51 protein-coding genes (2 of these 51 running past the window's edge) are annotated in these 57671 nt (G+C 34.9%); 29 read left to right on the top strand and 22 right to left on the bottom strand.

Going from position 1 to position 57671, the window contains the following annotated elements; translation table 11 throughout:
• Window positions 1-148, bottom strand: partial view of a deoxyribose-phosphate aldolase gene (gene deoC / locus OLM53_RS10280; RefSeq protein ID WP_264520147.1) — the start only. Its footprint begins 755 nt before the window's first position; only the first 148 of its 903 coding nucleotides appear in the window; it begins with the start codon at window positions 146-148; its stop codon lies beyond the left edge, outside the window.
• A 213-nt stretch (window positions 149-361) separates the two neighbouring features.
• Between deoC and OLM53_RS10275 the strand changes: the two genes are divergently transcribed.
• The gene (locus OLM53_RS10275) at window positions 362-2380 is read left to right on the top strand and encodes a M13 family metallopeptidase (RefSeq protein WP_264520146.1); all 2019 of its coding nucleotides are present in this window, start codon (window positions 362-364) and stop codon (window positions 2378-2380) included.
• 83 nt (window positions 2381-2463) lie between these two features.
• Window positions 2464-3408, top strand: a complete 945-nt coding sequence (locus tag OLM53_RS10270) for a hypothetical protein (RefSeq protein ID WP_264520145.1) — start codon at window positions 2464-2466, stop codon at window positions 3406-3408.
• A gap of 3 nt (window positions 3409-3411) precedes the next feature.
• On the opposite strand, the gene OLM53_RS10265 is transcribed toward OLM53_RS10270, so the two are convergent.
• Window positions 3412-4992: a L,D-transpeptidase family protein gene (locus OLM53_RS10265; RefSeq protein ID WP_264520144.1), complete on the bottom strand. Its 1581-nt coding sequence runs from the start codon at window positions 4990-4992 to the stop codon at window positions 3412-3414.
• Between the two features lie 123 nt (window positions 4993-5115).
• Here OLM53_RS10265 and OLM53_RS10260 point away from each other — a divergent pair, with 123 nt between their 5' ends.
• The 3 genes from OLM53_RS10260 to OLM53_RS10250 all read left to right on the top strand — a co-directional run bounded on the left by OLM53_RS10260 (window position 5116) and on the right by OLM53_RS10250 (window position 7066).
• Complete coding sequence (locus OLM53_RS10260) at window positions 5116-5619, top strand: nuclear transport factor 2 family protein (RefSeq protein WP_264520143.1); 504 nt, start codon at window positions 5116-5118, stop codon at window positions 5617-5619.
• A gap of 405 nt (window positions 5620-6024) precedes the next feature.
• On the top strand, window positions 6025-6453 hold the full coding sequence (locus tag OLM53_RS10255; protein ID WP_264520142.1) for a hypothetical protein: 429 nt from the start codon (window positions 6025-6027) through the stop codon (window positions 6451-6453).
• Window positions 6454-6475: 22 nt separating this feature from the next.
• Window positions 6476-7066, top strand: coding sequence for a hypothetical protein (locus tag OLM53_RS10250; protein ID WP_264520141.1), 591 nt, complete (start codon window positions 6476-6478; stop codon window positions 7064-7066).
• A gap of 52 nt (window positions 7067-7118) precedes the next feature.
• Here the strand turns inward: OLM53_RS10250 and OLM53_RS10245 are convergent, their stop codons facing one another.
• Window positions 7119-8057: an L-threonine 3-dehydrogenase gene (locus OLM53_RS10245; protein ID WP_264520140.1), complete on the bottom strand. Its 939-nt coding sequence runs from the start codon at window positions 8055-8057 to the stop codon at window positions 7119-7121.
• A gap of 155 nt (window positions 8058-8212) precedes the next feature.
• On the opposite strand from OLM53_RS10245, the gene OLM53_RS10240 reads away from it, so the two are divergent.
• Both OLM53_RS10240 and mfd read left to right on the top strand, forming a co-directional pair.
• Complete coding sequence (locus OLM53_RS10240) at window positions 8213-8806, top strand: hypothetical protein (protein WP_264520139.1); 594 nt, start codon at window positions 8213-8215, stop codon at window positions 8804-8806.
• Between the two features lie 3 nt (window positions 8807-8809).
• Window positions 8810-12172 carry a transcription-repair coupling factor gene (gene mfd, locus OLM53_RS10235; RefSeq protein WP_264520138.1) on the top strand — a complete coding sequence of 1121 codons (3363 nt, stop codon included), beginning with the start codon at window positions 8810-8812 and terminating at the stop codon, window positions 12170-12172.
• 391 nt (window positions 12173-12563) lie between these two features.
• Here the strand turns inward: mfd and OLM53_RS10230 are convergent, their stop codons facing one another.
• The 3 genes from OLM53_RS10230 to OLM53_RS10220 all read right to left on the bottom strand — a co-directional run bounded on the left by OLM53_RS10230 (window position 12564) and on the right by OLM53_RS10220 (window position 16134).
• On the bottom strand, window positions 12564-14738 hold the full coding sequence (locus OLM53_RS10230) for a M12 family metallo-peptidase (RefSeq protein WP_264520137.1): 2175 nt from the start codon (window positions 14736-14738) through the stop codon (window positions 12564-12566).
• A gap of 80 nt (window positions 14739-14818) precedes the next feature.
• Window positions 14819-15178, bottom strand: coding sequence for a YraN family protein (locus OLM53_RS10225; protein ID WP_264520136.1), 360 nt, complete (start codon window positions 15176-15178; stop codon window positions 14819-14821).
• On the bottom strand, window positions 15178-16134 hold the full coding sequence (locus OLM53_RS10220) for a S66 peptidase family protein (RefSeq protein ID WP_264520135.1): 957 nt from the start codon (window positions 16132-16134) through the stop codon (window positions 15178-15180). Before OLM53_RS10220 ends, OLM53_RS10225 begins: the two co-directional genes overlap by 1 nt.
• A gap of 135 nt (window positions 16135-16269) precedes the next feature.
• Here OLM53_RS10220 and metG point away from each other — a divergent pair, with 135 nt between their 5' ends.
• A complete protein-coding gene (gene metG / locus OLM53_RS10215) occupies window positions 16270-18327 on the top strand; it encodes a methionine--tRNA ligase (protein ID WP_264520134.1) in 2058 nt (685 codons plus the stop codon).
• 12 nt (window positions 18328-18339) lie between these two features.
• Window positions 18340-19026 (top strand): HAD family hydrolase, encoded by a 687-nt coding sequence (locus OLM53_RS10210; RefSeq protein WP_264520133.1) that lies wholly within the window; start codon window positions 18340-18342, stop codon window positions 19024-19026.
• A gap of 1 nt (window position 19027) precedes the next feature.
• Here the strand turns inward: OLM53_RS10210 and OLM53_RS10205 are convergent, their stop codons facing one another.
• From OLM53_RS10205 to OLM53_RS10195, 3 genes are all read right to left on the bottom strand, one after another.
• A complete protein-coding gene (locus tag OLM53_RS10205) occupies window positions 19028-19462 on the bottom strand; it encodes a hypothetical protein (protein WP_264520132.1) in 435 nt (144 codons plus the stop codon).
• 190 nt (window positions 19463-19652) lie between these two features.
• The gene (locus OLM53_RS10200) at window positions 19653-20093 is read right to left on the bottom strand and encodes an HRDC domain-containing protein (RefSeq protein ID WP_264520131.1); all 441 of its coding nucleotides are present in this window, start codon (window positions 20091-20093) and stop codon (window positions 19653-19655) included.
• A gap of 16 nt (window positions 20094-20109) precedes the next feature.
• A complete protein-coding gene (locus OLM53_RS10195) occupies window positions 20110-20442 on the bottom strand; it encodes a single-stranded DNA-binding protein (RefSeq protein WP_264520130.1) in 333 nt (110 codons plus the stop codon).
• Between the two features lie 196 nt (window positions 20443-20638).
• Here OLM53_RS10195 and OLM53_RS10190 point away from each other — a divergent pair, with 196 nt between their 5' ends.
• Genes OLM53_RS10190 through OLM53_RS10175 form a run of 4 tightly spaced genes read left to right on the top strand, consistent with a single transcriptional unit; the run spans window position 20639 to window position 24430 of the window.
• Window positions 20639-20989, top strand: a complete 351-nt coding sequence (locus tag OLM53_RS10190; RefSeq protein WP_264520129.1) for a hypothetical protein — start codon at window positions 20639-20641, stop codon at window positions 20987-20989.
• An 11-nt stretch (window positions 20990-21000) separates the two neighbouring features.
• Complete coding sequence (locus OLM53_RS10185) at window positions 21001-23388, top strand: M28 family peptidase (RefSeq protein WP_264520128.1); 2388 nt, start codon at window positions 21001-21003, stop codon at window positions 23386-23388.
• Window positions 23385-24188 carry an SDR family NAD(P)-dependent oxidoreductase gene (locus tag OLM53_RS10180; protein ID WP_264520127.1) on the top strand — a complete coding sequence of 268 codons (804 nt, stop codon included), beginning with the start codon at window positions 23385-23387 and terminating at the stop codon, window positions 24186-24188. The genes OLM53_RS10185 and OLM53_RS10180 overlap by 4 nt, the downstream gene beginning before the upstream one ends.
• On the top strand, window positions 24185-24430 hold the full coding sequence (locus OLM53_RS10175) for a CBU_0592 family membrane protein (RefSeq protein ID WP_264520126.1): 246 nt from the start codon (window positions 24185-24187) through the stop codon (window positions 24428-24430). Before OLM53_RS10180 ends, OLM53_RS10175 begins: the two co-directional genes overlap by 4 nt.
• A gap of 31 nt (window positions 24431-24461) precedes the next feature.
• Here OLM53_RS10175 and OLM53_RS10170 read toward each other — a convergent pair whose 3' ends face one another.
• Window positions 24462-26516 (bottom strand): M13 family metallopeptidase, encoded by a 2055-nt coding sequence (locus OLM53_RS10170; RefSeq protein ID WP_264520125.1) that lies wholly within the window; start codon window positions 26514-26516, stop codon window positions 24462-24464.
• A 139-nt stretch (window positions 26517-26655) separates the two neighbouring features.
• Between OLM53_RS10170 and OLM53_RS10165 the strand changes: the two genes are divergently transcribed.
• The 3 genes from OLM53_RS10165 (at window position 26656) to feoB (ending at window position 29749) form a co-directional block, all read left to right on the top strand.
• Window positions 26656-27330 carry an SCO family protein gene (locus tag OLM53_RS10165; RefSeq protein ID WP_264520124.1) on the top strand — a complete coding sequence of 225 codons (675 nt, stop codon included), beginning with the start codon at window positions 26656-26658 and terminating at the stop codon, window positions 27328-27330.
• Between the two features lie 74 nt (window positions 27331-27404).
• Entirely contained in the window at window positions 27405-27644 is a 240-nt protein-coding gene (locus OLM53_RS10160; RefSeq protein WP_264520123.1) for a FeoA family protein, read from the top strand.
• A gap of 2 nt (window positions 27645-27646) precedes the next feature.
• A complete protein-coding gene (gene feoB, locus OLM53_RS10155) occupies window positions 27647-29749 on the top strand; it encodes a ferrous iron transport protein B (protein ID WP_264520122.1) in 2103 nt (700 codons plus the stop codon).
• Window positions 29750-29870: 121 nt separating this feature from the next.
• On the opposite strand, the gene OLM53_RS10145 is transcribed toward feoB, so the two are convergent.
• Together OLM53_RS10145 and OLM53_RS10140 are read right to left on the bottom strand one after the other, a co-directional pair.
• Window positions 29871-30524, bottom strand: a complete 654-nt coding sequence (locus OLM53_RS10145) for a metal-dependent transcriptional regulator (protein ID WP_264520120.1) — start codon at window positions 30522-30524, stop codon at window positions 29871-29873.
• A gap of 3 nt (window positions 30525-30527) precedes the next feature.
• On the bottom strand, window positions 30528-32399 hold the full coding sequence (locus OLM53_RS10140; RefSeq protein WP_264520119.1) for an Nramp family divalent metal transporter: 1872 nt from the start codon (window positions 32397-32399) through the stop codon (window positions 30528-30530).
• A gap of 78 nt (window positions 32400-32477) precedes the next feature.
• Between OLM53_RS10140 and OLM53_RS10135 the strand changes: the two genes are divergently transcribed.
• The 12 genes from OLM53_RS10135 to OLM53_RS10080 all read left to right on the top strand — a co-directional run bounded on the left by OLM53_RS10135 (window position 32478) and on the right by OLM53_RS10080 (window position 46563).
• Window positions 32478-33221: a transporter gene (locus tag OLM53_RS10135; protein WP_264520118.1), complete on the top strand. Its 744-nt coding sequence runs from the start codon at window positions 32478-32480 to the stop codon at window positions 33219-33221.
• Window positions 33222-34364: a lycopene cyclase family protein gene (locus OLM53_RS10130; protein WP_264520117.1), complete on the top strand. Its 1143-nt coding sequence runs from the start codon at window positions 33222-33224 to the stop codon at window positions 34362-34364.
• Window positions 34365-34490: 126 nt separating this feature from the next.
• Window positions 34491-34901 (top strand): BrxA/BrxB family bacilliredoxin, encoded by a 411-nt coding sequence (locus OLM53_RS10125; protein ID WP_264520116.1) that lies wholly within the window; start codon window positions 34491-34493, stop codon window positions 34899-34901.
• A 129-nt stretch (window positions 34902-35030) separates the two neighbouring features.
• Window positions 35031-36389: a rhodanese-related sulfurtransferase gene (locus OLM53_RS10120; RefSeq protein ID WP_264520115.1), complete on the top strand. Its 1359-nt coding sequence runs from the start codon at window positions 35031-35033 to the stop codon at window positions 36387-36389.
• Window positions 36389-37630 carry a U32 family peptidase gene (locus tag OLM53_RS10115; RefSeq protein ID WP_264520114.1) on the top strand — a complete coding sequence of 414 codons (1242 nt, stop codon included), beginning with the start codon at window positions 36389-36391 and terminating at the stop codon, window positions 37628-37630. Before OLM53_RS10120 ends, OLM53_RS10115 begins: the two co-directional genes overlap by 1 nt.
• Window positions 37631-37861, top strand: coding sequence for a ferredoxin (locus OLM53_RS10110; RefSeq protein ID WP_264520113.1), 231 nt, complete (start codon window positions 37631-37633; stop codon window positions 37859-37861).
• A gap of 98 nt (window positions 37862-37959) precedes the next feature.
• Window positions 37960-39237 carry a stage 0 sporulation family protein gene (locus OLM53_RS10105; RefSeq protein ID WP_264520112.1) on the top strand — a complete coding sequence of 426 codons (1278 nt, stop codon included), beginning with the start codon at window positions 37960-37962 and terminating at the stop codon, window positions 39235-39237.
• Window positions 39221-39706, top strand: a complete 486-nt coding sequence (locus tag OLM53_RS10100; protein ID WP_264520111.1) for a gliding motility lipoprotein GldH — start codon at window positions 39221-39223, stop codon at window positions 39704-39706. The genes OLM53_RS10105 and OLM53_RS10100 overlap by 17 nt, the downstream gene beginning before the upstream one ends.
• Before the next feature lie 4 nt (window positions 39707-39710).
• Entirely contained in the window at window positions 39711-42017 is a 2307-nt protein-coding gene (locus OLM53_RS10095; RefSeq protein WP_264520110.1) for a penicillin-binding protein 1A, read from the top strand.
• Window positions 42018-42032: 15 nt separating this feature from the next.
• Entirely contained in the window at window positions 42033-42734 is a 702-nt protein-coding gene (locus OLM53_RS10090) for a CoA transferase subunit A (RefSeq protein ID WP_264520109.1), read from the top strand.
• 2 nt (window positions 42735-42736) lie between these two features.
• Window positions 42737-43393, top strand: a complete 657-nt coding sequence (locus tag OLM53_RS10085) for a 3-oxoacid CoA-transferase subunit B (protein ID WP_264520108.1) — start codon at window positions 42737-42739, stop codon at window positions 43391-43393.
• A 158-nt stretch (window positions 43394-43551) separates the two neighbouring features.
• Window positions 43552-46563 (top strand): M4 family metallopeptidase, encoded by a 3012-nt coding sequence (locus tag OLM53_RS10080; protein ID WP_264520107.1) that lies wholly within the window; start codon window positions 43552-43554, stop codon window positions 46561-46563.
• 69 nt (window positions 46564-46632) lie between these two features.
• On the opposite strand, the gene OLM53_RS10075 is transcribed toward OLM53_RS10080, so the two are convergent.
• Both OLM53_RS10075 and OLM53_RS10070 read right to left on the bottom strand, forming a co-directional pair.
• Window positions 46633-47028, bottom strand: coding sequence for a hypothetical protein (locus OLM53_RS10075; RefSeq protein ID WP_264520106.1), 396 nt, complete (start codon window positions 47026-47028; stop codon window positions 46633-46635).
• Window positions 47029-47047: 19 nt separating this feature from the next.
• Complete coding sequence (locus OLM53_RS10070; RefSeq protein WP_264520105.1) at window positions 47048-48487, bottom strand: nucleoside recognition domain-containing protein; 1440 nt, start codon at window positions 48485-48487, stop codon at window positions 47048-47050.
• A gap of 197 nt (window positions 48488-48684) precedes the next feature.
• On the opposite strand from OLM53_RS10070, the gene OLM53_RS10065 reads away from it, so the two are divergent.
• Complete coding sequence (locus OLM53_RS10065) at window positions 48685-51630, top strand: S8 family serine peptidase (RefSeq protein ID WP_264520104.1); 2946 nt, start codon at window positions 48685-48687, stop codon at window positions 51628-51630.
• Window positions 51631-51663: 33 nt separating this feature from the next.
• Here the strand turns inward: OLM53_RS10065 and OLM53_RS10060 are convergent, their stop codons facing one another.
• The 8 genes from OLM53_RS10060 to OLM53_RS10025 all read right to left on the bottom strand — a co-directional run.
• On the bottom strand, window positions 51664-52377 hold the full coding sequence (locus OLM53_RS10060) for a 3'-5' exonuclease (RefSeq protein WP_264520103.1): 714 nt from the start codon (window positions 52375-52377) through the stop codon (window positions 51664-51666).
• Window positions 52378-52443: 66 nt separating this feature from the next.
• Entirely contained in the window at window positions 52444-52914 is a 471-nt protein-coding gene (locus OLM53_RS10055; protein ID WP_264520102.1) for a methylated-DNA--[protein]-cysteine S-methyltransferase, read from the bottom strand.
• Window positions 52915-52932: 18 nt separating this feature from the next.
• Window positions 52933-53334, bottom strand: a complete 402-nt coding sequence (locus OLM53_RS10050) for a c-type cytochrome (RefSeq protein WP_264520101.1) — start codon at window positions 53332-53334, stop codon at window positions 52933-52935.
• A 198-nt stretch (window positions 53335-53532) separates the two neighbouring features.
• On the bottom strand, window positions 53533-54528 hold the full coding sequence (gene hemB / locus OLM53_RS10045) for a porphobilinogen synthase (RefSeq protein WP_264520100.1): 996 nt from the start codon (window positions 54526-54528) through the stop codon (window positions 53533-53535).
• A 19-nt stretch (window positions 54529-54547) separates the two neighbouring features.
• The gene (locus OLM53_RS10040) at window positions 54548-55489 is read right to left on the bottom strand and encodes a DUF4421 domain-containing protein (protein WP_264520099.1); all 942 of its coding nucleotides are present in this window, start codon (window positions 55487-55489) and stop codon (window positions 54548-54550) included.
• On the bottom strand, window positions 55480-56382 hold the full coding sequence (hemF, locus tag OLM53_RS10035) for an oxygen-dependent coproporphyrinogen oxidase (protein ID WP_264520098.1): 903 nt from the start codon (window positions 56380-56382) through the stop codon (window positions 55480-55482). Before hemF ends, OLM53_RS10040 begins: the two co-directional genes overlap by 10 nt.
• Window positions 56383-56414: 32 nt before the next feature.
• Window positions 56415-57440: a uroporphyrinogen decarboxylase gene (gene hemE / locus OLM53_RS10030; protein WP_264520097.1), complete on the bottom strand. Its 1026-nt coding sequence runs from the start codon at window positions 57438-57440 to the stop codon at window positions 56415-56417.
• A 2-nt stretch (window positions 57441-57442) separates the two neighbouring features.
• Window positions 57443-57671, bottom strand: the 3' end of a protein-coding gene (locus OLM53_RS10025; protein WP_264520096.1) for a uroporphyrinogen-III synthase. 440 nt of this gene lie beyond the right edge of the window; 229 of the gene's 669 nt are visible here — the last part of the coding sequence; the start codon falls outside the window, past its right edge; it ends in the stop codon at window positions 57443-57445.

Here is a 57671-nt window from a genome sequence, read left to right as displayed (position 1 = left end):
AAGTAGTTAAATCAATCATGTTCAATGCCATAAGTAAGCCTTGCATTTTTGATTCTTTCTTTATGCTTCGTGATGTGATTCTGGCAATTCTGTCCTCAATCCCAACTTGATCTATTCGCGGGGAATTTAAAAAATCAGTATGTTTCATTTATAATTTCAATTAAAATCGGTGTTGGTCATTGATTTTAAATCGACACCAACAAACAAATATATAAATAACTTAAAGACTAAAACCCATTGTTGGTAATTTATTCCTTTTTGGTGTAACAAATTATCGAGCTGTGAAGTCTAACCTTTCTTCAACTTGTATACACTATTTATAATTTAGTATCTTTAGTGGATTAATCAAACTAAACAATCAATGAAAAACTTAAAAATGACCCTTCTTGCAGCAGTTGTTCTAGTAGCTTCTTGCGCAAAAAAAGAAGACCTTACCTCGGGTATCAATAAAAAAAATATGGACACCAAGGTAAAACCTGGCGATAACTTTGCTAATTATGTAAACGGAACTTGGCTAAAAACCACAAAAATTCCATCAGATAAGGCCTCTTATGGAGCTTTTGACATGCTATACGATCAATCTCAAAAAGATGTAAAAGCCATTATTGAAGATGCTGCGAAATCAAATGCTGCGGATGGTTCTGACGAACAAAAAATTGGTGACTGTTTTTCTTCCTTTATGAATAGAAAAGAAAGAGATGCTAAAGGTTTAACTCCTATTCAGCCTGAACTAAAAGCTATTGATGCCATTGCCAATTATGATGATTTAGCAAGCTTTTTTGGTACGGTCAACAGAACTGGTATTAGCATTCCTTTTCAAATATCGGTTTACTCTGATTTTAAAGACCCAACGAAATATATCTTGATTACTTGGCAAAGTGGACTTGGTCTCGGTGAAAGAGAGTATTACCTTTCTCCAGATCCCAAAATGGCTGATATCAGAAAAAAATACGTTGCTCATGTTGAGAAAATGTTGCAATTAGGGGGTATTGAGAACCCTACTGAAAATGCGGCTAAAATTATGGCCTTAGAAACTTCGCTTGCTACGCAACAAATGAAAAAAGAAGACACTCGTGATGTCATGAAGTTATATAACAAATATGCAACAGCTGATTTAAAAACCTTGATGCCTGATTTTAATTGGACAGCAATGCTAACTAAAGCTAGTGTTGAAAAAGAAAAAAGTATCGTAGTAACCCAAGTAGACTATATCAAAAATCTAAATAATATCATCAAAAAAACACCTATTGACACTTGGAAAACCTACTTAAAATGGGGTTTAATTAATAAATCAGCTTCTTTATTAACTGCGGAATTAGACAATCAAAATTTTGATTTTTACGGCAAAACATTAAATGGCACTGAAAAACAAGAAGACGATTGGAAAAGAGGAGTTAGTACTGTTAATGGAAGTTTAGGCGAAGTGGTTGGAAAAGTATACGTTGAAAAACATTTCTCTCCAGAAGCCAAAGAGCGTATGGTTACCATGGTTAAAAACTTGTTGAATTCTTATGCGGAAAGTATCAAAAAACTAGATTGGATGAGTGCTGATACTAAAAAAGAAGCTTTGAAAAAAGTCGATAAATTCATGATAAAAATTGGTTATCCTGATAAATGGAGAGATTACTCAACATTAAAAATTGCAAAAAATGATTTGTATGGCAATACTCAAAGAGCGACTGAATTTGAATACAAAAGAAATCTAGACAAATTAGGAAAACCAGTTGACCGAACAGAATGGGGCATGACGCCACAAACCGTAAATGCTTACTACAATCCATCGCTTAATGAAATTGTATTCCCAGCTGCTATTTTACAACCTCCTTTCTTTGATTTAAAAGCTGATGATGCTGTAAATTATGGGGCTATTGGTGCCGTTATTGGTCACGAAATTGGTCACGGTTTTGATGATGAAGGAAGTACTTTTGATGGTGATGGGGTAATGAAAAACTGGTGGACACCTGCAGACTTAGCTGCTTTCAAAGCTAAAACAAGTGCCTTGGTTGCTCAATACAATAGCTTCAAAGCCTTTCCAGATTTGAATGTAAATGGTACGTTTACTCTTGGTGAAAACATTGGAGATTTAGGAGGATTAAGTATCGCTATCAAAGCATACAAAGCAACATTGAAAGGAAAAGAAGCGCCAGTAATGGATGGTTTCACTGGAATGCAGCGTGTCTTCTTAGGATGGGGACAAGTTTGGGGAGAAAAAACACGTGAAGAAGCCCTTCGTAGTCAAATCGCACGCGACCCACACTCGCCAGCTAAATTCAGAATTAATGGTGTTGTTAGAAACGTACCCGAATTCTATGAAGCATTCAAAATCAAGCCAACAGACTCCTTATATCTTGCTCCAGAGAAACGAGTTAAAATTTGGTAGTCTTTTAAAATTCATACAAAAGCCCAGCAGTAATGTTGGGCTTTTTTAGTATGTTTGAATTCAAAATGTTAACTTTCCTCTGTATGAAACTTAGAACAACTCTTTTATATTTCTCAGCTTTTGTACTTTCTCCACTATTTGGTTTTAGTCAAATTACCATTTCTAATACAAGCGAAATATCCAACATAAAAAGTGGTACTACTTTTTTTGCTATGAAAGACCCTGCATCACCAAAAGCAAAAGAATATGTAGAAGTTATAAAGAAATACTGGACCATTTCAAAAGTTGAATGTATCAAGTATACTGATGTGGAGAAAAACATTGCGCCAAACAATAGCTTTATAACTATTGGCGCCGCTATGACCACTTCGAATAGTACAACAGCCTCAACAGAAACCCATATTTATCTTGAGTTTTGGACTACCAATGGAAAATACACTTACGACCCTAAAAAGCGAAGACATTTTAATCAAGAGGATAAAATTGTACTCGCAACTGTAGAACTTTTTCCTGATTTTACAGCTCAAAATAATCCAAGCAGTCTCTACAAAATGGATTATGATGCTGCAGGTCATCTTAAAAATTGGAGCGCTGGAATATTGGCTAACTATATTCAACAAGTAACTACATTACTCAAAAAAGGAGAAGTTAGAGAAGCCAAAACCGAATTCTATAACAAAGAAGAGTTGTCTAAAGTAAGTTCACAAACACTATTTATTCCAGAGTATGTTTTGACTAAATTCTCTAAAAACTCAGAGGATGAAAGTAAAAAGTACGAGGAAAAAGAAATTACAGATGGTTGTAATTTGTCTTGTAAAATCATAACTACCGCTGAGCTCAACAACAAAATCAATACTGTTACTTCTCCTTTTTACTATTTATTATTTATCAAAACCAACACGGATAAATACATAACAGTAACTAATTCACAAACTGGAGAAATCATTTATTCTGCTTATTCAAGTTCGGAAAGTAATTTTAAGCCTGGAGACCTCAAAGAAATTCAAAATACAATAAAGAAAAAATAGGGCTTATTCTTCCACCAACATAGAGGTTAATCGTTGGTCTCTTTCATAAATGTCTTTGTAGAAATTTACGGTGCCATCATCATCAACCCACGCAGTAAAATAACCTATGTAAACAGGGATTTTATTTTTGAGTGTATACCAACTTTCTTTTCCTTTGTGCATCGCTTTATCAATTTTTTCTGGCGTCCAATGTTTATCATCTGTCAAAATTAAATTGGCTAATTCAACTGGTTTTTCAACCCGAATGCATCCATGACTAAACGCTCTTTTCTCTGAATTAAACAAACTTTTAGAAGGGGTATCGTGTAAATAAATATTGTTAGTATTTGGGAATAAAAATTTCACCAATCCCAAAGAATTAGAAGGGCCTGGTTTTTGTCTAATATTGCCTCCGTTCCATTCCATTTTATGTTTTGACAAATAATTTTTATCTTTTTTCATAGCTGGAAGAATCTCTGTTTTAATAATATTTGTAGGCACATTCCAGTATGGACTAAACACAATATAGCTCATCATTCCACTAAAGATTACGGTTTTATTCATGGTGTTACCAACAACGACATTGGAGACTAAGGCTGCTTTTCCTTCTTTGAAATAGGTTAAACTATACGATGGGATATTAACGACAACAAACTCTTTGGCTTTGGTTACATCTGTAGAAATCCATCGACAGCGCTCCATATTGGCCATGATAGTTTTTATTCGCTCACTAACAGGCACATTCATTTCATCTAGGTGTTTTGGTAAAATCGTTTTGTCTAATGTGAAGCCGTTACGCTTTTTATATTTCAAAATAGCTTGTTGAAGTGCATTCCCATATACTCTCTTACCCGAGTCTTCCGTAATATCTCCTGTCAAAAACAGTCTTGTTCTAATTTTAGCCACAACATCCGAACTATCCCCTGGTTTAATGGCAACAAAGTCTTTTGGTACAGTAATAGAATCCCAACCTCCCTTTTGCTCAATATCTCTATATCGTTGAAGAACTGTTTTAAGTTTATAATACTGACTAATATGTTGTTCTTTATTATCGATCAATTTGGGGTCAACCAATAAAGAATCTAAATAACCAACATAGGATTGTTTTTTTCTAGGCAAATACCACTCTAACTCCTTCATTTTAGTACTATCAATGCCTTGAAGTGTTTTATTGACGTAAAAGAAATAGTAGTTAGACAAAAACAACTCCGTGTCCAAATCGGGTTTGGCACTAGCTTTTAGAAATAATCCATCTAAAACGTCTTTATACGGTACTTTAGCTAGAACACCTTCTAGATTCAAGTTGTTAATTTTATTGTAGATTACATCCGCGGTCTCTTTTCTTCCCTTTTTGTCATACCAAATAAAATCATAGTTGTTTTTTTGATAAAGCGAAACGACTTGTTTTTTATACAAAACTAATTTGGGGTACTTAGCATAAAAGGCGCTAACTAATGTACTATCAAAAGAAACAACAAAACTCTTTGATGCTTTTTTATGACTAGTCAAGGCCATGTCTTTTTTCTTATCACAAAACCAACTGATCAAAGAAATGCTTACTACAAAAACAATAACCAAAATACCATACACACGAACCTTCTTCATAAAAATATCCTATTTTATTTTATAAAAATACAAAACTAAAACTATAGTAAAACAATAGTAAATAGTATATTTACTTTATCATACTGAATTACAATGATACATTAAATCAGCACTAAAATCCTTATGAAAAAAACACTATTTCTTATACTATTCCCATTTTTCATCAATTCTATTTCTGCGCAAAATGACTTCAAAGATCAAGTCAACAAAACATTAGATACTTGGCACAAAGCTGCCGCTAATGCTGACTACAACAATTACTTTGATGCACTATCCGACGATGCTATTTTTATTGGAACCGATGCTACTGAAAATTGGAATAAAGTTGCTTTTGAAACTTTTGCTAAACCCTATTTTGACAAAGGAAAAGCATGGAGTTTTACTCCAATAGAAAGACATATTTACTTTAATGAAGACAAAACAATAGCCTGGTTTGATGAATTACTCGATACTCGAATGAAAATCTGTCGCGGTTCAGGTGTACTTGTTTTAATTAATCATAATTGGAAAATAAAACACTATGTGCTTTCCATGACCATTCCCAATGACTCAACTGATGAAGTCGTGAAAATCAAATCTCCCATCGAAGAAAAACTAATCACTACCCTAAAGAATAAAAAAGAGTAAAACTTTTTTTCTCTTCAAAAAACCATAATCTTTCTTATCTCGTAATTGAGAATAAGAACCCCAAATTCTATGATTATGGACATTAACAAAAAAATTAATAAATTATTCGGAACCACTGCTTTCATTGCTATGATAGCTTTGTTATTCCTTGTATTTTATTTGGCCCTGTTTGCTCCCGTGTAAAACAAAATAGGCTAGTGGGAACTTCAAAAGACAAGTAATTGCACCCAAAAGACTACTTGATGTTTGGTTAGTTTTGTTTAGAAAGAAAAGCGCTGCTTCGTGTCAAAAGCAGCGCTTTTTGATTTAAATAAACGCTTCTTAAAAATTATTCTCCTCTTTTTTCAATTAAAAAGAAACCAAGAATCTTCTTTTCCCGTAAATCCATTCACAAACAAAAACACTATGAAAAGCAACAAAAAAATAAAAACAGTTCTTCTAAGCATTCTTGGGATTTCCCTTTTGCTATTTGTGATATTAGTATATCACATTGCTACAGCAAAACCAGTAGAGAATGCCACCATTCAAGTAAGCCGAATCGATTTTGACAAACCTTTTGACTCACTAAGTGCTTTTGACATCAAACAAAAACTACATACCATAGCTGGTGTAAAAAGTGAAATTATCGTAAAAAGAAATGTCGTAGTCTATTTTCACGATAACAAAATTGCCGACTCAAAAAAAGTATACGATGAGTTAATGACAAAAGGCAACTATGACGCAAAACGTTTCGAGATTCCAGCCAATTTAGCGAATGTACAAGTTTGTCCCGTAATGAGGAGAGATGGCATCAGCTATAAGTTTACCAAGTTTATCCAGAGAATTTTCAATTAAGTAATCTATAAAAATTAAAACTATGACTAAGTATTCAAAAATTGCACTATGTGCATTAGTAATCGGAGCCTTTACGCTCACCTCTTGCAGTAAGAGTGACTCCACCCCTGCCCCAACAGCCTCAATCTACAGTAGATTAGGAGGAACAACTTTGGTTGATGATCCGGATAATTCCGATCCTGCAGTAAAAATTGAAGCCGGAAGATTGGCTTACAGAAAAGTAGTAAATACTACTATTGGTTTAATCGTTGCCGATGTACAATCTAATGCATCAGGAAATTTAGGCGCTCATTTTGCCCCATTGTTAGGGGAAGTTGGCGCAGGGAACACCACTAATTTAGCAGAACTAGTGGACAATTTAACCGACTTTTTCTCTTTCAATACTGGTGGTACCAATGCCGTAAATGTTTATAGTGGTTTAGACATGGCTACAGCTCACAATCCTGCACTAAATACTAGAATGGGAGTTAAAGCTACTACGGCTAATTATACTAAATTCGAAGGGTATGTTGGTGCTGCGGCTGTTCAAAATGGCGTTGCGGCTAACACCCAACTTTACACTGACATAGTAGCGGTATTAGAATCGTTAAGACCTACTATAGTGCAACAATAAAGTTTTGTTTTGTTTGATGAAGATGCTACTTTGTTTTTCAGGGTAGCATTTTCTATTTCAAATGGTCAAGCATTTCAACGGTCATTGAAGCTAAATCAAATTTATGCTCCCAATTCCAATCTTGTCTTGCGCAGTCATCCTCTATAGAAGCTGGCCAACTGTCAGCAATCTTTTGACGAAAATCGGGTTTATAAGAAATTGTAAAATTAGGAATGTGTTTTTTGATTTCAGATGCTATTTCTTTTGGCGTAAAGCTAACTCCCGATAAATTATACGAAGAACGAATTTTAATATCCTCACTAGGAGCCTGCATAATCTCAATTGTGGCACGAATCGCATCATCCATATACATCATCGGTAAGGCGGTATCTTCGGAAAGGAAACATTCATACTTTCCTTCTTTTAAAGCTTTGTGATAAATATCAACTGCATAATCGGTAGTCCCTCCACCAGGTTCTGTTGACCAACTTATTAACCCTGGGTACCTGATACTTCTCACGTCAACCCCATAAATATGATGGTAATACTCACACCATCTCTCTCCCGTTTGTTTACTAATTCCATAAACGGTGGTTGGTTCCATTATAGTGTATTGTGGTGTATTATTTCTTGGTGTAGTTGGTCCAAAAACGGCTATACTGGAGGGCCAAAATATCTTTTTTATTTTTTTTGCTTTCGCCAAATTCAATACGTGAAACAAAGAATTCATATTTAAATCCCAAGCAAAGGCTGGATTCTTTTCTGCTGTAGCGGATAGTAAAGCCGCCATTAAATAAACATCTGTGATTTGATATTGCTCAATTAAATGCTCAATCTGATTGTAATCTAGTGCATTGATGACTTCAAAAATACCGTTGTTCACAATGTCATTATTCAGTTTTCTGATGTCTGAAGCGATGACATTATCATTCCCATAAATACTTCTTAGCTTTTGCGTGAGCTCGGTTCCGATTTGCCCGCAAGCCCCAATGATTAAAATTTTTGTGCTCATTATAGTAAGTCTGTTTGATAAACAAAGATACTGTTTTCAGAAATGGGACTACTGTTAAGAATAGGCTTCTTTTTTAACAAAATTATAATTTGTTTATGTTCCTCATTCTGAAGTTTACTTTTACCTTTGTACCTTTACGACTTAAATTTATTTTGATGAAAAAATCTTTTTCAACTCTGTTTTTAATGCTATTGTTTTTGGTTTCTTGTCAAGAAGATCCAAAAATCCGCCTCTTAGAACAAGAAAAAGAAGCTCAAAAAAAAGAGGTTTTATTCAAAGCCATTTCTAAAGATTGGAATTTCAACACGCAACCCATTAATGAAACTTCACGTTCCTTAACTAACTATTGGGCAGAATGGCGCGTATTCCTTACCGAACTTGGTCAAAAACCAAAAAGTAGTTTAGGAGCCTTTCAACAAAAAGCCAAAACGCTCTCTAAAAGAGCTATCGAATTAAATAACAACATCCCATTCAAATACGATTTACCAGAAATAAAAAGTAGAATTGCAGTTATCACTACTAAAATGAATTCGTTAAACTTATTCATGCATCTGGATCAAATTCCACAAAAAAAGATTCAGCAACTCATTCAAGAAATCAATACCGAAGTTACGGCTATCCAAAATCAATTTGACGAAATCAAAATCAAAAGCGAAATCAAAATTGAAGATGGTGAAGATGATATGCTTCGAATGATAGATACCACCAGAGCTATTCCAACCAATCCGAATTCCAAAATCATCCAATAAGCTTTGAGTCAAAACTCTTTATACAACAGTTATCTGCATTCGGCGAAAGTCAAACAAATAGCAGAGGCTCTTGAAAATCCTTTGAGCAAAACACAAGTAAAAGGGCTTTCGGGTTCTGCTTTGTCGTTTGTCTTTCAAGCGGTTTTTAAAAAAAGCGAGAAACCTTTCCTTTTAATCCTTAACGAGAAAGAAGAAGCTGCTTATATTCTGAATGATTTAGAGCAAATGATTGGTGCCAATGATGTGCTGTTTTATCCAAGCTCTTATCGCCGTCCGTATCAAATTGAAGAAACCGATAACGCCAATGTATTGTTGCGTTCCGAAGTTTTAAATCGAATTAATTCTAGAAAGAAACCCGCCGTAATCGTTACTTATCCTGAAGCCCTTTTTGAAAAAGTGGTCACCCGAAAAGAACTCGATAAAAACACCTTGAAGGTTTCCGTTGGCGATAATGTTTCTATTGATTTTATAAATGAAGTCTTATTCGAATACGAATTCAAACGTGTGGACTTTATCACAGAACCTGGAGAGTTTTCGGTTCGTGGTGGTATCTTAGATGTGTTCTCGTTTTCCAATGACAATCCGTATCGTATTGAGTTTTATGGCAATGAAGTCGATAGTATCCGAACCTTTGATGTAGAAACACAATTATCCGTAGAAAAGCAAACCAAGATTACCATTATTCCGAATCTGGAAAACAAATTCATTAAAGAAAACCGTGAAAGTTTCCTCGATTATATCAGTGATAAAACGATTTTATGTATTGAGAATACGGAGTTTCTAACTTCTCAATTAGACAAACTTTTTGCGAAAGCTATCGAAACTTTTGATAAACTTTCCAAAGACGTCAAACATGCTGCTCCTGAACATTTGTTTCTGAATCAAGAGGGGTTTTTGCGCAAAGCTTTAGACTTTTCTATCATCGAATTATCGAATAAACCGCTGTTTAAAACAACGAAAACTTTCGAATACCACATACAACCTCAACCTTCGTTTAACAAACAATTTGATTTGTTATTGAACAATTTGAGCGATAATCATTTTAACGGGTATACCAATTATTTGTTCTGTTCCAATGAAGGGCAGGCGAATCGTTTTCATGATATTTTTGAATCTATTGATGAAGAAAATCACGAGAACGTTCGGAAACAATACCACACTATTGTAGCTTCGTTATACCAAGGTTTCATAGATGAAGAAAACCAAATAGTTTGTTATACCGACCATCAGATTTTTGAGCGTTACCATAAGTTCAGCATCAAAAACGGCTACTCTAAAAAGCAAACCCTAACGCTAAAAGAACTAAATTCATTGTCCGTTGGCGATTATGTTACGCATATTGATCACGGTATCGGTAAGTTTGGTGGATTACAGAAAATACAAGTAGAAGGCAAAACACAAGAAGCGATAAAACTCGTGTATGCGGATAACGATATTGTGTATGTGAGCATTCATTCCTTACATAAAATCTCCAAATACAACGGGAAAGACGGTACGCCTCCTAAGATTTATAAACTCGGCTCCAACGCTTGGAAGGTTTTAAAACAAAAGACTAAAGCGCGAGTAAAGCATATTGCCTTTAACTTAATTCAATTGTATGCCAAACGAAGATTGGAAAAAGGATTCCAATTTGCGCCCGATAGTTATTTGCAAAAAGAATTAGAAAGTTCCTTTATTTACGAAGATACTCCAGATCAAATCACAGCGACCCAAGACGTCAAAGCCGATATGGAGAAAGATCGTCCGATGGACCGCTTGGTTTGTGGAGACGTAGGTTTCGGGAAAACGGAAGTTGCTATTCGTGCGGCTTTTAAAGCAGTTGATAATAGTAAGCAAGTCGCTATTTTGGTGCCCACCACTATTTTGGCTTACCAACATTACAGAACTTTTACAGAACGTTTAAAGGAAATGCCAGTGAAAGTAGGTTACCTCAACCGTTTCCGTACGGCTAAACAAAAAGCACAAACCTTAGAAGAATTAGCTTCTGGTAAATTAGATATTATCATTGGTACACACCAACTAGTCAACAAAAATGTAGTCTTCAAAGACTTAGGGTTATTGATTGTGGATGAAGAACAAAAGTTTGGCGTTAATGTAAAAGACAAGCTGAAAACGATTGCCGCTAATGTTGACACACTAACATTAACCGCCACCCCTATTCCGAGAACGTTGCAGTTTTCGTTAATGGCTGCTCGCGATTTGTCTGTTATTACTACACCTCCGCCCAATCGTTATCCTATCGAGTCGCAAGTGGTGGGCTTTAATGAAGAACTGATTCGCGATGCGATTTCGTATGAAATTCAAAGAAACGGTCAAGTATTCTTTATCAATAATCGAATTGAGAACATCAAAGAGATTGCGGGTATGATACAACGACTCGTTCCCGATGCTCGTGTGGGTATTGGTCATGGCCAAATGGAAGGTACTAAACTAGAAGAGTTGATGCTAGGTTTTATGAACGGTGATTTTGATGTGTTAGTAGCCACCACCATTATTGAAAGTGGTTTAGATGTACCGAATGCCAATACGATTTTCATCAATAACGCTAATAATTTTGGGTTGTCCGATTTGCACCAAATGCGAGGTCGTGTAGGTCGTAGTAATAAGAAAGCGTTCTGTTATTTTATCTGTCCGCCCTATTCTGCTATGACAGATGATGCTCGAAAAAGAATTCAAGCTTTAGAACAATTCAGTGAATTAGGTAGTGGTTTTAACATTGCCATGAAAGATTTGGAAATTCGTGGTGCGGGAGATTTATTAGGCGGTGAGCAAAGTGGTTTCATTAATGAAATTGGTTTTGAAACCTATCAAAAAATCATGAATGAAGCCATAGAAGAATTGAAAGAAAACGAATTCAAAGACCTGTATGATGAGGGTGATGAAGACGAAAACAAAGAATACGTCAAAGAGTTACAAATTGACACCGACTTTGAATTGCTCTTCCCAGATGAATACATCAACAACATTTCGGAACGTTTGAATTTGTATAATGAATTGGGTACTATCAAAGATGAAGCGGGTTTAATTGCTTATGAAAATAAATTGATTGACCGTTTTGGTGCGCTACCTAAAGAAGCAAAAGCCTTATTGAACAGCATCCGCATCAAATGGATTGCGACCCAAATGGGAATTGAACGCATCGTAATGAAGCAAGGTAAATTGATTGGGTATTTTGTTTCCGATCAACAATCGGCCTACTATAACTCGAAGCAATTTAGACACATGGTACAGTTTGTGCAGCAGCATGGTAACATTTGTAAAATGAAAGAGAAAGTAACCAAAAACGGTTTGCGTTTGTTACTCACTTTTGACAATGTGAAGTCAATTTCCAAAGCTTTGGAATATATGACCTTAATGAAATCCTGAAAAACCTTTAGGAAATACTCTTTCACCTTATGGAAATGGCGCAAAACCTTTAGGAAATTCGAAAAAACCATTAAGAAATTGGGTAAAACAGTAGTGCAAAAGCAAAAAACATTGATGTAAAACTCAAAAACATTGGTGCATGAGCTAAAAACATTAACAGAAAACGGAAAAATAGTAGTGCAAAAGCAAAAAACATTGATGTAAAACTCAAAAACAGTAGTGCAGAAGCCAAAAACAGTAATGCAAAACTGAAAAACATTGGTACATGAGCCAAAAACAATAGTGCATTAGCAAACAAAAACTAGGGTAATTCCGTTCCCCTATCATTTCTTTTAGTTAAATAAAAAGCCACTCTACTCGAGTGGCTTTTTTATAGAACATTCATTTAAAATTACATTTTCAAGATTTTGAAATTGGCTTCTTTATCGTTGATTTTTAATTTGAAGAAATACGTTCCTGAGGCAAACTGTGAGATATCCACATTAGTGCTTAGCTCATTCATTTTTTGGTTAAACAATAATTGCCCTTGTACATTATAAACCATAACCTCATTTATCGCATCTTTAGAACTGATGCTTACTTTTCCGGTTGTTGGATTTGGATAATAACTAAAATCTAGGAAGTCATTACTTTCTACTCCTAAGGTGCCGGTACACGTTAATGTTGCATTCCATCCTGATGCTACGACCCCTTGATCCGAATAAAACTTGAAGGTTAGCGAACCATCAAAAGCAGTTGAATTAAATACTCCAGGGCTACTAGTGCCAGTTAAACCCCCAGAAGTTAACTCGGGACTAAATTCATTAGGACCGTTGTAAATATATAAGTAGTCATAATTATTTTCAAGATTAAAACTAGTGAACGTAACTCTTAACTTTAATCCAGAATTATAAGGTGTCATGGTTCTTACCCATGATTCCATATTGGTGTAATTGGATGATGTTCCACCAGTATCCGTAAAAGGAACTCCAGAACAAACGTTAGTGACTGTAGTAGCAAATATTCTATCTCTTGCTGCTGGTTCTAACCCGCTACAAAAGGGTCTAACGCTTACCACATAATAAGTATTAGAATTCAATCCAGTTGCCGTGTAGGAGTTTGTACTAACTGTATTCCAAACTGGTGTTGATGATGAAAATGGGGTAACCGCTACTTGCCATGAAGTTGCTGAACCTATCTCATTCCATGTTACGCTAACAGAAGTTGGAGTAACATTGGTTATCGTTAATTCTGTTATAGTGTTTGGACAGCTATTGGTACAATCAGAACTTAGACATGTTCCTCCATTGACTGCATTTAAAATAGCTTGAGTTGGTTGTGGACCAAAGCCATTGGCTAAATTAATCCCTACACCACTTACTAAATGACAATAACTCATAATTGTTCCTCCGGTACCAGTAGGTATTGGCCCTTGAGCACAACTTCCTTCACTATACCCAGCTTGTTGACCACAACCATCAATAGCAGTGTTATTGCCATTCCAATAACATCCATGGGTGTGAGGTGATCCTAAGAGATGTCCAAATTCATGAGTAATTACTTGTACTGTCCAAGAGTAAGTAGGAACGATTGCATAATTAATAGAGTTTAAATCGGAATAACTATAATTTAGTTGCGTACATAAACCATTAATATCCACAGCAACTCCGCCAAGACCTCCAGGATCAATGCCTAGCAATTGTCCAAGATCTCCATCAAAAACGGGTGTGTTGGTAGCAAAGGCATTCAAATAATCACTTGAGCTTGTACCGATTCCTTCATAAGGATCTGCATCTGTCCAAATAAATATTGATTTAAGACCCACCGTAATACCATCATTGTTATACAGGGTTTGAACCTCATTAAAAACAGAGGTCATCCAGTTGGTAGTAGTGGTGGTATCACTTCCGTTTTGTACGAATAAATTATTGTCGATCTCAAAATACAAGCTAACACATCTAGTACTGTTTATATTTCTATTAGTACTCCCTGCTGAATTAGTAGTAGGTTCTTTGTCTTTAGCGTGACATTCAAATTCATTTAGCACTTTCAATTTAGCATCAGAATAAACGATATAATCCGATTGATTATTAAGTTTATTTTGCTTTCCAACAACAATATTCCCAACTTCAGAACTAGAAATGATTCCATTAAATTCCCCATTAAAAAAATTGAATGCTGAAACTGATTTGGTTTCTCCTTTTATGCATCCGCGGTAGTAAACTCCTTTTTCGTAAGCTACATTTTTGCCTTTATTGGTATCTAGATGAAACCCTTCAACAAATGGATTTACTTTGTACAAAAGCACTGGAATCATTTGATTTTGATATGGAATTTCCAATTCGATATAATCGTATTTATTGGAAACTATTTCATTGATTTTGTCCAATCTGATGTTAGCTACTGTTGCGCCTTCCACCACTTTGTTGATTTCTTTATCAATTCCATTTTGATTTACAGCCAATACCGAGATGGGTTTGAAGTTCGCATTTAAATTTTGCAACTCCACCACTTTTTGGGCTACCTTATTCTGAGCAACCAAATGGGTTAAGCAAAGTAGCGCTGTAAATAGTAAGTATTTTTTCATAGCATATTTATTTTTTTCGTAAAGTTATTGAAATTCAGCTTACAACTAAATGTTCTATTAGATTTTAAGACTTGTTCTATTTAAAAATGGTAAAAAGCTTCCTCTATATGTTCAATAGTATACTCCTTTTCTTTCCTGTGTATAGCAATAATATCAAACCGAACTTCGGTATCTAAATCATTAGCCAATATATATTCGTTTATAGCCTTAACTAGTAATTGGATTTTCTTTGGTTTTACAAAATCTTGGGGCAAACCAAAGGCAATAGAGGAACGAGTCTTTACTTCAATCACGGCAAGAATGTTTTCTTTTTGAGCGATGATATCGATTTCTGCTTTTTGGAAAGTCCAGTTCGTTTCCAGAATGTCATAGCCGTTTTTCTGCAGATAGTCTACAGCCAATTCTTCTCCTATTTTACCAAGTTCGTTGTGTTCTGCCATTATTCAAAAACTACTTTGCTTTGTTCTGCATTGACTTCCATAGAAACTTGTCTGCCAAAAATCAAAGCGCGATTGTCTCTAATATGTCCAGCAGGGAAATTGTAAATAATAGGAATGTTTAATCCTTTAACGTTGTCTTCAATAATTTCTAAAGCGTTTCTTCCCCAGGGAATTTCGTTGTCTTTCATTTCGGTAATGGCACCAACAATGATTCCTTTTAGGTTTTGTAAACAGCCGTTGCGTTTTAAGTTGACCATCATTCGGTCAACGTGGTATAAGTATTCGTCTAAGTCTTCGATAAAAAGAATTTTATTAGTACAATCAACCGCTGATTCAGATCCTAATAAGCTGTATAAAATAGACAAATTCCCTCCAACCAATTCTCCTTTAGCTTTGCCTAAATGATTCAAGGCATCACAATCTAAAGTATATTGCAAAGTGTCGCCAAACAAAGCTGCACACAAGGAATTCTTAGCTTCATCGGTAGCTCTAGGAATGGCTACTGGCATGGTGGCGTGTATGGATTCTATTCCCATTCGGTTCAATTGACTATGCAATACTGTTACATCACTAAAACCAATTATCCATTTGGGACTTTGTTTGAATTTAGTAAAATCCAATTTATCGATGATTTTCACCGTACCATAACCGCCACGAACACACCAAATCGCTTTGATGTTAGGATTGTCCATTTGCTCCTGAAAGTCGGCTGCACGTTGGTCATCAGTTCCTGCCAATTGGTAATAATCTAAGCCTATTGTTTTTCCTAACTTTACATTTAAACCCCAACCTTCTAGTAAATCAAGAGTAGGTTTTAAATTGTCTTCAATGTTTTTTCTTGCAGTAGAAACGATGGCAATGGTATCGCCTTTTTGTAAATAAGGAGGTCTAATCATCTTTTGTTGAGAATAAGAGGAAATTGAAAGTAGAAAAAATAGAATGTAAATTTTTCGCATTTATCCGTTTGTAAATAACTAAAAAAGCATCTTTCAAAAGTAAACAAATCAACAATAAATTCGTAAAATAGCGGGTAAAAAAGTTATTTTTGCAACTTACTTTGGGCTAGTCTCAGGATAATTAAAAAAATTACAATGTCAGAAAATCCAAAAAGATATACTATCACCGCCGCATTGCCTTACACTAATGGCCCTATACATATTGGTCATTTGGCTGGTGTTTATGTGCCCTCCGATATTTATGCTCGTTATTTACGATTGCAAGGAAAAGATGTGGCCTTCATTTGCGGAAGCGATGAACACGGAGTTGCTATTTCGATGAAAGCTAAAAAAGAAGGTATCACTCCACAACAAGTGATTGACAAATACGACGGAATTATTCGCCAGTCGTTTTTAGATTTTGGAATTTCATTTGATAATTATTCTAGGACTTCTTCTAAAGTTCATCATGATACCGCTCAAGAATTTTTTAGAAAACTATATGACAAAGGTGATTTTATTGAAGAAGTGACTGAGCAATTGTATGATGCTAAAGCCGATCAGTTTTTGGCTGACCGTTTTGTTACTGGAACTTGTCCAAAATGTGACAATCCAGAAGCTTATGGTGATCAATGTGAACGTTGTGGTTCTACATTAAATGCAACTGATTTAATTAATCCAAAATCTACTATAACGGGAGAAACTCCGATTTTGAAATCAACTAAACATTGGTTTTTACCTTTGGATAGATATCAGGATTTTTTAACGCAATGGATTTTAGTTGACCATGCTAAAGATTGGAAAGTAAATGTTTTGGGTCAGGTAAAATCATGGTTAGATGACGGATTAAAACCTCGTGCAGTGACGCGTGATTTAGATTGGGGAATTGATGTTCCCGTTGACGGTGCTGAAGGGAAGAAACTATATGTGTGGTTTGATGCCCCAATTGGCTATATTTCGGCTACCAAAGAATGGGCTGCTCGAGAAGGAAAAAACTGGGAAGAGTATTGGAAAAAAGACGATACCAAACTCGTACACTTTATCGGGAAAGATAACATTGTGTTTCATTGCATTATTTTTCCAGCCATGTTGAAAGCCGAAGGAAGTTTTATTTTACCTGACAATGTCCCTGCTAATGAGTTCTTGAATTTAGAAGGGAACAAACTTTCGACATCTAAAAACTGGGCCGTTTGGTTGCACGAATATTTACAAGATTTCCCAGATAAGCAAGATGTCTTACGTTATGCTTTGACAGCTAATGCTCCTGAAACGAAAGACAACGACTTTACTTGGAAAGATTTTCAGGCGAGAAACAATAACGAACTAGCGGCTGTTTTTGGGAATTTCATTAACAGAGTAGTTGTTTTGACTAACAAATATTATAACGGAATTGTTCCATCACCTAATACCTTTTCAGAAGTTGATGAACAAACCTTAGCCGAGTTGAAAGCTTATCCAGCGGTTATTTCTTCTTCTATTGAAAGATACAGATTTAGAGAAGCCCAAGGCGAATTAATGAATGTGGCTCGATTAGGAAATAAATATCTTGCCGATGAAGAGCCATGGAAAATGGTAAAAACTGACCCAGCTCGAGTACAAACACAAATGTATATTGCATTGCAAATTGCTGCAGCATTACGAGTTTTAGCAGAACCATTTTTACCGTTTACCGCTAACAAACTGGCAACTATTTTAAATAGTGATACATTATCATGGCATTCCGTTTCAGATTCATCAGATTTATTGCCTGCTGGACATCAGATTGGAGAAGCACAGATTTTATTTGCTCAAATAGAAGATGCCGAAATCCAAAAACAAATAGATAAATTGGAAGCCACTAAAAATGCTAACGCGATGGAGAATAAAGTAACTGAGCCTCAAAAAGCAACTGCTACATTTGAAGATTTTGCTAAATTAGATTTGAGAGTAGGAACAATTGTAGCAGCTGAAAAAATGCCCAAAGCGAACAAACTTTTAGTATTGAAAGTAGATACTGGTTTAGATATAAGAACTATTGTTTCTGGTATTGCAGAACATTTTTCACCAGAAGAAGTTATTGGAAAACGCGTTACTGTTTTAATCAATTTAGCTCCAAGAGCCTTGCGCGGTGTAGAAAGTGAAGGAATGATTTTGATGACTAACAATGCAGAAGGAAAATTAGTTTTTGTAAATCCAGATGGAGATGGAGTAGATAATGGCGCTTTGATTAGTTAAGTGATGTAAATTATGAACCTAAAAGTAATTGCTTTTGACGCTGATGACACCTTGTTTGTCAACGAACCCTATTTTCAAGAAACGGAAGAAAAATTCTGTGAGCTGATGTCGGCGTATTTATCTCATCATTCGCTTTCTCAGGAATTGTTTAAAACTGAAATTGACAACTTAGACTTGTATGGTTATGGTATTAAGGGTTATACACTTTCTATGATTGAAGCCGCAATGAGAATTTCTAACAATACATTATCTGTTGAAGCTATTGAAAAAATTATTGGATTCGGAAAAGAATTGCTTCAAAAACCTATTGAATTATTGGATGGTGTTGAAGAAACATTAAAAGCACTTCAAGGAAAATACAAATTGATTGTAGCGACCAAAGGAGATTTGAAAGATCAACAAAGCAAACTTCACCGTTCTGGTTTGGGCCCTTATTTTCACCATATTGAAGTAATGGCGGACAAACAAGAAGTCAATTACGAAAAGCTTTTAAAACGTTTAGAAATTGAACCGAAAGAATTTTTCATGATTGGTAATTCGCTTAAATCAGATGTTTTACCGGTTTTAGGAATTGGTGGTTATGCCGTACACATTCCCTATCACACCACTTGGGAGCATGAAAAAATAAGTCACAAAGTAGAGCATCCTAATTTTAGAACACTAGAAAAAATATCGGATGTGTTAGAGATTTTACTATAGACTAATATTCAAAAACGGTCCAGTTAGAACCATCACTTACAATGAGTAGCGTTCTGTAATGGTTGTCATACATGTAAATTGAGTTAACTCCTCCGGAAGTCAATCCTTTAAAAAAGAAATTAGCAGCAGCCGTTGTTAGTTTAGCCGTAATCGTATTATTGATATTTCTTATCATATACACTCTTCCTGGATAGGTAATTGGGCTTGGCAATTGAAACTCCTGATCCGTTGCCTGTGGATTTACAGAAATATAAACCCCATCATTAATTAGAGTCGCAGAACTACTTCCAGTTAATGTTATGGTTTTCACGGATAAATTCCCATTAATATCAAGAGTACTTAAAGGTGTTGTGGTATTTATTCCCACTTGGGCAAAACCAAAATTGGCAGTACAGAAGACTACTATTAAAATCAATATTAATTTTAATTTGTTCATGGTTTTGTTTTGTTTGACATTTTAAATGTAATCAAATAGTTGTACAAATGTTAAGGCTAGATTTTCAAACAAGAACCGAAAACGTTTTCGTGTTGACAACTTACCTTGTTTTACGTTAATTTATTACAACATTGACAAATAAAAAGCGGCAAAATTTTCACTTTGCCGCTTTTAATCCTAGAGGTTATTTTTAAAGAACGTTCAATACTGCTAAAATATCATCTCCATATTTTTCGGTTCTTGTTTTGCCAAAACCCGGAACCTTTTCTAAATCATCTAACGTTTGAGGATTAACTTTAGCAATGGCAATTAAATGCGAATTATGACAAATTCTGAAGGAAGACCAATTTAGTTTTTCGGCAAAATCATTTCTCCAATGCCGCAATGCATTAAACAATTTACGCTCATTTGGTAACAAATCTTCTTCCGAAAACTTAGTTTCCGCCTTTTCATTTTTGGATACTTTAGGCACATAAAAAATGGCAGCAGACCAAAAATCATTGGTTCCAGTAGTAACAAAATTAGTGGAGCTTAGTTTTACTTCTACCGAATCTAGGAATTCATTCATTCGGTCTTCATCTTTTTGACAAAATTCTTTGGAAAGCCGAATAGTAAAAACTTTGATATTCATGATTTCAATTCAATAATTATTTCCCTAACAATAAAATATCATTTACAATTACTTCGGTAACATAGCGTTTGTTTCCGTCTTTGTCATCATAACTTCTATGAGTTAGTTTTCCTTCTATAGCAACTTCTTTTCCTTTCTCAACAAATTTTTCAATGATGTCAGCTACTTTACCCCAAGCGGTTACTCGATGCCATTCGGTTTGTTCTACTTTTTCTCCTTTGTCGTTGATGTAATAATCATTAGTAGCGATAGTAATATTAGCTACTTTTTTCCCTCCATCAAACGTTTTGATTTCTGGTTCTTGTCCTACGTGACCGATTAATTGTACTTTGTTTTTCATTGCATTCATGGCGTTTAAAATTTAAATGTTATTGTTAAAATTATTTTTGTTGTTTGAGTTTGTTGTTTCAAATCAACGAGGCAAAGTTGGAGTGACTACCAAAAATTATTCGGTAGTTATACGTTTACTTTCGGTTGTAATTGCTTGTAAACGTTTGTAAACGGAAAATTTTATCTATATTTGATTGATTTTAAAAGAATTACTCATGAGTAAAACCTGTTTAGAATGTGGTGAAATAATTGTGGGTCGCGAAGACAAAAAATTCTGTAGTGATGGTTGCCGCAATGCCTATAACAACAAAATCAACAAGGACAGCACCAATTATATGCGAAACATCAACAACAAGTTGCGCAAAAATTACCGAGTTTTGTCTGAACTTAATGTTGATGGAAAATCAAAAACAACTAAAACCAAACTACTCAGTAAGGGATTTGATTTTGATTTTATGACTAATGTTTTACATACCAAATCTGGAAATACGTATTATTTTGTTTATGACCAAGGCTATATGCTTTTGGATAACGATTTTTATATGTTAGTTAAAAAAGACATTTAAGCCCAACTCAAATGAGAAAAAACTACACTCCCATTTATTCCCTACTAGTGCTCGTAACGATATTATTTGGTATTTTCTTCTTCATGATGCCGCAAAGTTATGACGAAACCGAAGCACCTCTTTCTGAATTTTCTACCAAACGAGCTTTAGAAACAGTAAAAGAAATTTCAAAAAAGCCTCATTTTGTAGGTTCTAAAAATCATGAAATTGTTGCTGATTATCTACAAAAGGAATTGCAAAACTTAGGTTTAGAAACTTCAATACAAGAAGGCTTCTCTATGACAGAAAAAGGCACTTTGGTCAAATCGAAAAATATTATAGCTACAATAAAAGGGGCTAAAAACTCCAAAGCTTTGTTGCTGCTTTCTCATTATGATTCGGCACCCCATTCTTTCTCAAAAGGCGCCAGCGATGATGCTTCGGGAGTAGCTACAATTCTAGAAAGTGTTCGTGCTTTTTTGCATAATAAAACACCTCACAAAAATGATATCATCATTCTTTTTACCGATGCAGAAGAACTGGGTTTAAATGGCGCAGCATTTTTTGTGACTGAACATCAATTGGCAAAACAAGTTGGTTTGGTCTTGAATTTTGAAGCAAGAGGAAGTTCTGGTCCAAGTTATATGTTGATGGAAACTAATGATGGTAATGCCAAAATGGTAGATGCTTTCAAAGCAGGAAATGTAACTTATCCTGTTTCTAATTCATTAATGTATAGCATTTATAAAATGTTGCCTAACGACACTGATTTGACCGTTTTTAGAGAACAAGGGAAAATTCAAGGGTTTAATTTTGCATTTATAGATAGTCATTATAATTATCATACTGCTCAAGATAGTTATGGGAATCTAGACCCAAAAACAGTAGCACATCAAGGTTGTTATTTGTTTCCATTACTGAATTATTTTGCTAATGCTGATTTGAGCAATTTGAATTCGAACAAAGATGAAGTTTATTTTAATGTTCCTTTTGGTTTTGTGAGTTATCCCTTTTCATGGATTTTTCCAATGTTAATTATTGCTTTTGGATTGTTTCTCTTATTTGTTTTTGTTGGTTTGGGCAAACGTGCCTTACGTTTGGATGAAATTATCAAAGGTTTTATTCCGTTTTTTGGTTCACTAGTAACGGCTGTTTTGGTGGCTTATATAGGTTGGAAATTGTTGCTCAACTTTTACCCTCAATACAATGACATTCTTCACGGTTTTACTTATAATGGTCACGATTATATTTATGCTTTTGTGAGTTTAGCGCTGGCTATTTGCTTCTTGTTTTACCAAAATAATGGAAAACGAAATCCAGAGATGAGTCAAATGATAGCTCCTTTATTTATTTGGTTGCTAATAAATCTAGGAATTGCTCTTAAATTACAGGGTGCTGGATTTTTGATAATTCCCGTAATAACCAGTTCCCTAATGCTAGGTTTTTATGTGCTTACTCAAAAATCGAGTTGGATTTTGAATTGTTTATTAGCCATTCCAGCTTTGATAATTTTGGTGCCATTCATAGTAATGTTCCCTATTGGATTAGGATTGAAAATTCTTTTTGTAAGTTGTCTCTTGGTTGTTTTAGGTTTTACATTACTCTTACCTGTTTTTGGTTCGTTTGCCAAAAAAGGAATATGGGCTATCTTTTTTGTTTTAGTTTCAATTGGTTTCTTTGTCAAAGCCCATCAAAATTCTAGTTATTCTAATGAAAAAGCAAAACCGAACAGTTTAGTTTATATCCTAAATGCCGATTCCAATAAGGCCTTTTGGACAACCTATGACAACAATCTTGACGAATGGACTAAAGCCTATTTAAGCGAAAAACCAATAAATGGCTCCCCATTAAACACCACTAAAATATATAGCAAATACGGTTCAGAATTCACCTTTATGACTGATGCTCCAGTAAAAAACATAGCCAAGCCAACTATCGAATTTCTTCGAGATACTATCCAAGGAAATCAGCATTTGTATAAAATAAAAATTACGCCAAACCGAGTTGTTAATCGCTATGATATATTTGTAAACAACGCTGTTCAAATTAATAATCTCAAAGCCAATGGGGTTAAATCAATAGATTTTAAAAGCACTATAGCTTCAACTACTTATGGAAAATTATTAACATATTATGTTGTTGAAAATATTCCTTTAGAACTAGAGTTTTCAATTTCATCATCCAAAAAACTCGATTTGGAATTGATGGAGAGTTCATTTGATTTATTAAATAATCCACTATTTACGGTTGCCAAAAGAAAATCTTGGATGATTCCAACACCTTTTGTTTTGAATGATGCCGTAGTAATAAAAGAAAAAATAAAACCTTCCCCAAAAGTAGTTGAAGAAAAACCAACTTTCAGAAGGAGTTCATTAAATAGAGATACTATGAATGTTACTATTGACAGCCTAAAACGATGAAACAAATCTCTATTTTAGGTTGCGGTTGGTTGGGTTTGCCTTTAGCAAAATCATTATTAGAAAAAGGATTTTCAGTTAAAGGTTCAACAACATCTGTCGGGAAGCTTTCGGTTTTAAATGACCTTGGAATTGAGGCTTTTCAGATAGAACTTTTAGAACAGGAAATCAAAGGAGAAATTATATCTTTTTTCAACGAATCTGAAATCCTGATTATTGATATTCCTCCAAAGTTACGAAGCAATTCAAATGAGAATTTTGTCAAAAAAATAGAAACCCTGATTCCGTTTATAGAAAAATCAGAAATACAAAAAGTGCTTTTTATAAGTTCTACTTCGGTTTATTCCGATGACAATGCTATTATCACAGAAAACACAAAACCTCATCCAGATAGTGAAAGTGGAAAGCAATTGCTATCAGTTGAAGTTCTTTTGCAGAACAATCCTAATTTCAAAACAACTGTACTTCGGTTTGGCGGATTGATTGGAGAAAATCGTCATCCAATTCACTTCTTAGCAGGAAGACAACATCTTGAAAATCCTGAGGCACCCATTAATTTAATTCATCAAACGGATTGTATTGGTGTTATTCAGAAAATCATTGAACACGATTGTTTTGAAGAAACCTTTAACGCTGTAGCTCCTTTTCATCCGACACGGAAGGAATATTATACACAAAAAGCCATTACATTGCATTTGCCATTACCTCAATTTGAAGAAAACAAATCCTCTATTGGAAAAACTATTTTGAGTACAAAAACCGAAACCGTTTTACAGTATACATTTCAAAACACGACCTTATGAATACCAATGATATAATAGGAACCATAGGCGTGAGCTTAATATTAATTGCCTATTTTCTGAATATTTTTTCACTGATAAAAAAAGAAGGAATACTGTTCTATATTTTGAATATTTTAGGTGGCGCCATTGCTTGTTTTTCTTCCTATTTAATTAGGTTTTGGCCCTTTGTAATTCTTGAAGGAACATGGTCAATCATCAGCATCATTGCTTTACTAAAAAGCATAAAAAAACCTCAAGAATAACTTGAGGTTTTATAGTTATGAATTAATCTGATTACCAAATTTTAACTCGTTTACTTGGCTCTACATACATTCCGTCTCCTTGTTTGATATCGAAGGCTGCATGGAAGGTATCTAAGTTTAATAAAGGAACATAAGCTCTGAACATTCCTGGTGAATGTGGATCTGTTTTCACTTGATTCTTTATAGCTTCGTCACGCATTTTGCTTCTCCAGATAGTAGCCCAAGAAATGAATAATCGTTGTTCTGGTGTGTATCCATCAATTAATCCTGGATTACCATTTTCTTTTAAATACAATTGTAACCCATCGTAAGCTGCATTGATTCCGCCCAAATCTCCAATATTTTCTCCCAAAGTAAATTTACCATCTACATGAATTCCAGGTAATGGTTCTAAAGCAGAATATTGATCAGCTAAAGCTGTTCCTAATGCTGTGAATTTTGTCAAATCATCTGCGGTCCACCAATCTACTAGATTACCTTCTGCATTATATCTTGATCCTTCATCATCAAAACCATGTGAAATTTCGTGACCGATAACGGCTCCAATTCCGCCATAATTAACAGCTTCATCTGCTTTATAATTATAAAAAGGTGGTTGCAAAATAGCTGCTGGGAAAACAATTTCATTATAAGATGGATTGTAATAAGCATTAACCGTTTGAGGAGACATTCCCCATTCTGTTTTGTCAACTGGTTTTCCTAGTTTATCTAAATCTTTTTTCCAATTCCATTCAGCAACATTTTTAAGGTCTTCAAAATAACTTCCTCCTTCTTTTGGACTTTTAACTGTTAAAGCGGAGTAGTCTTTCCATTTGTCTGGGTAACCAATTTTAATGGTAATAGTATTCAATTTTTGAATTGCTTTTTTCTTGGTTTCAGCAGACATCCATGTTAAGTTGTTGATTCGACCTTCAAAAGCACGAATTACATTTTTAATCATTTTCTCTGCTTTAGCTTTAGCTTCAGCTGGGAACATTTTTTCTACATATAATTTTCCTAATGCTTCTCCAACAGTTCCATTAACTACCTGAAGTGCTTTTTCGTGACGTGGTCTTTGTTTCAAAGCACCTGTTAAAGTCTTTCCGTAAAATTCCCAGTTAGCGGTTTCAATATTTGTTGACAATTGACTTGCTGAACCTCTTAGCAACATCCAACGCATGTAGGCTTTCCAATCTTCTACTTTATTTTCAGTAAAAATGGTTTGCAAAGCAGCCATATATCTTGGTTGAGAAACAATAACAGTGTCAATTTTTGTAATTCCAATACCCTTTAGATAAGAGTTCCAATCAATAACGGGTGTCATTTTTTGTAAATCTCCGATAGCTGTTGGATTGTATTGTTTTCTAGCATCTCTTCTCTCAACTCTGTCTAATCTTGGTTTTGACATCGCTATTTCTAAAGCTAGTATTTTTTCAGCATCTGTCTTTGCTTGCGCTGGACTTGTTCCTAAAAATGATAACATTCTTGCAACATGCGCTTGATATTTTTCTCTCTTTTCTTTAGAATCTTTGTCATCGGAAACATAATAGTCTCTGTCAGGCAATCCTAATCCTCCAACACCAAGATTTACTACGTTTCTGTTACTGTTTTTATCATCAGCTCCAATTCCAAATCCAAAGAACCCAACACCGCCACCTTTAGATTCAGCATAAATCATCAACTTTTCTAAATCTTTGATGTTCTTAACGGCATCAATTTTTGCCAAATACGGTTTTATTGGATTAATCCCTTGTTTGTTTCTTGCTACGGTATCCATAGCGGCTTTGTAAATATTAATCGCTTTCCCTTGGTCAGTCTTCGAATTGTATTTTGAGTTTTTTGCTGCTGTTTTCAAGATAGCTAATGCATCTTTATCTGTGTTTTGACGTAATTCATCAAAACTTCCCCAACGGGTTTTATCTGCAGGAATTTCGGTATTCTTTAACCAAGTTCCGTTCACAAATTGAAAGAAATTGTCTTTTGGGCTTACTGATTTGTCCATTAAAGACACATCAATTCCTGGGGCTTTTTGCTGAGCATTGCTTTGAAAAACTGTTGTAAATACAACTGCTGTTAACAATGTTTTTGAGAAAGTACTAAACTTCATAAATAGTTGGTTTTTTATTAGTTGATGCAAATTTATCGATTCTACTGTAAGAAATCTTTTTTTAACAAAAATATAAGTCTTTATTGCTTTTAAAAAGTTACAAACAAACAGTTGCTTTTGTACTTTTGCAAAAAAAATAATGCTTGCATTTATAAAAAAATATAGAATCTTCTTTGGAACATTTCTCATTTTTTCCATAATAACCATCTCGTTATTTTATAATGTTCTAAAGCCCCAAAAAACATTACCTATATACAATCCGGCTGATGTTAATCCGGAATTAGTAGATTCTACCGTACAGTATATTGCTAAAGCACATAGAATTGCCGACTTTTCATTTACTAATCAAAACGGGAAAACAATTACTCAAAAAGACTACGAGGGTAAAATTTATGTAGCCGATTTTTTCTTTACTACGTGTCAATCGATTTGCCCTATTATGACTACTAATATGGTAGATGTTCAAAAAGCCATTCTAAATAATCCAAAAGTAATGTTGCTTTCTCACACAGTGACTCCCGATATTGATAGTGTCCCTGTTTTGAAAAAATATGCTATTGAAAAAGGAGTTGTAGATGCCAAATGGAACTTAGTAACTGGTGATAAAAAGGACATTTATAGCATGGCCAGAAAATCTTATTTGGCTGTAAAGTTGGGCAAGCCTGAAGAACTTTACGATATGGTTCATACTGAAAATTTTGTTTTAGTGGATGCTCAAAGAAGAGTTCGTGGATTTTACGACGGGACCAAGAAAGAAGAAATCAAACGCTTGATTAAAGATATCAATTGGTTGCGTGAAAATGACAAAAATTAGTTAAACTGATATTTATCATCTTCTTTTCTCATTTTATCCTTACTTTTGTAATCTTAATTCAATCTAAATAAGCATTGAAAACTACTGTTGATTTACTAAAAATAGGAGACAAAGCAATCATCACCTACGTTAACATGGACAAAATTCCGCTAAAGCTTTTAGAAATGGGATGTTTGCCAGATAACGATTTGGAAATTATTCAAATTGCGCCTCTTGGAGATCCTATGTATTTGAATGTAAACAATGGTTCACATTTGGCCATCCGAAAAGAAACCGCTCGTGAGATTGAAGTTGAACTCCACGAGAAAAAATAACAATGAGCAATCAAAACATTACTGTAGCGCTGATTGGAAATCCAAATACCGGGAAGACCTCGGTGTTCAATCAATTGACAGGATTAAACCAACAAGTAGGGAATTATCCTGGAATTACAGTAGAAAAAAAATTAGGATTTTGTAAACTTCCTAATAACATCAAAGCTAACATTCTCGATTTACCCGGAACTTACAGCTTAAACGCGAGTTCTATTGATGAAAATGTGGTTATTGAATTGATGCTCAATAAAAACGACAAACTCTATCCTGATGTTGCGGTTGTAATCTCTGATGTTGAAAATCTGAAACGAAATTTGTTGCTTTTTACTCAAATCAAAGATTTAGAAATCCCAACTATTTTGGTCATCAATATGACGGACCGAATGAAACCCAAAGGGATTTCGCTTGATATTCCTTATCTTGAAAAACAACTAAAAACCAAGATAGTTTTAGTCAGTACTCGAAAAGGAATTGGGATTGAAGCATTAAAAAACCAAATTGTCGATTACAAATCATTATCTACTGAGCCCTGTTTAAATGCTTCAAGTATCGATTTTGATTATTTTGATAAACTTAGAAAAGCGTTTCCTAATCAACTGCTTTACAAACTTTGGTTAGTCATCACACAAGACGTAAATTTTTTGAATTTGGAGCGTGATGAAGTTGATAGTCCTTTCACAAAAACACATTCCGAATTAAAACGTTTACAGCAAAAAGAAACCATCAAGCGTTACCAATTTATTAATGATACACTGAAAATTGGGCAAACTATTGACACGAAAAACGCGACTGATTTACGTTCCAAATTAGACAAAGTTCTGACGCATAAAATCTTTGGCTATGCCATTTTCTTTGGGATTTTACTCTTGATTTTTCAATCCATTTTTGATTGGTCAAGCGTTCCTATGGATTTTATTGATACTACTTTTGCCAATTTGGCGAATTATGCTAAAACGCATCTTCCTTCTGGAGAATTTACGAATTTAATCAGCGAGGGAATCATTCCAGGAATTGGAGGTATTGTCATTTTTATTCCACAAATTGCTTTTCTTTTTCTGTTTATTTCGGTTCTCGAAGAAAGCGGTTACATGAGTCGAGTGGTTTTTTTAATGGATAAAATCATGCGCCGTTATGGCCTTTCGGGAAAAAGTGTAGTGCCTTTAATTTCAGGTACAGCTTGTGCTATTCCTGCCATCATGAGTGCCCGAAATATAGAAAATTGGAAAGAACGATTGATTACCATTTTGGTTACTCCTTTTATAACTTGTTCCGCGCGATTACCCGTTTATGCCATCTTAATTTCTTTAATCATTCCAGAAAAAAGAGTTTTAGGAATATTCAGTTTACAAGGTGCCACTTTGATGATTTTGTATCTATTAGGATTTGGTATGGCTATTTTTTCAGCTTTCATTTTAAATAAGATTCTTAAGTTGAAATCGAAATCGTATTTCGTCGTGGAAATGCCCAATTACAAACTTCCTCTTTTTAAAAATGTTGCCATTAATGTCATTGAAAAAACAAAATCCTTCGTTTTTGGTGCTGGAAAAATCATTTTGGCCATCTCTATAATTCTTTGGTTTTTAGGTTCACATGGTCCTGGAAAAGACTTTGATAATGCTCGTGAAATTGTTACTGAAAAAATTCACAGCGAAACAAAAGAAATCAATTCTACTATTGTTGACAATCAAATTAGTGAATACAAATTAGAGCATTCGTATATCGGAACTATCGGAAAATCTATTGAACCTGTGATAAAACCGTTAGGTTATGATTGGAAAATTGGGATTGCTGTAGTGTCATCCTTTGCAGCTCGTGAAGTTTTTGTGGGAACCTTGGCAACTATTTATAGCGTCGGAAACAGCAACGATGATAGTACTATAAAAAATAAAATGAAAGCCGATGTTCATCCTGATGGTAGTAAAGTATTTAGTTTTGCAACTGGCATTTCTTTGTTGCTGTTTTATGCTTTTGCTATGCAATGTGCGAGTACGCTTGCCATAACTAAAAAAGAAACCAATTCCTGGAAATGGCCAATGATACAATTGCTTTTAATGAGCGGATTTGCATATCTAACAGCGCTAATTGCGTATCAATTCTTGAAATAATGGAAGTGCAACAACTCTTGGTTTACTTGGCATTTGCAGCTGCTTTGATTTTTTTAATCCGAAAGTTTTTTGGAAAAAAGAAAGCAAAGAAGGACTGTGGCAATGATGATTGTGGATGTAACTAAGCTACTTTCACAAAAATATTTCCGGCAATTTTATGGGTTATCAACAAATCACTTTCGTTTACTTTTACGTTAAGCGATAAATCAAATTCCTCTATCGAATTAACCTTGATACTAACTCCCAAAGCGATTTTGTTCTTGTCTAAATATTTTAAAAATTCTGCTGAAGAATCTTTGACACCTACACAAATTCCGATTTGATTTTCTTTAAGTTCTGAAAGTAATAACTTCTCTATTTTAATAATCTTCCCATTCACATCAGGTATTGGGTCTCCATGAGGGTCTTCGGTTGGATTGCCTAGAAAATCGTCTAGTTTATTAATCAGTTTCTCTGATTTAATGTGTTCTAATTGTTCGGCAATATCATGAACCTCATCCCATGAAAATTGTAATTTATCTACTAAAAAAACTTCCCATAGTCGATGTTTTCTAACGATCATTTTAGCGGATAATTTCCCTTTCTCTGTTAATAAAACGCCTTGGTATTTTTTGTAAACAATCAATTCTTTATCAGCTAGTTTTTTCAACATATCGGTAACTGATGAAGCTTTGGTTTCCATTTTCTCAGCAATGGCATTGGTACTTACCTCAACTCCCGATAAAGCAGTAATGTGATATATTGTTTTTAAGTAATTTTCTTCTGAAAAAGTCATTTTTTAATTTTTTACAATAAATAAGGGTATCGAAATTTTATGACGCAATTTATCTACGGTTGTGCCAAATAAAATATCTTTTAATCCAGTATGCCCGTGGGTTCCCATTACTAAAATATCGAAATCCCCATCGTTAACAATTTTCGGGATAGCTTTATTTGGTTTCCCAAATCCCAACTTAACCTCTACTTTAAACCCTTTATTGTTCAAAATCTCTTTATACTCCAACAATAATTTTTCATCAATAGTGGTTTCGTGATCATCAATATTGCCCCCATAAAACATAGCGCCTACCGTTTCAACAACATGAATTAAAGTATACTTGGCTCCTTTTCCGCCCAACTCAAAAGCGCTGTTAATGGCAATTTCATCAGCATCTGAAAAGTCAACCGAAACCGCAATATGTTTTTTATTATACGTTTCTGCTTGTGAAAAATTCAATTCGAAATTATGAGGTAAATGATTTTGTATTTCATGTTTGGCTTTTGTGATGAATGGTTTGAAAACGATATACAACAACAAAATCAAAAATCCTATTGCCAAAGGAACAACCGTAACCCATAATACCATTGGGTTTTCGGAAGTTTGTATCCAACCTTTAATTTCATCAAAAACCAATTTGGCATTTAAAGAAACAATAATCAAGGCTACAATCCAAGAGGCAATTTGAGTTGTTTTCGAAATTTCAAAACCTTTCATTTTTGTTTTATCACTAACAAAGTGAATCAATGGAATAATAGCAAATCCTAATTGCAAACTCAAAATGACTTGACTCAAAATCAACATTTTTCCGGTTATCCCTTCGCCAAAAACAGAAATAACAATCACCGCTGGAACAATGGCAATCAACCGAGTAATAATACGTCTAACCCAAGGTTGAATTCTCAAATTCAAGTAGCCTTCCATAATAATTTGTCCCGCTAAAGTACCTGTTATCGTAGAACTTTGTCCCGCAGCTATCAAGGCAACAGCAAATAAAATGGGAGCCCATTTACTTCCTAAAAGAGGGGCTAAGAGTTGGTGAGCATCTTGTATTTCAGCAATTTGAAACAAGCCGTTTTTATAAAAGGTGGCTGCTGCTAAAATCAATATCGCCGCATTGACAAAAAAAGCCAAATTCAAAGCAATGGTAGAATCAATAAAATTGTACTTCAAAGCTTGTTTAATTCCAGATTCACTTCTGTCAAATTTTCGAGTTTGCACCAAGGACGAATGCAAATACAAATTGTGTGGCATTACGGTTGCACCAATAATCCCGATGGCAATATAAAGCGCTGCATTGTTTGGAATACTTGGTATCAACCCTTTAATCACTTGTCCCACTTCTGGTTGTGCAAATATCATTTCAAACAAAAAAGAAAACCCAATAATCATCACTAAGGCAATGATGAAAGCTTCCATTTTTCGGATGCCTTTATTGATTAGAAACAACAATAAAAAAGTATCCAAAACCGTAATCATTACCCCTTGAATCAGAGAAATGCCAAACAGCAAATTCAATCCAATTGCCATTCCGAGAACTTCGGCTAAGTCGCAGGCAGCTATAGCAATTTCGGCTAAAAAATAGAGAATGTAATTGATAAAAGGAGAATACGTTTCTCTTGAAGCTTGCGCTAAATCGCGTTGGGTAACAATTCCAAGACGCGCACTCAAACTTTGCAATAACAAAGCCATGAGATTACTCATCAACAAAACCCAAATCAAAGTATACCCAAATTGGCTTCCTCCAGCAATATCGGTTGCCCAATTTCCTGGATCCATATAACCAACGCTAATTAGATACGCCGGACCAAGAAAAGCTAAAATTTTTCTAAAACCAGTCTTCTTGTTTTCGGTGGGAATTGATTGATTTACTTCTTCTAATGACTTACTCATGTTTAAAACATTTGTACAAATATAAAAAGATATTTGATTAGGGTAAATATTTTTTTAGATTTGTCTAAAATTTATTTGATGAATAAAATAATACTGCTTTTTTGCGTTCTGGGATGGTTTCCCGTTTTGGCACAAACTATAGATCCCCTTGAAGCTGATAGACCTGACCAAACCGAAACTCCAGCTATTGTTCCCAAAAGAATGCTTCAGGCAGAAATGGGTTTCACTTTTCAAAAGGATAAAGAAACGGGCAATAGTAATAGTTTACCCTCCGTCTTGTGGAAATATGGTCTAATAAAAAATTTAGAGTTGAGATTGATTACGGAATTCATTTCTGAAGAAATCAATAACGAAACCGTTACTGGATTTACGCCAATTTATGTCGGTTTTAAAGTTAACCTTTGTGAAGAAAAAGGGATAATTCCAAAAACTTCTTTGATTGGACATATTTCTATTCCAAAACTAGCCTCAACAAGATATAAAACCGATTACATCGCACCCGAATTTCGGTTTACTATGCAACATACCCTTTCAGAAAAATTTTCATTGGGTTATAATTTAGGCTGTGAATGGGATGGATTTTCTCTTGACAAAACTTTTATTTATACCTTAACCACTGGGTTTTCTATAAACAATCAGTTAGGATGTTACGCAGAAATGTTTGGCTTTGCTCCACAAAATGACAACCCCAATCACAATCTTGATGGCGGATTTACCTATTTGATAAACAACAATTTTATGGTAGATTTGTCTTCAGGAATTGGCATTACCGATAATGCACCAGACCATTATCTTGCTCTCGGTTTATCTTTCCGAATATAAATGAAACACTACCATTACATTTTCACTGGCTCAGGATTATCCGCTTTGATGACGGTATATGAAATGGTAATTTCAGGAAAATTTAAAGATAAAAACATACTGCTAATTGATGAAAATCCAAAGAAAACCAATGACCGTACTTGGTGTTTTTGGGATGAAAAGGGGTTGTATGATACTATGGCTTTCGCCAAATGGCACTCTGCTTGGTTTAAAGATAAAAGCTTTGAAAGAGAACTACAATTAGCTCCATATCTATACAAAATGATAAAGGGATTGGACTTCTACAATTTGGTTTTTGAAGTTATCACTAAAGAATCGAACATTCAGTTTGTCAATCAAAAAGTACTAGATTTTAAAGAATTAGGCAATCATTGTGTCGTTAAAACAGAAGTGGAAAGTTATACTTGTAATCAAGTTTTTAATTCTGTTTTCAATCCTGAATTAGTAAAGAGTCAATCAAAATATCCTTTTTTGCATCAGCATTTTATTGGTTGGTTTATCAAAAGTAAGGAAGCTGTTTTTAATCCGGATTGTGCCACTTTCATGGATTTTTCTGTGAAACAAAAAGGCAACACAAGATTCATGTACGTTTTACCAACTTCCGAAACCGAAGCTTTATTGGAATACACTTTATTCTCCAAAGAATTATTACCTAGAAAAGAATACGAAACCGAAATCCAAAACTACATTCAAAAACTAGGAATAACGGATTACGAAATCATCGAAAAAGAACAGGGAAACATTCCAATGACTTGTTATCCGTTTTGGAAACACAATTCGAAAAACATCATTAACATTGGCTCTGCTGGAGGTTGGACAAAAGCAAGTACAGGTTATACCTTTAAGAATGCTACCAAAAAATCAAAAGCATTAGTTCAATTTCTTTCCAAAGAAACCGACTTGAGAAAGTTGCACAAAACCAACAAATTCTGGTTTTATGACTTGTTACTTTTGGATATTCTAGACAAGAAAAATGAAGTAGGTTCTACCATTTTTTCCTCTATGTTTCGAAAAGGAAACTCGACAGTAATCTTTAAATTTCTTGATGAAGAAACCACGTTTTGGGAAGATTTACAAGTGATTTGGAAATGCCCAAAAGGACTTTTCATTCAAGCCTTGATAACTAGAATTTTCAGGTTTTAACAAGAACTATTCAACCATAATAATTCTTTATGATTTCTTTAAAATTTAAAAATAGAAATCTCATTATCTTTGCAGTAGATTTTTAGAAAATCTAATATCAATTATTAAAATCTAAAATAAAAAAATATGTATCCAGAAGAAATGGTATTACCTATGAAAGCCGAACTTTCGCAAGCTGGTTTTCAAGAATTACATACTGCACATGACGTAGAAAATGCTCTTAAAGCAGACGGAACAACACTTGTAGTAGTAAATTCTGTTTGCGGTTGTGCAGCTCGTAATGCGCGTCCAGGAGCGAAAATGAGTTTAGATGGCACCAAAAAACCAGATCATTTAGTAACGGTTTTTGCAGGTGTTGATAAAGAAGCTGTTGATGCAGCTCGTCAACACATGTTCCCTTTTCCTCCATCGTCACCAAGTATGGCTTTATTCAAAAACGGAGAATTGGTTCACATGTTAGAACGTCACCACATTGAAGGACGCCCAGCTGAAATGATTGCAGAAAACTTAAAAGATGCTTACGCAGAATTCTGTTAAACAAAAAATATTTTTAAAACTGAAACCACGAATTCCCTCGTGGTTTTTTTATTTGCAAAAAGTTGTAAATTTGCGACGAATTCTTCCATTTAGAGTTCACAACCTATTTCTCACTTAAACGTTTATAGCATGCAACTGTATAACACCTTAAGCGCAGAAGAAAGAGCCGAGCTGATTGACCAAGCCGGCAAACAAAGACTTACTTTGTCTTTCTATGCGTATGCCAAAATTGAAGACCCAAAAAAATTTCGCGACGATTTATTTATCCAATGGAACCAACTTGATGCTCTTGGTAGAACCTATGTTGCCAAAGAAGGAATCAATGCTCAAATGAGTATCCCCGCCGAAAACATGGAAGCGTTTCGCGATACTTTAGAAGCCTATGATTTCATGAAAAACATCCGCCTAAATGTTGCTGTTGAACACGATGATCATTCCTTTTTAAAATTGACCGTTAAAGTCCGTGACAAAATTGTAGCCGACGGATTGAATGACGAAACCTTTGATGTTACCAATATTGGTGTGCATTTAAAAGCCAAAGAATTCAACCAAATTTTAGAAGACCCAAATACAATCGTTGTTGATTTCAGAAATCATTACGAAAGTGAAATTGGTCATTTCAAAGGCGCAATAACTCCCGATGTAGAGACGTTCAGAGAAAGTTTGCCCATTATCAACGAGCAATTAAAAGACTTTAAAGAAGATAAAAACTTGGTCATGTATTGCACCGGAGGTATTCGTTGCGAGAAAGCCTCGGCATATTTCAAGCACCAAGGATTCAAGAATGTATTTCAGTTAGAAGGGGGCATTATCAATTATGCTAAACAAATTAAGGAAGAAAATATAGAAAGCAAATTCATCGGTAAAAATTTTGTTTTCGATCATCGCCTTGGTGAAAGAATTACAGATGATATCGTTTCGCAATGTCATCAATGTGGAAAACCTTGTGATAATCATACTAATTGCTTAAACGACGGTTGTCATTTGTTGTTTATTCAATGTGACGACTGCAAAGCTGCCATGGAAAATTGTTGTTCAACCGAATGTTTAGAAATCACACATCTTCCATTGGCCGAACAAGTAAAATTAAGAAGCGGCAAACAAGTAGGCAATAAAGTTTTTAGAAAAGGAAAATCTGAAAAATTGTTATTCAAACATTCCGGTGAATTGTCAGACAATGCTTTGGCGAAAGCCCAAAAAACAAAAGACATTCGTCAAAAGATAAAAATCAAAAAAGTCTTGATTGGTAAAGTGGAGCATTACTTTGTTAAAGCTGGTGTTGGCCTTTTTAGCATCGAAAATCAAGAATTAAATGTTGGCGATAAAATACTTATCTCGGGACCAACTACTGGAAATGAGGAATTAGTTTTAGACAAAATGTTGGTAAACGGAAAAGAAAATACTTCAGCAAAAATTGGAGATAAAGTAACTTTTGAAGTGCCTTTCAGAGTTCGTTTATCTGATAAATTATTCAAAATCATAAGCTAATGACAACTTCAGGAAGAATTGAACTTATGGCTCCGGCTGGAAATTTCGAATCATTGCAAGCCGCTTTAAACAATGGTTGTGATTCCATTTATTTTGGTGTTGAACAATTAAATATGCGCGCTCGTGCCACAGTGAATTTTGTTTTAGACGATTTACCTGAAATTGCTCGAAGATGCCAAGAAAAAAAGGTTAGAACCTATCTCACATTAAATACCATCATTTACGACCACGATTTGTCGATTGTAAAAACACTTTTGAGCAAAGCCAAAGAAGCTGGAATAACAGCTGTCATCGCTTCTGATCAAGCCGTAATTATGACTGCTAAAACGATGGGGATAGAAGTGCATATTTCAACCCAATTGAATGTAACCAACATCGAAACAGTAAAATTCTATGCCATGTTTGCGGATACCATCGTATTGTCTCGTGAGTTGAGTTTACGTCAAGTGAAAAAAATCACCGATGCTATTGAGAAAGAACAAAACAAAGGCCCTAGTGGGAATTTAGTTGAAATCGAAATCTTTGGTCATGGTGCATTATGTATGGCCGTTTCAGGAAAATGTTATTTGAGTTTACATTCGCATAATTCTTCTGCTAATCGAGGAGCGTGTAAGCAAAACTGTCGCAAAAAATATACGGTAATCGACCAAGAAAGTGGTTTCGAAATAGAAGTTGATAACGAATATTTAATGTCACCCAAAGATTTATGCACGTTAGATTTTTTAGATCAAGTTATCGATTCAGGAATTAAAGTTTTGAAAATAGAAGGTCGCGGTCGTGCTGCCGATTATGTAGCAACCGTTATTAAAACTTATCGTGATGCTATCGACTCCTACTACGAAGGAACATTTACCAAAGAAAAAATCAACACTTGGATGGAGGCTTTGTCTACCGTTTACAATCGAGGTTTTTGGAGTGGTTATTATTTAGGGCAAAAACTTGGCGAATGGAGTGACAATCCTGGTTCGAGTGCTACTCAAAAGAAAGTGTATGTTGGGAAGGGCGTTCACTATTTCCAAAAAGCCAGTATTGCCGAATTCAAAATTGAAGCTTACGACATCAAAAAAGGCGATAAAATTTTAATCACAGGACCAAGTACTGGAGCTCAAGAAATGGTTTTAGAAGAACTCTTCGTTAATGACGTAGATTCTGAAAAAGCTACTAAAGGCGATAATTGTACCTTGAAAGTGCCTTTCCGAATCCGTCTTTCAGACAAAATGTATAAAATTGTAGAAAACTAGATGGTCATTGTTACGTTACAAAGAGATAAATGTATTGGCTGTAATTACTGTGTAGAAATGGCTCCAAGGCAATTTCAAATGTCGAAGAAAGATGGAAAATCAGTATTGCTGAAATCGGTCAATGCTAAAGGTTTTTATACTTTAAAATCGGCTGACCATACAATCGTTGAAAATTGTGAATTGGCTGTAAAAGCTTGTCCTGTAAACATTATCAGCGTTAAGGAAACTTAAAAATTTTGCTTCCTTTTTTATCCGAAAAAACAATATCTTTACACTTTTAACGTTTATGACTAGTAGTGACGTGGTCACGATCAATATATACTCAAATTATGGCTTGTACAAGTTGTTCAACATCTGATGGCGGTGCGCCTAAAGGATGCAAAAATAATGGGACTTGCGGCACCGATAGCTGCAACAAATTAACAGTTTTCGATTGGTTAGCCAACATGAGTTTGCCTAGTGGCGAAACTCCGTTTGACTGTGTAGAAGTGCGTTTTAAAAACGGCAGAAAAGACTTTTATCGCAATACTGAAAAACTGACTTTAAGCATTGGCGATGTAGTAGCTACTGAAGCTTCACCTGGTCACGATGTTGGAATTGTAACCCTTACAGGAGAATTAGTAAAAATTCAAATGAAGAAAAAAGGGGTTAATCACACCAGTCCAGAAATTGCAAAAATTTATAGAAAAGCATCTCAAAAAGACATTGATATTTGGAGTGAATCTCGAGACAAAGAGGAACCAATGAAAGTAAAAGCACGTGAATTAGCTATTACTCATAAATTGGAAATGAAAATATCCGACATTGAATATCAAGGTGATGGTTCTAAAGTAACCTTCTATTATACGGCAAACGACAGGGTCGATTTTAGATTGTTAATCAAAGATTATTCTCGTGTTTTCAATACTCGTATCGAAATGAAGCAAGTAGGTTTCCGTCAGGAAGCTTCTCGTTTGGGAGGAATAGGTTCTTGTGGTAGAGAGTTGTGCTGTTCTACTTGGTTGACCGACTTCAGAAGTGTAAATACCTCTGCTGCTCGTTATCAACAATTGTCATTGAATCCACAAAAATTAGCGGGACAGTGTGGTAAATTAAAATGCTGTCTTAATTATGAGCTCGATACTTATATGGATGCTCTTAAAGATTTTCCTGATTTTGAAACCAAATTAAAAACAGAAAAAGGAGATGCTATTTGCCAAAAGCAAGATATTTTTAAAGGCTTAATGTGGTTTGCTTACACCGATAATTTTGCTAATTGGCATGTGCTAAACATAGAACAAGTTAGAGAAATCATTGCTGAAAATAAGCAAAACAAAAAAGTTAGTTCGCTTGAGGATTTTGCCATCGAAACGGTTATTGAGCCTGAAAAAGATTTCAACAACGCTATGGGACAAGAGAGTTTAACTCGATTTGACCAACCTAAAAAGAGCAAAAACAGAAACAAAAATAGAAACAAGAATAAAGTCTCAAATCCAAACCAAAATCAAGGACAGGTGCAGGGACAAAATCAAAATCAAAGTCAAGGTCAAGGTCAAAATCAGAAACCAAAACAAAACCAACAAAACAAAAAACCAATAATTATAAAAAAGAATGAAAATAAAGCATAGCATCCTTTTTGTTTTTGTGCTTTTTTTGATTATTTCTTGTGACAAAAAAAGAGTTTTTGACGAGTATAAATCGGTTGGAAATACTTGGCATAAAGACAGCATTGTATCGTTTGACTTACCAAAATTAGATCCTAAAAAGTCTTTTAATCTATATGTCAATGTAAGAGATAATGATGACTATCCTTTTAATAATTTGTTCTTGATTGTTTCCTTGGAACAACCCAATAGACAAACTAAAGTAGACACTCTTGAATACCAAATGACCAATCCAGATGGTACATTGCTTGGAGATGGTTTTTCGGACATTAAAGAAAGTAAGCTTTTTTATAAAGGCAAAGCAGCTTTCACCCAAAAAGGAATTTATAAAGTTCACATTAAACATGCTAACAGACAAACTGGAAAAATTGAAGGAGTAACTTCGCTTCCAGGAATTTCAGATGTTGGTTTCAGAATAGAATCTACAGAATAAGATTATGGCACAAAAAAATAATACTACTGTCAAAGACATTAACTACTACAAAAATAAATTTTGGAAGTTGTTATTTTATGGTTTGGGTGTGATGGGGCTATTTTTTATTTTGGCCTCTTGGGGGTTTTTTGGTAGCATGCCTTCCTTTGAAGATTTAGAAAATCCAGAATCTAACTTGGCTACCGAAATTATTTCTTCAGATGGTGTGACACTAGGAAAATTTTATAACGAAAACAGAACTCCTATCAAATTTGAAGATTTACCGCCTAGTTTGGTAAAAGCTCTAATTGCCACAGAAGATGAACGTTTTTACGAACACTCGGGAATTGATGCCAAAAGAACTTTTGGTGCGGCATTAAAATTAGGTAGAAATGGTGGGGCAAGTACATTAACCCAACAATTAGCAAAACAATTATTTCATGGTGAAGGATCCAAATTTTTCGTTTACCGTATGATACAAAAAGTCAAAGAATGGATTATTGCTATTAAACTAGAACGTCAATACACCAAAAACGAAATCATTGCTATGTATTTTAATACCGCAGATTTTGTGAATACTGCTGTTGGAATTCGCTCAGCTTCTAAAGTATATTTTGGTAAAGAACCCCGTGATTTAACCGTTGACGAAGCCGCTATGTTTGTCGGGATGTTAAAAAATCCTTCTCTGTATAATCCTTTACGTCGTTTAGAAAAAGTAAGACAACGTAGAAATACGGTGTTGGGACAAATGGTACGTAATCATATCATTGATGCACAAACTAAAGATAAATTGGCAAGTCAACCTATCGTTTTACATTTTCATCCAGAAAGTCACAAAGAAGGAACCGCAACCTATTTCAGAGAATATCTTCGCGAATACATGAAAAATTGGGCAAAGGAAAACAAAAAACCGGATGGAAGCGATTGGGACATTTATAGTGATGGTTTGAAAATTTATACCACCATCGATTCTAAAATTCAAGAACATGCAGAAGAAGCAGTTGCTGCTCATATGAAGAATCTACAAAAGGAATTTTTTGCTCAACAAAAAGACAATAAAAACGCTCCGTTTTTAAATATTACACCCGAAGAAACCAAAAGAATCATGGACAAAGCCATGAAATCATCTGAGCGTTGGCGTGTTATGAAAGATTTGGATAAATCCGAAGAAGAAATTGTTGCTTCATTTAATGTTAAGGCAAAAATGAAAATCTTTTCTTGGAATGGTGAAATTGATACTTTGATGACACCTATGGATTCGATTCGTTATTACAAACATTTTCTACAAACTGGAGTAATGTCGATGGAACCACAAACAGGTCATATCAAAGCTTGGGTGGGAGGAATCGATTATAAATATTTTCAATATGACCACGTGGGGCAAGGAGCAAGACAGGTTGGTTCAACTTTCAAACCTTTTGTTTATGCTACTGCTATTGAGCAATTAGGAATGTCTCCTTGTGATTCAATTATTGATTCCCCATTTACAATTCCTGTCGGAAGACACCATGTTACAGCTGATTGGACTCCAAAAAACTCTGATAATAAATATCGTGGAATGGTTACTTTGAAAAAAGCTTTAGCGAATTCTATCAATACGGTTTCTGCAAAATTGATGGACAAAGTAGGTCCGGAAGCTGTTGTGGCTTTAACTAAAAAATTAGGCGTAAAATCAGATATTCCTGTTCAGCCTTCAATTGCACTTGGAGCCGTGGAAATTACCGTGGAAGATATGGTGGCAGCCTACAGTACTTTTGCCAATCAAGGAGTCTATATCAAACCCCAATTTATTAGCAGAATTGAAGATAAAAATGGCGTTGTTCTTTACGAGCCTGTTCCTGAAACACATGATGTTTTGAACAAAGATATTGCCTATGCTGTTATTAAACTTTTAGAAGGGGTAACCGAAGAAGGTTCTGGAGTACGATTGAGAACTCAAGGTGGTGGAAGTGGAGATAATCGTTGGACTGGTTATCCGTATATGTTTACCAATCCAATTGCTGGAAAAACAGGAACATCTCAAAATCAATCGGATGGTTGGTTTATTGGAATGGTGCCTAATTTAGTAACTGGGGTTTGGGTAGGTTGTGAAGATCGTTCCGCTCGTTTCAAAGGAATTACCTACGGACAAGGAGCAACAGCTGCGTTACCAATTTGGGGTTATATGATGAAAAAATGTTATGAAGATAAAGATTTGCTCATTTCGAAAGACCCTTTTGAACGCCCTGAAAATCTTTCCATAAAAGTAGATTGTTACGCTCCAAGAAAGGTAGAAGTAGACTCGACTGCCGTCCCAACAGAGGAACAAAACACAGATGAATTCGGATTATAATCGTTTAAGATAATTATGATTAACAAAAAAGTAAATTCGGTACAAGAAGCGCTTCAAGGCATTGAAGATAATATGACCATAATGCTTGGAGGTTTTGGCCTTTGTGGCATTCCCGAAAATAGTATTGCTGAATTAGTAAAAAAAGAAACTACAGGACTAACTTGTATTTCCAATAATGCAGGAGTTGATGATTTTGGATTAGGTTTATTACTTCAAAAAAGACAAATCAAAAAAATGATTTCTTCCTATGTTGGAGAAAACGCCGAATTTGAACGTCAAATGCTTTCTGGTGAATTAGATGTTGAGTTAACACCACAAGGAACTTTAGCAGAAAAATGCCGAGCTGCTCAAGCTGGAATTCCTGCTTTTTACACTCCAGCAGGTTACGGAACCGAAGTAGCCGAAGGAAAAGAAACTAGAGAATTCAACGGAAAAATGCATGTAATGGAATTGGCCTATAAAGCGGATTTCGCTATTGTAAAAGCTTGGAAAGGCGATGAAGCTGGAAACCTCGTTTTTAAAGGAACGGCTAGAAATTTCAATGCTTGTATGGCTGGTGCCGGAAAAATTACCATTGCCGAAGTAGAAGAATTATTACCTGTTGGTTCACTCGACCCAAATCAAATACACATTCCTGGTATTTTAGTTCAACGCATTTTTAAAGGCGAAAAATTTGAGAAAAGAATTGAACAACGAACTGTTAGAAAAAGAAGTTAGTCATGTTAGGAAAAGAAGAAATTGCAAAACGTATAGCTAAAGAAGTCAAAGATCGCTATTATGTAAACTTAGGTATCGGAATTCCAACCTTGGTAGCTAACTATGTTCGAAACGATATTTCTGTAGAATTTCAAAGCGAAAATGGGGTACTCGGAATGGGACCTTTCCCTTTTGAAGGAGAAGAAGATGCTGATGTGATTAATGCAGGAAAACAAACTATAACTACTTTGCCTGGTGCTAGTTTTTTTGATTCTGCTTTTAGCTTTGGAATGATCCGAAGTCAAAAAGTAGATTTAACAATTCTTGGTGCGATGGAAGTAGCCGAAAACGGAGATATTGCCAACTGGAAAATTCCAGGAAAAATGGTAAAAGGAATGGGAGGCGCTATGGATTTAGTAGCATCTGCCGAAAACATAATCGTTGCGATGATGCACGTGAACAAAGCAGGTGAAAGTAAGATTCTGAAAAAATGTACTTTGCCTTTAACAGGTGTTGGCTGCGTTAAAAAAGTAGTAACGGAATTAGCGGTTTTAGAAATTACTCCAAAAGGCTTCAAACTGTTAGAACGTGCTCCAGGAGTTTCAGTAGAACACATCATAGCTTCAACCGAAGCCGATTTAATTATTGAAGGAGAAATTCCGGAGATGATTATTGATTAATTTATAAGAAATATTTTTAATTTGATAAGAAAGTAAATCATCAAATCTAATTACTTATCAAAAAAAAACGATTGTTAATCATATTTGTAAGTTTTGTTAAAATTATAATAAGTTTTATGTTAATATTGTATAGCATTAACAAACCTAAACTTTACCAAATGATTAAAAATTCACAAAACTATTTAAGATTAATTGTTTTAGTTTCTTTATTCACCTTTTCGTCATATGCTCAAGAAGGGGATAAAAATGTAAAACAAAAAATTATGGATGAAAAAGGGAACATCTCTCTAATAACATTCAATGAAAAATCTTCTTATAAATCGGGAGATTTTAACCAAGTTTTTAAGGATCAACTTAAATTAAAAAACAATTCTAGTTTTCAAAAAACCTCAACTGAAACTGATCAAAAAGGGTATGTACACGAAAAATTTCAATTATTCCATAAAGGAGTAAAAGTCGAATTTGCATCTTATACCCTTCATTCTAAAAACGGTTCATTGGTTTCTATGTCCGGAGAAACATATCCGTTAGAAAACATCAATACTATTCCAACGCTATCTACTCAACAAGCTTTTACTAAAGCATTAAATCAGATTGATGCTAAATCGTATTTATGGGATAATCCAACCGAAGCTGCTGCTTTCAGTTACACAAAACCCGATGGGGAATTGGTTTTACTACCCGTTTCTAACAATGACATAGTAACTTTAAGATTAGCTTACAAATTTGATATTTATGCTACAAATCCTGTAAGTCGTGGTGATTTATATATAGATGCTGTCACTGGAAATGCTTTGTTTTATAATGCCACCATCAAACATTTAGGAGAATACAGCAATGGAGGTTCAAAATCAAATGAAGAAAATATTTTGACTAAAACGAACTCTATGCTAGTTGCAGCAAATGCCGATACAAGATATAGCGGCACGCAATCTATTCAAACTACATTAAGTGGGAGTTCTTATATTTTAGCAGATGCCACAAGAGGTTTGGGCATCAACACCTACAATATGAAAAAGGGGACTAGTTACACTGCTGCTGTTAATTTTACAGATGCTGATAACAACTGGACATCTGTAGAATATGCCAACACTAATAAAGATAATGGCGCTCTAGACGCGCACTGGGGAGCTGAAAAAACATATGATTATTGGTCAACGGTTCACGGAAGAAACAGTTATAATAATGCCGGAGCCGCTATAAAAAGTTACGTTCATTACAGCACAGCTTATGATAATGCCTATTGGAATGGAAGTGTAATGACTTATGGTGATGGTAGCGGAACTTACTTCGACATTTTAACTTCAATTGATGTAGCAGGCCACGAAATTGGACATGCTGTTTGTACTAATACTGCCAATCTAGCTTATCAAAAAGAATCAGGGGCAATGAACGAAGCGTTTTCTGATATTTGGGGAGCTTGTATCGAATATTTTGCCGCTCCAAACAAACAACGTTGGTTAATAGGTGAAGATATTGAAAGAAGAGCCGGTCACTTATCTCTTCGATCTATGAGTAACCCTAAAACTGAATTACAACCTGATACTTATGGTGGCACTTACTGGAAAACGGTAAGTTGTACTCCTACTTCTACTAACGATTACTGTGGCGTTCACACCAATAGTGGCGTGTTAAATCACTGGTTTTATATCTTAACCGAAGGTAAGACAGGAACTAACGATATTGGAAGTTCTTATAGTGTAACTGGTATAGGAATTGACAAAGCTGCTAAAATTGCTTTCCGTACTGAAAGTGTTTATTTAACCGCTAACTCAACCTATGCTAATGCAAGAACCTATGGAATTCAAGCTGCCACCGATTTATATGGTGCCAATTCAGCTGAAGTTATTGCTACTACAAATGCATTTTACGCTGTAGGAATTGGAACCGCTTATGCTGGTCCAGCCGATACTATTGCTCCAACTGCTCCAACAACATTGGCAGCTTCAGGAACAACCACAACTACTACTTCTTTATCCTGGTCAGCTTCAACTGATAACGTTGCTGTAACTGGATATAATGTTTATCAAGGCACAACGCTATTAGGTACTTCTACTACAACTTCTTATAATGTAACAGGTTTAACGGGTGCAACTACTTACTCATTTTCTGTAAAAGCTAAAGATGCAGCTGGAAATTTATCGCCTTCAAGTAATGTAGTAAATGTAACAACTTTAACTCCAGTGCCAGATACAACCGCTCCAACTGCTGCAACTTTATCTGCAACAGGTACGACAACTACATCAACCAACTTGTCTTGGACGGGCGCAACAGATAATGTAGGCGTAACAGGTTATGACGTGTATCAAGGAACTACTTTAAAAGCAAGTGTTACCTCTACATCATATGCTGTAACTGGATTAACTGCTTCAATAACTTACACTTTTTATGTAATAGCTAAAGATGCAGCAGGTAATGTTTCTCCAACTAGTAATACAGTTTCTGTTACAACTTCTGCAACGACTTTAACTTATTGTACTGCAACATCAACCAATACTGTAGACGAAAAAATTGGCAAAGTTGTTTTCGGAACCATTAGCAATACTTCAACTGGAACAGCTGGTTACGAAAACTTCACTTCACTTTCAACTAATGCTGTTAGAGGAACTGCAAATTCAATAACAATCACTCCAGCTTGGGCCAGCACTGTATATCCTGAAGGATATGCTGTTTTCATTGATTACAACCAAAATGGATTGTTTACCGATGCTGGCGAAACCGTTTGGATAAAAGCAGCTTCAACTACAACTCCAGTAATTGGTACGTTCACCATTCCAACTACCGCTACATTAGGCTCTACAAGAATGAGAGTTGTAATGAAATACAATGCAACTCCTACGGCTTGTGGTTCATTTACCTATGGTCAAGTGGAAGATTACACTGTAAATATTACTCTTACTGCTGCAGGTTTAATAGATGAGACTCTAACAAATTCTTCTGCTGAAACATTAGATTTTAATTTGTATCCAAACCCTACAGAAAGTCGTTTAAATGTTTCATTGACTGATGAAAATGCAACATATGAAATCATTAACTTCCTTGGGCAAGCAATTAAAAAAGGAAAACTTAGTCAAGAAGGAATAGATGTAAGCGAATTGAACTCTGGAGTTTATTTCTTAAAAGTAAGCAGCAAACAACAATCTGTTTCTAAAAAATTCATCAAGAAATAATTCATTTATTTATTAGATAAAAAAATGCCTCGCTAATAAGTGAGGCATTTTTGTTTTTGGGATGGTTACTTATTTCTTGGTTTCTAAATAGGAAACTATAACAGGAGATGCATGAGTAAAACTTGGGAATTGCTCTTTCAAACTTACTGCTCTTTTTTTATTTAATTTATAAGTCAAATCAAATGCTGTTGTAAATAATATGGCAGACATAAACGGGTTATTAATATAGTTTACCAAAGTATCTCTAGCATTATCAATAGAATGAATTTCAACTTGTTCTTCTTGCTGAAATTTATAGTTGAGTTCCATTTTTAAAATCCCATCTTCTACTATCGGGCGAACATAAATATTCATCAAATCGGTATTCCCAATAGTTTTCGCCATGGTTAATTTAGCAAAAGTTCCATCGGCTAAACTAGCTTTGACTTGGTTATAAAACTCGGTAAAGGATTCGGTAAAAGACATTGAAATTATTTTTTATAGTTTAAAAAAACCAACTCGCCACAAAAATAGCGGTAATCACACAAACTAAATCTACCAAAAGCATAGTTCCTAAGGTGTAACGAGTATTTTTAACATTGATGCTTCCAAAGTAAACCGCTATTACATAAAACGTAGTCTCGGCACTGCATTGAAAAATACAACTCAATCTTCCCGTAAAGGAGTCTGGTCCAAAAGTTCGCATCGAATCTATCATAAATCCACGTGAACCACCAGAGCTGAAAGGTCTAAGCATGGCTACTGGTAAAGAATCTGTAACTTGCTTACTTACGCCAATATTGGCAAATACAAAGGAAATTCCATTACTAATAATTTCAAATAACCCACTATTTCTAAAGAAGGATATGGCTACTAACATTCCCAATACGTATGGAAATATTTTAACACCTGTTTGTAGACCGTTGTTGGCACCAGTAACAAATGCATCAAAAATGGTCGTGTCTTTTTCTACAAATTTTTTCTCATGAATAAATGAAAATATAAGGGTAAAAGCAATTATGGCAACTAACATTAAACCAGAAAGATTGGAAGTAAATGCATTTTTTCCTATTAAATCTAAAGTATTAATATAAAACAACAATCCAATAATAGCGGCAATTATTGTCATCAATGCCACGAGTAATGAGGCACTTTTGAAATTAATCCTTTGTCGGATACCTACAATTAAAAAAGCAGCAATAGTTCCTATGAAAGAAGTAATAATGCAAGGCAACATTACATCGGCTGGATTACTGGCGTTTTCTGCTGCTCTATATCCAATTATGGATGTTGGAATCAATGTTAATCCCGCAGCATGCAAACATAAAAACATGATTTGGGCATCACTGGCTTTGTCTTTTTCGGGATTGAGTTCCTGCAGACTTTGCATAGCTTTTAATCCAAAAGGAGTTGCCGCTGAATCCAAACCTAAAAAGTTAGCTGCGAAATTCAAAGTCATATAAGAAATCGATTCGTGATTTTTGGGAATTGTTGGAAAGATTTTTGAGAAAACTGGACTTAATTTTCGGGCTAATTTTTCGGAAGCTCCAGAATCAATTAGTAACTGCATTAGTCCACAGAAAAAAGCTAAATAAGCAATTAGCGGAATGATTAAATCGAGTAAACTGTTTTTGCAAGTAGGCAATAATCCATCTGATTTTTGAACTCCTGAATAAATTTTTACCGTTTTAGCTTTGTATACATAAGTAGTATCTGCATTGAGCGTATCTCTATTGATAATCATAGTTTGCTCTGGTGCTTTTTTAATACTATCCTTTACAAAAACTGGTACTTGTTCTAAATATTTTTCCGATATCAGAATAGGATCGTCTTTTTTTCCATTTAAAATATTATCGATAGTATAGTTGCCTCCTACACATAAACTGAACACAACAAATGCAATGGAAGAAACAAAGATAGCTAGCCAAAATCTACTTAAAACCATAATCTGTTTTTTGGTAAATATAACATTTCTCGATTTTGAAATAAAAGAATAAACTTAATTTTTATTTACTGTATTTGTCAATAAGTAAACAATATCTAATTTTTTGTGATTATTTGTTAATTAAATATCTAAATTAATTCAGTGTTTATATATTTGCTAACTTTTAACTATAAAAAAACCATTTCTATCCTATAATTATGAAAAAGAAATACTTGTCTTTGTTATCTTTCCTATTTGTAACGTGTTCCCTGATAGCTCAAACAAAAGAAGACATAAAAAAAATAACTGCAGATTACGATATCGCAAAGCTTAAAGAAAAAGAACTTTTTTATGGTAAAAAATCAAGGATAGAAAAATCAAAAGCCATTTCAACTGCCTTAGCTAAGCATTGGCCAATTCTTATTACAAAAGAGGATGGTAGTATTTCTGAGTTAATGAAACTCACTCCTGAAGGATTGCCTATTTACTATTCAACCCAAAATGTAAACGCTGCAAAATCAACAAGAGCCAATCATTTAAATACGGGTGGTACTTTGGGATTAAACTTAAATGGACAAGGAATGACCATTAGAGAATGGGACGGCGGAAATGTTAGAGCTACACATAATGCTTTTGGTGGTAGAGTAACTGTAGTAGATGATCCCTCCAATACCACAACGGTTTCACATTCGACTCACGTTTGCGGAACTTTGGTGGCAAGTGCTACACCAGCTGCAGTAAAAGGAATGGCCTATCAAGCCAATGCAAGAACCTTTAATTGGACAGATGATAATGCTGAAGCCATAGCAGAAGCACAAAATGGAATGTTAATTTCAAATCACTCCTACGGGGTTCCAATAACTTCAAATGGTACAACTTTACCATCATGGTTGATTGGTTCTTATTCCTACGATGCTTTTGTTTGGGATGATATTGCCTTTAATGCTCCTTATTATTTGCCAGTAATGTCCGCAGGGAACGAAGGCCAAAGTACAGATAATCCAGAACCAATTGCACCAGGTTATGATAAATTGGTCGGAAATAAAACGGCCAAAAACAATTTAATTGTTGCAAGTTGCGCAGATGTAAATGCGGCAGCTGATGGTACTGTAACCTCATCAAACATTAATATTAGTTCTTTTAGTAGTCAAGGACCAACAGATGATTTTAGGATAAAACCAGACATCACAGGAAATGGAGAAAATTTAACCTCAACAAATAATACCTCCAATACCTCAACTACAGGGATGTCGGGTACCTCAATGGCTTCGCCAAATGTGGCCGGAACTTTACTTTTATTACAACAACACTATAAAAACTTGAGCAATAGTTTTATGCGTGCAGCAACTCTAAAAGGATTAGCTTGTCATACTGCCGACGATGGCGGAAATGTTGGGCCTGATCCTAAATATGGCTGGGGTTTATTAAATGCAAAAAAAGCGGCAGAAACACTAACAAATAACGGCTTAACTTCTTGGGTTTCTGAAGAAAATTTAAATAACCGTCAGGTTTTCACCATGACAGTAAATTCAAATGGAACAACACCCTTAATGGCTTCTATAAGTTGGACAGATGTTCCAGGACCAATAAACTCTGGTGGTCTTCCAGCTAATGATCCAACTGCGGCATTAGTGAATGATTTAGATATTAGAGTTACACGAAATAGCACCACTTATTTCCCATGGAAACTAACTTCTGACCCAAGTCTTCCAGCAACAAGAATTGGCGATAATGCTGTAGATAATGTTGAACAAGTTAAAATTGATAACCCTACAGCAGGTTCATATACAATTACTGTTAGTCACAAAGGAAATTTAGTAAATGGAAGTCAAAAATACTCTTTAATAATTACTGGAATAACTTCTCCTTTTGCCATTAATTCAACTTCTGATAACTTAACTGTTTGTTCCAGTCAAAATGCTGTATATACCTTTAACTATACTCAATCTGGATCAGGAACAACAATCTTTTCTGCTGTTGATTTACCAGCTGGAGCTTCCGCTTCCTTTTCTCCTGCAACTTTGAATGCAAATGGAGTGGTTACCATGACGGTTTCTGGATTAAACAATGTGGCTCCTAATGAATATTTTGTTGGAATAAAAGGAACAAGTTCAACAGATACAGAGACTAGATATAAATCACTAAGAGTTTATAATGGAACATTCCAAACCATTGCTCTACAAAGTCCAACCAATGGGCAATCCGGGTTATCTACTTCGGCAGACTTAACTTGGAATAGTCAAACAAATGCTCAAAGTTATACTGTGCAAGTTTCATTATTTCCTGATTTTTCAACTTTTTTTATAAATGATATAGTAACAACCAATCAATATAATCTTACCGGATTAAACCAGACCACTAGATATTTTTGGAGAGTGATTCCTTCAAATAATTGTGGAGCTGGAATAGCATCAAATGCCACTATTTCGACATTTACAACAGGTGTCTTAACATGTGATCAATCTTTTACAGCAACTGATTATTCAAACGCCACAATTGCTTCCGTAGCTAACTCTAGCGCAAGCGTTCCGCTAACTATTACTGGTGGGTACACTATTGGAGACATCAATGTAAATATTGACATAACGCATACCTATGTTCAAGATATGACTATTTCTTTACAAGGTCCTGCTTCAATTGGAAGTCCTGTAGTTATTTTATTAAAAGAACCTTGTGGTGCCAATCCTAACATAAATTGTACCATGGATGATTCAGGTGGTGTACCAACATGTACTACAAATCCAGCTATTAGTGGACTTATTGCTCCTTTTGATAGTTTAAGTTCTCTTAATACACTACCAGCAGATGGAGAATGGACCCTTTTAGTTGATGATCCCTACAACGGTGATGGCGGAACAATCAATTCATTTAGTATTGATTTATGTAGAATTGGAAATGCATTGGCTGTAGCTACAAATCCTATTTTAAATAGTAGTGTTTATCCAAACCCAACTAAAGGTATTGTAAATGTTTTTATCCCTTCGCTTACTGAAACTGCAATCATAAAATTGTACGATATTCAAGGCCGACAAATTATTTCAAAAGAAACTAATCAAGTGACTACGAGTTTTGGAATTGAAAATTTACAAGACGGAATCTATTTAGTCCACATTGAAAACGATAAAGATTCGATTACTAAAAAGATAGTCTTAAGAAGAAACTAAACATAAAAAAGTCCCGATTAAATCGGGACTTTTTTATACATGAATAATTTCATCGTCAATTAACAAATCTTCTCTTCTAAATCGGAGAAAAATTTGCGCTACTGCAATCACATCTTTTTCACAATAGATTACAATTCGGTCTATATCTTTTTCTATATAATAAACCTGGGCAACTTGGCTTCCATCAATGTCTCCCTTTGGAGAAGGAACGCCAAGAATTTTGGTCAATAATTTTAAAGAGGTGAAATGCTTATAGTCACCAAATTTCCATAATTCTAAAGTATCTAAATGTGGAATTTCCCATGGTTTTTTCCCAAATAAATTGAGTTTATGGGGTATAGCAATTTGATTGATAATCATTCGGCGCGCGATGAACGGAATGTCAAATTCTTTCGCATTATGTCCACACAAAACATGCTGTGCCTGATTAAAATGAGTATCTAATAAACTTGAGAAATCTTTTAAAATCTTCTTCTCATCTCCAAAAAATGAAGTTACTCTAAAGTTTCGAATATCTCCTTTATTGACAAAATAGCCTACTGAAATACAAACAATTTTTCCAAACTCGGCCCAAATCCCCGCGCGTTCGTAAAAATCTTCAGGAGTATATTCATCGCGTCTTTGGTATTGCGTTTTTTGTTCCCAAAGCTCTTTCATATCCGTGTCCAATTCGTTGAAGTTTTCCGTTTCAGGAACGGTTTCAATATCAAAAAAAAGGATGTTATTGAGATTTATCTTTTCAATCATTGTTATAAATTTAGGAATTTACCGACTTAAAATTAAATAATCTAATCGAAATATGAAAGAAAAATTTTAAAAAAGTGATTGTTGCTTTGAAGGGCTTTCATGTTCTAATAACCATTTCTTGCGCCAAAGTCCACCTGCATATCCTGTTAAAGAACCATCGGATCCTATTACACGATGACAAGGAACTACAATCCAAAGTGGGTTTCTCCCATTAGCAGAAGCCACGGCTCTTATGGCTTTTACGTCGCCGAGTTTTTTAGATAAATCAAGGTAAGACATGGTTTTTCCAAAAGGGATATTCAATAATTCCTGCCACACTTTTTGTTGAAAATCGGTTCCCTGAGGATTCATTTTAAATTCAAAATGGTATCGCTGTCCTTCAAAATATTCATTGAGTTGGGAAACGCACTCTTTAAGATTTTTTGGGATTTTTGTGGTAATCTTTCCTTCACTTAAAATCGATATTACTGAAATACCGTTTTCATCACCAACAATTTTGGTAATGCCTAGAGGTGTTTGGATGAAGGCTGTTTCCATCCGATAAAGTTAGAAATATTATTTTGAAAAGCTATGGATATATGCTTCTAAAGATTCTCTTTCTTCGTCGGTGAAGGTTTTAGTTAAAGCGAAATTGGCTTTCATTACTTCAAATTGAGTTGGGTCGACCAACGGTTTTTCATCTCCTTTTAAGAAAGTGGCAATACTAGCGTTTTTCTCTTTGTAAATTTTGCTGATATCTATCAGACTTGGCCCAATAACTTTTACATCTGGTTTATGGCAAGTGGCACAAGTTCCTTTGCCTTCAAAAATTTCTTTGCCTTTTTCTGTTGGAGAAAGTGTTGTGGTAGCTGCTTTTTCAGGTGTGCTTTTATTGAAATCCTGATCTTCTTTTTTGCCGCAACTTCCTAAAATAAGAGCAAAGACAGCAAATGCTAATAGTTTTATTGTAGTTTTCATTTTAATATCCTTGAAGTTGTTCAAAGGTAGTTTTGAAATGGTTGTTAAAATATGATTTTTATCAGATGCCAAGTACACAATGCCATCACTCTTTAGCCCCGATGGAAGTGACTACCCTGTAGTGCGAACAGCGGGAATAGGGACCACTGACAAAGCCCGAACCTATCGCTCCTCCCTTCGACTGCGCTCGAGATGAAATTATTTATTGAGAAGAATTGCTGCTTCTTTGGCAAAATAAGTTGAAATCAAACTGGCTCCGGCACGCTTAATACACATTAATTGCTCCATCATAATCTTGTCATGGTCGAGCCAACCTCTTTCTGAAGCGGCTTTAATCATGGCATATTCACCAGAAACATGGAAAACCGTCACGGGAACACTTACCGCATTTTTTACTTCTCGAACGATATCTAGATAAGCAATTCCGGGTTTTACCATGACCATATCGGCACCTTCTTCTACATCCATAAGCGCTTCTTTGATGGCTTCTAGGCGGTTGGCGTAATCCATTTGATAGGTTTTTTTGTCTTTTGGAACTTCTATGTCAGCTTCTCTTGGAGCACTGTCTAGGGCATCGCGGAACGGACCGTAAAATGCAGAGGCATATTTAGCGGAGTAACTCATAATTCCAACGTTTGAAAAACCCGCGGCATCTAAACCTTGGCGCAATCTTAAAACTCTTCCATCCATCATATCACTTGGTGCTACAAAATCGGCTCCAGCTTGAGCGTGAGAAACGGCCATTTTTACTAAAGCTTCGTTGGTGGCATCGTTAGCAATATCTCCATTTTCAATGATACCGTCATGACCGTAAATGGAATATGGATCTAGAGCCACATCGGGCATTACAATCATTTCTGGGCAAGCGGTTTTGATTGATTTGATGGCCCGTTGCATTAGTCCGTTAGGATTCCACGCTTCTTTTCCTGTGTTGTCTTTTAGGCTTTCGTCCACTTTTACATAAATGTTTACGGCGCGAATTCCTAGAGCAAAAAGTTCTTTTACTTCTTCAACCGTTAAATCAATCGAGCGACGGAAAATTCCGGGCATGGATGGGATTTCGGATTTATAGTTTTCGCCTTCTGCAATGAACATTGGGAACATAAAATCACTTGGACTTAATGTGGTTTCGCGTACTAGGGAACGAATGCTTTCGTTTACTCTTAATCTTCTACCTCTTTGTAATGGAAACATAATCGTTTTGTTTTAAATATTAAAAACCTATTTTTTTACTGACTCTGTTGTAGAGTTCTTTCACTTTTTTAGGTGGGTTAAACCGATAACCAAGTATAAACTTAACCGTGGAAATATTATCGTTTATTTGGATACTACTAGTCTTGTTTTGTATGAAGTTGTTGTAGTTATAATTAACAAAAGCAAAAAAAGAATCATTATTGTACCCTAGCTTCAGACTAGAATCTACTTCATATATTGAAGAAACGGTTCCATCAATGTCATTTAATCCTAAACCAAAAGAAAGACCAGTTGCTAACAAAAAGTTTTTCTTTATCACAAAATTATAATAATAAGATGGTGCTAATGAAAAAAGAAAAATATCACTTTGGGTTGCGGTATTATCATCATTTAAATCAAAGTTTGTATAATAAATGGTAAAAGAAGGAATAAAACTTCCTGCGCTTTTAGTTTGCCATTCTTTTTGATTGGATAGTGTTTTAAACGAAAAATGATCATTAAAAACATACGATGTTGTTCCTCCTATTTTTGTTGTTCTAAGATTAGGGAAAGATACTTCGGTGTTCCCTTCTTTAACATAAAAACCGGTCTGATTAATAAATGTAAAGGATTGCATCCACTTTTTAAATACTATTCTTGTATTTAAGCTCATTAATTTTGAACCTGAGTTGTCTTTGTTTTCAGAAAAAAATCTAGGAGAAAATCCGTAGCTGATATCAATAAATTTGTAACTAATATTGACCCCTAGTTGTTGTCTTGTATTAGGTTTGAACTCGAATCTATTTTGTGTCCCGTTAGAGGTAAATTCAGCATCAAAACTATTAGATGTATTTAAGTAATATAAACTACTTGTTACTTTGTCATCATAAGATTTGAAATAAGAATTACTAATAGAATCGTTTTGCGCCCATCCATTAAAAAAGGTAAAATAAAATATAATATGGCTATATTTTATATCCATTCCATTGGTTTTTCTAAGACTTTAATTAATTTTTCTTCTTCGCTATTTGGTTCTGCATGATGGTCATAAACCCATTGCACGTGTGGTGGTAAACTCATCAAAATGGATTCAATTCTTCCATTAGTTTTTAATCCGAATAAAGTGCCTTTATCGTGTACCAAATTAAATTCGACGTAACGTCCTCTTCGGATTTCCTGCCAAGTTCTTTGACCTTCGGTATAAGTGAGTTCTTTTCTTTTTTCTACAATGGGAACATATGCATCACAAAAACTATTACCAACTTCCGTTATAAAATTGAACCAATCTTCCATTTTCATGGTTTCGGTTTCTTTGCAATAATCAAAAAACAATCCACCTATTCCACGGGCTTCATTGCGATGTGCATTCCAGAAATATCCATCGCATTGTTTTTTATATTTTGGATAAAACTCAGAATTATGCTTGTCACATGCTGTCTTGCAGGTTTGATGAAAGTGAATGGCATCTTCTTCAAACAAATAGTAGGGCGTTAAATCTTGTCCACCGCCAAACCACGAATTGATTACATTTCCAGCGTCATCATACATTTCAAAGTAACGCCAGTTGGCATGAACCGTTGGCACCATTGGGCTTTTAGGATGAATGACCAAGCTTAATCCACACGCAAAAAAATCAGCTTCGCCAACGTTGAACATTTTCTGCATAGCTTCGGGTAATTTTCCGTGAACCGCTGAAATGTTTACGCCTCCTTTTTCAAAAACTTTTCCGTTTTCGATAACGCGCGTTCTTCCTCCGCCACCTTCAGGTCGTTCCCAAATATCTTCACGAAATTTAGCCACGCCATCAACTGCTTCTAGTTTGGAAGTGATTTGGTCTTGTAGTTGTAGTATGTATTTATAAAACTTGTCTTTCATGATTCTTCGGAGGATCAAATCCTCTTTCTCCGCTACTGATTATATTCTTTCACTGCTTCCACAAAAGCTTTGGCGTGATCCACAGGAATGTTAGGTAAAATTCCGTGGCCAAGATTTACTATATAGCTATCTTTCCCGAATTCGTCTATCATTTCGTGTACCATTTTTTTGATGGTTGGAATTGGAGAAAGCAAACGACTTGGGTCGAAATTTCCTTGTAAAGTGATTCTTCCTCCAGATAAATAACGAGCATTTCTTGCTGAACAAGTCCAATCCACTCCTAATGCAGAAGCTTTTGATTTGGCCATATCATTCAAGGCAAACCAACATCCTTTTCCGAATACGATTACTTTAGTGTCTTCCGCTAAGGCATCTACAATTTGATTGATGTATTTCCATGAAAATTCTTGATAATCTACTGGCGAAAGCATTCCTCCCCAAGAGTCAAAAATCTGTATTGCATTGCAACCTGCTTTTACTTTTTCTTTTAAATATAAAATAGTGGTATCAGTGATTTTTTGTAATAAAGTATGCGCTGCAACTGGATTAGAAAAACAAAATCCTTTGGCGGTATCAAAACTTTTAGAACCCTTCCCTTCTACAGCGTAACAAAAAATCGTCCATGGCGAACCAGCAAAACCAATAAGCGGAACCTCATCGTTGAGCATTTCCTTGGTTAATTTGATAGCATCAAAAACGTAGCCTAAAGTTTCATTAACATCGGGAACAAAAACCTGATTGACTTGTTCCATAGTACGAATTGGATTGGGAATAATAGGTCCCAAATTGTCTTTTAATTCTACGTGAATTCCCATGGCACGAGGTACAACCAAAATATCCGAAAATAAAATAGCTGCATCTGGTTTTACAATTCGGATGGGTTGCACTGTAATTTCTGCTGCTAATTCTGGGGTTTCACAACGGGTGAAGAAATCATATTTGTCGCGTAAAGCTCTAAATTCAGGTAAATATCTTCCAGCTTGACGCATCATCCACACTGGAGGACGTTCTACCGTTTCGTTATTTAAGGCTCTTAAAAAAAGGTCGTTTTTAATCATTGTTATTGTCTATAATATTCTATACATTTCATTACATTACTTTCCGCTGTTGGTTGGTTGGCAATGATAATATTGGGGGTTACATATTTTAAAGCTTCAGCTGTTGTGTTACCAATGCAAAAGCATATTTCATCATCCATTTTATTTTTTTCTAAATAACTTTCTACTCCAGATGGACTGAAAAACAAAATCCCATTAACTAAAAAATCGATTTTATGTGAAGTCAAAATT

Origin of the sequence: Flavobacterium sp. N1994 (assembly GCF_025947145.1) — a bacterium.
Lineage (GTDB): Bacteria > Bacteroidota > Bacteroidia > Flavobacteriales > Flavobacteriaceae > Flavobacterium.
The sequence above is the reverse complement of the archived record's forward strand: the minus strand, read 5'-3'. Positions and strand labels throughout refer to the sequence as shown.

Excerpts from the sequence above, each read along its gene's own strand:
- OLM53_RS10065 (WP_264520104.1), top strand. The coding sequence starts at position 48,685 with ATGAAAAAGAAATACTTGTCTTTGTTATCTTTCCTATTTGTAACGTGT.
- OLM53_RS10075 (WP_264520106.1), bottom strand. The coding sequence starts at position 47,028 with ATGTCTTTTACCGAATCCTTTACCGAGTTTTATAACCAAGTCAAAGCT.
- OLM53_RS10260 (WP_264520143.1), top strand. The coding sequence starts at position 5,116 with ATGAAAAAAACACTATTTCTTATACTATTCCCATTTTTCATCAATTCT.
- OLM53_RS10195 (WP_264520130.1), bottom strand. The coding sequence starts at position 20,442 with ATGAATGCAATGAAAAACAAAGTACAATTAATCGGTCACGTAGGACAA.
- OLM53_RS10190 (WP_264520129.1), top strand. The coding sequence starts at position 20,639 with ATGAGTAAAACCTGTTTAGAATGTGGTGAAATAATTGTGGGTCGCGAA.
- OLM53_RS10085 (WP_264520108.1), top strand. The coding sequence starts at position 42,737 with ATGTTAGGAAAAGAAGAAATTGCAAAACGTATAGCTAAAGAAGTCAAA.
- OLM53_RS10135 (WP_264520118.1), top strand. The coding sequence starts at position 32,478 with ATGAATAAAATAATACTGCTTTTTTGCGTTCTGGGATGGTTTCCCGTT.
- OLM53_RS10225 (WP_264520136.1), bottom strand. The coding sequence starts at position 15,178 with ATGGCAGAACACAACGAACTTGGTAAAATAGGAGAAGAATTGGCTGTA.
- OLM53_RS10170 (WP_264520125.1), bottom strand. The coding sequence starts at position 26,516 with ATGAAGTTTAGTACTTTCTCAAAAACATTGTTAACAGCAGTTGTATTT.
- OLM53_RS10230 (WP_264520137.1), bottom strand. The coding sequence starts at position 14,738 with ATGAAAAAATACTTACTATTTACAGCGCTACTTTGCTTAACCCATTTG.
- OLM53_RS10240 (WP_264520139.1), top strand. The coding sequence starts at position 8,213 with ATGAAAAAATCTTTTTCAACTCTGTTTTTAATGCTATTGTTTTTGGTT.
- metG (WP_264520134.1), top strand. The coding sequence starts at position 16,270 with ATGTCAGAAAATCCAAAAAGATATACTATCACCGCCGCATTGCCTTAC.
- OLM53_RS10050 (WP_264520101.1), bottom strand. The coding sequence starts at position 53,334 with ATGAAAACTACAATAAAACTATTAGCATTTGCTGTCTTTGCTCTTATT.
- OLM53_RS10090 (WP_264520109.1), top strand. The coding sequence starts at position 42,033 with ATGATTAACAAAAAAGTAAATTCGGTACAAGAAGCGCTTCAAGGCATT.
- OLM53_RS10255 (WP_264520142.1), top strand. The coding sequence starts at position 6,025 with ATGAAAAGCAACAAAAAAATAAAAACAGTTCTTCTAAGCATTCTTGGG.
- OLM53_RS10105 (WP_264520112.1), top strand. The coding sequence starts at position 37,960 with ATGGCTTGTACAAGTTGTTCAACATCTGATGGCGGTGCGCCTAAAGGA.
- OLM53_RS10110 (WP_264520113.1), top strand. The coding sequence starts at position 37,631 with ATGGTCATTGTTACGTTACAAAGAGATAAATGTATTGGCTGTAATTAC.
- OLM53_RS10060 (WP_264520103.1), bottom strand. The coding sequence starts at position 52,377 with ATGATTGAAAAGATAAATCTCAATAACATCCTTTTTTTTGATATTGAA.
- hemB (WP_264520100.1), bottom strand. The coding sequence starts at position 54,528 with ATGTTTCCATTACAAAGAGGTAGAAGATTAAGAGTAAACGAAAGCATT.
- feoB (WP_264520122.1), top strand. The coding sequence starts at position 27,647 with ATGAGCAATCAAAACATTACTGTAGCGCTGATTGGAAATCCAAATACC.
- OLM53_RS10095 (WP_264520110.1), top strand. The coding sequence starts at position 39,711 with ATGGCACAAAAAAATAATACTACTGTCAAAGACATTAACTACTACAAA.
- OLM53_RS10270 (WP_264520145.1), top strand. The coding sequence starts at position 2,464 with ATGAAACTTAGAACAACTCTTTTATATTTCTCAGCTTTTGTACTTTCT.
- OLM53_RS10245 (WP_264520140.1), bottom strand. The coding sequence starts at position 8,057 with ATGAGCACAAAAATTTTAATCATTGGGGCTTGCGGGCAAATCGGAACC.
- OLM53_RS10250 (WP_264520141.1), top strand. The coding sequence starts at position 6,476 with ATGACTAAGTATTCAAAAATTGCACTATGTGCATTAGTAATCGGAGCC.
- OLM53_RS10140 (WP_264520119.1), bottom strand. The coding sequence starts at position 32,399 with ATGAGTAAGTCATTAGAAGAAGTAAATCAATCAATTCCCACCGAAAAC.
- OLM53_RS10055 (WP_264520102.1), bottom strand. The coding sequence starts at position 52,914 with ATGGAAACAGCCTTCATCCAAACACCTCTAGGCATTACCAAAATTGTT.
- OLM53_RS10275 (WP_264520146.1), top strand. The coding sequence starts at position 362 with ATGAAAAACTTAAAAATGACCCTTCTTGCAGCAGTTGTTCTAGTAGCT.
- OLM53_RS10205 (WP_264520132.1), bottom strand. The coding sequence starts at position 19,462 with ATGAACAAATTAAAATTAATATTGATTTTAATAGTAGTCTTCTGTACT.
- OLM53_RS10100 (WP_264520111.1), top strand. The coding sequence starts at position 39,221 with ATGAAAATAAAGCATAGCATCCTTTTTGTTTTTGTGCTTTTTTTGATT.
- OLM53_RS10040 (WP_264520099.1), bottom strand. The coding sequence starts at position 55,489 with ATGGATATAAAATATAGCCATATTATATTTTATTTTACCTTTTTTAAT.
- OLM53_RS10070 (WP_264520105.1), bottom strand. The coding sequence starts at position 48,487 with ATGGTTTTAAGTAGATTTTGGCTAGCTATCTTTGTTTCTTCCATTGCA.
- OLM53_RS10125 (WP_264520116.1), top strand. The coding sequence starts at position 34,491 with ATGTATCCAGAAGAAATGGTATTACCTATGAAAGCCGAACTTTCGCAA.
- OLM53_RS10080 (WP_264520107.1), top strand. The coding sequence starts at position 43,552 with ATGATTAAAAATTCACAAAACTATTTAAGATTAATTGTTTTAGTTTCT.
- hemF (WP_264520098.1), bottom strand. The coding sequence starts at position 56,382 with ATGAAAGACAAGTTTTATAAATACATACTACAACTACAAGACCAAATC.
- OLM53_RS10145 (WP_264520120.1), bottom strand. The coding sequence starts at position 30,524 with ATGACTTTTTCAGAAGAAAATTACTTAAAAACAATATATCACATTACT.
- hemE (WP_264520097.1), bottom strand. The coding sequence starts at position 57,440 with ATGATTAAAAACGACCTTTTTTTAAGAGCCTTAAATAACGAAACGGTA.
- OLM53_RS10130 (WP_264520117.1), top strand. The coding sequence starts at position 33,222 with ATGAAACACTACCATTACATTTTCACTGGCTCAGGATTATCCGCTTTG.
- OLM53_RS10265 (WP_264520144.1), bottom strand. The coding sequence starts at position 4,992 with ATGAAGAAGGTTCGTGTGTATGGTATTTTGGTTATTGTTTTTGTAGTA.
- OLM53_RS10200 (WP_264520131.1), bottom strand. The coding sequence starts at position 20,093 with ATGAATATCAAAGTTTTTACTATTCGGCTTTCCAAAGAATTTTGTCAA.
- OLM53_RS10175 (WP_264520126.1), top strand. The coding sequence starts at position 24,185 with ATGAATACCAATGATATAATAGGAACCATAGGCGTGAGCTTAATATTA.
- OLM53_RS10120 (WP_264520115.1), top strand. The coding sequence starts at position 35,031 with ATGCAACTGTATAACACCTTAAGCGCAGAAGAAAGAGCCGAGCTGATT.
- OLM53_RS10165 (WP_264520124.1), top strand. The coding sequence starts at position 26,656 with ATGCTTGCATTTATAAAAAAATATAGAATCTTCTTTGGAACATTTCTC.
- OLM53_RS10210 (WP_264520133.1), top strand. The coding sequence starts at position 18,340 with ATGAACCTAAAAGTAATTGCTTTTGACGCTGATGACACCTTGTTTGTC.
- OLM53_RS10220 (WP_264520135.1), bottom strand. The coding sequence starts at position 16,134 with ATGCGAAAAATTTACATTCTATTTTTTCTACTTTCAATTTCCTCTTAT.
- OLM53_RS10115 (WP_264520114.1), top strand. The coding sequence starts at position 36,389 with ATGACAACTTCAGGAAGAATTGAACTTATGGCTCCGGCTGGAAATTTC.
- OLM53_RS10180 (WP_264520127.1), top strand. The coding sequence starts at position 23,385 with ATGAAACAAATCTCTATTTTAGGTTGCGGTTGGTTGGGTTTGCCTTTA.
- OLM53_RS10185 (WP_264520128.1), top strand. The coding sequence starts at position 21,001 with ATGAGAAAAAACTACACTCCCATTTATTCCCTACTAGTGCTCGTAACG.